General features: G+C 60.4%; 58 protein-coding genes and 1 tRNA gene (1 of these 59 cut by a window edge). 23 read left to right on the top strand and 36 right to left on the bottom strand.

The genetic code is table 11. The features are described 5' to 3' along the window. Together AC1Q9F_RS06100 and aceK are read right to left on the bottom strand one after the other, a co-directional pair. A protein-coding gene (locus AC1Q9F_RS06100; protein WP_492619763.1) for an AAA family ATPase crosses the window boundary here: on the bottom strand, positions 1-853 show its 5' portion. It extends 335 nt beyond the left edge of the window; the window shows 853 of its 1,188 coding nt (coding positions 1-853); the start codon lies at positions 851-853; the stop codon falls past the left edge of the window. Positions 854-950: 97 nt separating this feature from the next. Then, positions 951-2,672 carry a bifunctional isocitrate dehydrogenase kinase/phosphatase gene (aceK, locus tag AC1Q9F_RS06105; RefSeq protein ID WP_085605627.1) on the bottom strand — a complete coding sequence of 574 codons (1,722 nt, stop codon included), beginning with the start codon at positions 2,670-2,672 and terminating at the stop codon, positions 951-953. A gap of 405 nt (positions 2,673-3,077) precedes the next feature. Between aceK and AC1Q9F_RS06110 the strand changes: the two genes are divergently transcribed. Continuing rightward, positions 3,078-4,703, top strand: a complete 1,626-nt coding sequence (locus tag AC1Q9F_RS06110; protein WP_492619762.1) for a methyl-accepting chemotaxis protein — start codon at positions 3,078-3,080, stop codon at positions 4,701-4,703. Between the two features lie 84 nt (positions 4,704-4,787). Beyond that, entirely contained in the window at positions 4,788-5,696 is a 909-nt protein-coding gene (locus AC1Q9F_RS06115) for a DMT family transporter (RefSeq protein WP_102717537.1), read from the top strand. Between the two features lie 58 nt (positions 5,697-5,754). Here AC1Q9F_RS06115 and AC1Q9F_RS06120 read toward each other — a convergent pair whose 3' ends face one another. Beyond that, positions 5,755-6,618, bottom strand: coding sequence for a DMT family transporter (locus AC1Q9F_RS06120; protein WP_007956520.1), 864 nt, complete (start codon positions 6,616-6,618; stop codon positions 5,755-5,757). A gap of 451 nt (positions 6,619-7,069) precedes the next feature. Between AC1Q9F_RS06120 and AC1Q9F_RS06125 the strand changes: the two genes are divergently transcribed. Next, entirely contained in the window at positions 7,070-7,615 is a 546-nt protein-coding gene (locus AC1Q9F_RS06125; RefSeq protein WP_039772608.1) for a hypothetical protein, read from the top strand. After that, positions 7,612-7,812 carry a hypothetical protein gene (locus AC1Q9F_RS06130; RefSeq protein ID WP_207986275.1) on the top strand — a complete coding sequence of 67 codons (201 nt, stop codon included), beginning with the start codon at positions 7,612-7,614 and terminating at the stop codon, positions 7,810-7,812. Before AC1Q9F_RS06125 ends, AC1Q9F_RS06130 begins: the two co-directional genes overlap by 4 nt. Positions 7,813-7,868: 56 nt before the next feature. On the opposite strand, the gene AC1Q9F_RS06135 is transcribed toward AC1Q9F_RS06130, so the two are convergent. Then, entirely contained in the window at positions 7,869-8,807 is a 939-nt protein-coding gene (locus AC1Q9F_RS06135) for an aspartyl/asparaginyl beta-hydroxylase domain-containing protein (RefSeq protein ID WP_207985344.1), read from the bottom strand. Between the two features lie 187 nt (positions 8,808-8,994). Next, entirely contained in the window at positions 8,995-9,969 is a 975-nt protein-coding gene (cysK, locus tag AC1Q9F_RS06140) for a cysteine synthase A (RefSeq protein WP_207985343.1), read from the bottom strand. Between the two features lie 128 nt (positions 9,970-10,097). Here cysK and AC1Q9F_RS06145 point away from each other — a divergent pair, with 128 nt between their 5' ends. After that, complete coding sequence (locus AC1Q9F_RS06145) at positions 10,098-11,174, top strand: DUF748 domain-containing protein (protein ID WP_492619761.1); 1,077 nt, start codon at positions 10,098-10,100, stop codon at positions 11,172-11,174. On the opposite strand, the gene AC1Q9F_RS06150 is transcribed toward AC1Q9F_RS06145, so the two are convergent. Continuing rightward, positions 11,171-11,671 (bottom strand): DUF2442 domain-containing protein, encoded by a 501-nt coding sequence (locus AC1Q9F_RS06150; RefSeq protein WP_492619760.1) that lies wholly within the window; start codon positions 11,669-11,671, stop codon positions 11,171-11,173. The two genes, AC1Q9F_RS06145 and AC1Q9F_RS06150, sit on opposite strands and share 4 nt — an antisense overlap. Next, a complete protein-coding gene (locus tag AC1Q9F_RS06155) occupies positions 11,659-11,874 on the bottom strand; it encodes a DUF4160 domain-containing protein (protein WP_492619759.1) in 216 nt (71 codons plus the stop codon). Before AC1Q9F_RS06155 ends, AC1Q9F_RS06150 begins: the two co-directional genes overlap by 13 nt. Positions 11,875-12,074: 200 nt before the next feature. Here AC1Q9F_RS06155 and AC1Q9F_RS06160 point away from each other — a divergent pair, with 200 nt between their 5' ends. After that, the gene (locus AC1Q9F_RS06160) at positions 12,075-12,920 is read left to right on the top strand and encodes an AAA family ATPase (RefSeq protein WP_007911294.1); all 846 of its coding nucleotides are present in this window, start codon (positions 12,075-12,077) and stop codon (positions 12,918-12,920) included. A 12-nt stretch (positions 12,921-12,932) separates the two neighbouring features. Beyond that, positions 12,933-14,111, top strand: a complete 1,179-nt coding sequence (locus AC1Q9F_RS06165; protein WP_492619758.1) for a vWA domain-containing protein — start codon at positions 12,933-12,935, stop codon at positions 14,109-14,111. Between the two features lie 37 nt (positions 14,112-14,148). Here AC1Q9F_RS06165 and AC1Q9F_RS06170 read toward each other — a convergent pair whose 3' ends face one another. The 4 genes from AC1Q9F_RS06170 to AC1Q9F_RS06185 all read right to left on the bottom strand — a co-directional run bounded on the left by AC1Q9F_RS06170 (position 14,149) and on the right by AC1Q9F_RS06185 (position 17,861). Continuing rightward, positions 14,149-15,063, bottom strand: a complete 915-nt coding sequence (locus tag AC1Q9F_RS06170; RefSeq protein ID WP_492619757.1) for a 5-oxoprolinase subunit C family protein — start codon at positions 15,061-15,063, stop codon at positions 14,149-14,151. Further along, positions 15,060-15,764 carry a 5-oxoprolinase subunit B family protein gene (locus AC1Q9F_RS06175; protein WP_492619756.1) on the bottom strand — a complete coding sequence of 235 codons (705 nt, stop codon included), beginning with the start codon at positions 15,762-15,764 and terminating at the stop codon, positions 15,060-15,062. The genes AC1Q9F_RS06170 and AC1Q9F_RS06175 overlap by 4 nt, the downstream gene beginning before the upstream one ends. Continuing rightward, positions 15,761-16,513 (bottom strand): 5-oxoprolinase subunit PxpA, encoded by a 753-nt coding sequence (locus AC1Q9F_RS06180; RefSeq protein ID WP_492619755.1) that lies wholly within the window; start codon positions 16,511-16,513, stop codon positions 15,761-15,763. Before AC1Q9F_RS06180 ends, AC1Q9F_RS06175 begins: the two co-directional genes overlap by 4 nt. A gap of 61 nt (positions 16,514-16,574) precedes the next feature. Next, complete coding sequence (locus AC1Q9F_RS06185) at positions 16,575-17,861, bottom strand: MFS transporter (protein WP_492619754.1); 1,287 nt, start codon at positions 17,859-17,861, stop codon at positions 16,575-16,577. A 146-nt stretch (positions 17,862-18,007) separates the two neighbouring features. On the opposite strand from AC1Q9F_RS06185, the gene AC1Q9F_RS06190 reads away from it, so the two are divergent. Beyond that, positions 18,008-18,919 (top strand): LysR family transcriptional regulator, encoded by a 912-nt coding sequence (locus tag AC1Q9F_RS06190; protein WP_492619753.1) that lies wholly within the window; start codon positions 18,008-18,010, stop codon positions 18,917-18,919. A 34-nt stretch (positions 18,920-18,953) separates the two neighbouring features. On the opposite strand, the gene AC1Q9F_RS06195 is transcribed toward AC1Q9F_RS06190, so the two are convergent. The 3 genes from AC1Q9F_RS06195 to AC1Q9F_RS06205 are packed head-to-tail and all read right to left on the bottom strand — an operon-like array spanning position 18,954 to position 20,803. Next, entirely contained in the window at positions 18,954-19,496 is a 543-nt protein-coding gene (locus AC1Q9F_RS06195) for a DUF2937 family protein (protein WP_007956487.1), read from the bottom strand. A gap of 13 nt (positions 19,497-19,509) precedes the next feature. After that, a complete protein-coding gene (locus AC1Q9F_RS06200; protein WP_025110635.1) occupies positions 19,510-20,286 on the bottom strand; it encodes a class II glutamine amidotransferase in 777 nt (258 codons plus the stop codon). Positions 20,287-20,302: 16 nt separating this feature from the next. Then, entirely contained in the window at positions 20,303-20,803 is a 501-nt protein-coding gene (locus tag AC1Q9F_RS06205) for an MFS transporter (protein WP_492619752.1), read from the bottom strand. A gap of 99 nt (positions 20,804-20,902) precedes the next feature. Here AC1Q9F_RS06205 and AC1Q9F_RS06210 point away from each other — a divergent pair, with 99 nt between their 5' ends. Then, positions 20,903-22,957, top strand: a complete 2,055-nt coding sequence (locus tag AC1Q9F_RS06210) for a S9 family peptidase (protein WP_492619751.1) — start codon at positions 20,903-20,905, stop codon at positions 22,955-22,957. Between the two features lie 108 nt (positions 22,958-23,065). Further along, positions 23,066-23,539 carry a cyclic nucleotide-binding domain-containing protein gene (locus AC1Q9F_RS06215; RefSeq protein WP_262194407.1) on the top strand — a complete coding sequence of 158 codons (474 nt, stop codon included), beginning with the start codon at positions 23,066-23,068 and terminating at the stop codon, positions 23,537-23,539. On the opposite strand, the gene AC1Q9F_RS06220 is transcribed toward AC1Q9F_RS06215, so the two are convergent. Further along, entirely contained in the window at positions 23,536-23,820 is a 285-nt protein-coding gene (locus AC1Q9F_RS06220) for a hypothetical protein (protein ID WP_039772629.1), read from the bottom strand. The genes AC1Q9F_RS06215 and AC1Q9F_RS06220 overlap by 4 nt on opposite strands. Positions 23,821-23,899: 79 nt before the next feature. Here AC1Q9F_RS06220 and AC1Q9F_RS06225 point away from each other — a divergent pair, with 79 nt between their 5' ends. The 4 genes from AC1Q9F_RS06225 to AC1Q9F_RS06240 all read left to right on the top strand — a co-directional run bounded on the left by AC1Q9F_RS06225 (position 23,900) and on the right by AC1Q9F_RS06240 (position 26,135). Further along, positions 23,900-24,586, top strand: coding sequence for a spermine/spermidine synthase domain-containing protein (locus AC1Q9F_RS06225; protein WP_011332930.1), 687 nt, complete (start codon positions 23,900-23,902; stop codon positions 24,584-24,586). A gap of 49 nt (positions 24,587-24,635) precedes the next feature. Further along, entirely contained in the window at positions 24,636-25,007 is a 372-nt protein-coding gene (locus AC1Q9F_RS06230; RefSeq protein ID WP_007944009.1) for a YajD family HNH nuclease, read from the top strand. A gap of 198 nt (positions 25,008-25,205) precedes the next feature. Next, a complete protein-coding gene (locus tag AC1Q9F_RS06235) occupies positions 25,206-25,676 on the top strand; it encodes an RNA methyltransferase (RefSeq protein ID WP_007958066.1) in 471 nt (156 codons plus the stop codon). Between the two features lie 81 nt (positions 25,677-25,757). Beyond that, complete coding sequence (locus AC1Q9F_RS06240) at positions 25,758-26,135, top strand: YgaP family membrane protein (RefSeq protein ID WP_007958064.1); 378 nt, start codon at positions 25,758-25,760, stop codon at positions 26,133-26,135. A gap of 3 nt (positions 26,136-26,138) precedes the next feature. Here AC1Q9F_RS06240 and AC1Q9F_RS06245 read toward each other — a convergent pair whose 3' ends face one another. Continuing rightward, complete coding sequence (locus AC1Q9F_RS06245) at positions 26,139-27,368, bottom strand: hypothetical protein (RefSeq protein ID WP_492619750.1); 1,230 nt, start codon at positions 27,366-27,368, stop codon at positions 26,139-26,141. Positions 27,369-27,388: 20 nt separating this feature from the next. Next, positions 27,389-27,838: a YcgN family cysteine cluster protein gene (locus AC1Q9F_RS06250; RefSeq protein ID WP_007958058.1), complete on the bottom strand. Its 450-nt coding sequence runs from the start codon at positions 27,836-27,838 to the stop codon at positions 27,389-27,391. A gap of 279 nt (positions 27,839-28,117) precedes the next feature. On the opposite strand from AC1Q9F_RS06250, the gene AC1Q9F_RS06255 reads away from it, so the two are divergent. Then, positions 28,118-28,711, top strand: coding sequence for a nitroreductase family protein (locus AC1Q9F_RS06255; RefSeq protein ID WP_085605592.1), 594 nt, complete (start codon positions 28,118-28,120; stop codon positions 28,709-28,711). 140 nt (positions 28,712-28,851) lie between these two features. Here the strand turns inward: AC1Q9F_RS06255 and AC1Q9F_RS06260 are convergent, their stop codons facing one another. The 4 genes from AC1Q9F_RS06260 to AC1Q9F_RS06275 all read right to left on the bottom strand — a co-directional run bounded on the left by AC1Q9F_RS06260 (position 28,852) and on the right by AC1Q9F_RS06275 (position 33,094). Then, positions 28,852-29,784 (bottom strand): D-2-hydroxyacid dehydrogenase, encoded by a 933-nt coding sequence (locus tag AC1Q9F_RS06260; RefSeq protein ID WP_007958054.1) that lies wholly within the window; start codon positions 29,782-29,784, stop codon positions 28,852-28,854. A gap of 106 nt (positions 29,785-29,890) precedes the next feature. After that, positions 29,891-30,184: a YcgL domain-containing protein gene (locus AC1Q9F_RS06265; RefSeq protein ID WP_007958052.1), complete on the bottom strand. Its 294-nt coding sequence runs from the start codon at positions 30,182-30,184 to the stop codon at positions 29,891-29,893. Next, positions 30,181-31,314, bottom strand: coding sequence for a ribonuclease D (rnd, locus tag AC1Q9F_RS06270; protein ID WP_007958043.1), 1,134 nt, complete (start codon positions 31,312-31,314; stop codon positions 30,181-30,183). The genes AC1Q9F_RS06265 and rnd overlap by 4 nt, the downstream gene beginning before the upstream one ends. Positions 31,315-31,444: 130 nt before the next feature. Beyond that, positions 31,445-33,094, bottom strand: a complete 1,650-nt coding sequence (locus tag AC1Q9F_RS06275) for a phosphoethanolamine transferase (protein ID WP_492619749.1) — start codon at positions 33,092-33,094, stop codon at positions 31,445-31,447. A 297-nt stretch (positions 33,095-33,391) separates the two neighbouring features. On the opposite strand from AC1Q9F_RS06275, the gene AC1Q9F_RS06280 reads away from it, so the two are divergent. Together AC1Q9F_RS06280 and AC1Q9F_RS06285 are read left to right on the top strand one after the other, a co-directional pair. Continuing rightward, positions 33,392-34,576, top strand: coding sequence for a cyanate transporter (locus AC1Q9F_RS06280; RefSeq protein ID WP_492619748.1), 1,185 nt, complete (start codon positions 33,392-33,394; stop codon positions 34,574-34,576). Positions 34,577-34,785: 209 nt separating this feature from the next. Next, positions 34,786-35,721, top strand: a complete 936-nt coding sequence (locus tag AC1Q9F_RS06285) for a LysR family transcriptional regulator (RefSeq protein ID WP_085605584.1) — start codon at positions 34,786-34,788, stop codon at positions 35,719-35,721. 3 nt (positions 35,722-35,724) lie between these two features. Here AC1Q9F_RS06285 and AC1Q9F_RS06290 read toward each other — a convergent pair whose 3' ends face one another. The 6 genes from AC1Q9F_RS06290 to AC1Q9F_RS06315 form a co-directional block, all read right to left on the bottom strand. Beyond that, positions 35,725-36,090: a 5-carboxymethyl-2-hydroxymuconate Delta-isomerase gene (locus AC1Q9F_RS06290; protein ID WP_273896549.1), complete on the bottom strand. Its 366-nt coding sequence runs from the start codon at positions 36,088-36,090 to the stop codon at positions 35,725-35,727. 57 nt (positions 36,091-36,147) lie between these two features. Beyond that, the gene (locus AC1Q9F_RS06295; RefSeq protein WP_045121852.1) at positions 36,148-37,074 is read right to left on the bottom strand and encodes a LysR substrate-binding domain-containing protein; all 927 of its coding nucleotides are present in this window, start codon (positions 37,072-37,074) and stop codon (positions 36,148-36,150) included. 72 nt (positions 37,075-37,146) lie between these two features. Next, entirely contained in the window at positions 37,147-39,243 is a 2,097-nt protein-coding gene (locus tag AC1Q9F_RS06300; RefSeq protein ID WP_492619747.1) for a DUF6311 domain-containing protein, read from the bottom strand. Next, entirely contained in the window at positions 39,240-39,626 is a 387-nt protein-coding gene (locus AC1Q9F_RS06305; protein ID WP_492619746.1) for a GtrA family protein, read from the bottom strand. Before AC1Q9F_RS06305 ends, AC1Q9F_RS06300 begins: the two co-directional genes overlap by 4 nt. Beyond that, positions 39,623-40,333: a class I SAM-dependent methyltransferase gene (locus AC1Q9F_RS06310; protein WP_492619745.1), complete on the bottom strand. Its 711-nt coding sequence runs from the start codon at positions 40,331-40,333 to the stop codon at positions 39,623-39,625. Before AC1Q9F_RS06310 ends, AC1Q9F_RS06305 begins: the two co-directional genes overlap by 4 nt. 3 nt (positions 40,334-40,336) lie before the next feature. Continuing rightward, positions 40,337-41,305 carry a glycosyltransferase family 2 protein gene (locus AC1Q9F_RS06315; RefSeq protein WP_492619744.1) on the bottom strand — a complete coding sequence of 323 codons (969 nt, stop codon included), beginning with the start codon at positions 41,303-41,305 and terminating at the stop codon, positions 40,337-40,339. A gap of 276 nt (positions 41,306-41,581) precedes the next feature. On the opposite strand from AC1Q9F_RS06315, the gene AC1Q9F_RS06320 reads away from it, so the two are divergent. Continuing rightward, positions 41,582-41,773, top strand: coding sequence for a YegP family protein (locus tag AC1Q9F_RS06320; protein ID WP_213937303.1), 192 nt, complete (start codon positions 41,582-41,584; stop codon positions 41,771-41,773). 59 nt (positions 41,774-41,832) lie between these two features. On the opposite strand, the gene ppk2 is transcribed toward AC1Q9F_RS06320, so the two are convergent. Then, the gene (ppk2, locus tag AC1Q9F_RS06325) at positions 41,833-42,657 is read right to left on the bottom strand and encodes a polyphosphate kinase 2 (RefSeq protein ID WP_492619743.1); all 825 of its coding nucleotides are present in this window, start codon (positions 42,655-42,657) and stop codon (positions 41,833-41,835) included. A 257-nt stretch (positions 42,658-42,914) separates the two neighbouring features. Between ppk2 and AC1Q9F_RS06330 the strand changes: the two genes are divergently transcribed. Beyond that, complete coding sequence (locus AC1Q9F_RS06330) at positions 42,915-44,315, top strand: DUF3300 domain-containing protein (protein ID WP_492619742.1); 1,401 nt, start codon at positions 42,915-42,917, stop codon at positions 44,313-44,315. Further along, the gene (locus tag AC1Q9F_RS06335; RefSeq protein WP_492619741.1) at positions 44,312-45,208 is read left to right on the top strand and encodes a DUF2950 domain-containing protein; all 897 of its coding nucleotides are present in this window, start codon (positions 44,312-44,314) and stop codon (positions 45,206-45,208) included. The genes AC1Q9F_RS06330 and AC1Q9F_RS06335 overlap by 4 nt, the downstream gene beginning before the upstream one ends. Positions 45,209-45,283: 75 nt before the next feature. Here the strand turns inward: AC1Q9F_RS06335 and AC1Q9F_RS06340 are convergent. From AC1Q9F_RS06340 to dapA, 5 genes are all read right to left on the bottom strand, one after another. Beyond that, positions 45,284-45,373 (bottom strand) — tRNA-Ser (locus AC1Q9F_RS06340). A gap of 84 nt (positions 45,374-45,457) precedes the next feature. Next, positions 45,458-46,171: a phosphoribosylaminoimidazolesuccinocarboxamide synthase gene (purC, locus tag AC1Q9F_RS06345; RefSeq protein ID WP_007958019.1), complete on the bottom strand. Its 714-nt coding sequence runs from the start codon at positions 46,169-46,171 to the stop codon at positions 45,458-45,460. Between the two features lie 28 nt (positions 46,172-46,199). Beyond that, a complete protein-coding gene (locus AC1Q9F_RS06350) occupies positions 46,200-46,958 on the bottom strand; it encodes an MBL fold metallo-hydrolase (RefSeq protein ID WP_007958017.1) in 759 nt (252 codons plus the stop codon). A gap of 4 nt (positions 46,959-46,962) precedes the next feature. Beyond that, complete coding sequence (gene bamC / locus AC1Q9F_RS06355; RefSeq protein WP_492619740.1) at positions 46,963-48,078, bottom strand: NlpB/DapX family lipoprotein; 1,116 nt, start codon at positions 48,076-48,078, stop codon at positions 46,963-46,965. 17 nt (positions 48,079-48,095) lie between these two features. Then, positions 48,096-48,974: a 4-hydroxy-tetrahydrodipicolinate synthase gene (gene dapA, locus AC1Q9F_RS06360; RefSeq protein WP_007958015.1), complete on the bottom strand. Its 879-nt coding sequence runs from the start codon at positions 48,972-48,974 to the stop codon at positions 48,096-48,098. 313 nt (positions 48,975-49,287) lie between these two features. Here dapA and AC1Q9F_RS06365 point away from each other — a divergent pair, with 313 nt between their 5' ends. Together AC1Q9F_RS06365 and AC1Q9F_RS06370 are read left to right on the top strand one after the other, a co-directional pair. After that, a complete protein-coding gene (locus AC1Q9F_RS06365) occupies positions 49,288-49,848 on the top strand; it encodes a glycine cleavage system transcriptional repressor (protein WP_007958014.1) in 561 nt (186 codons plus the stop codon). Between the two features lie 10 nt (positions 49,849-49,858). Continuing rightward, on the top strand, positions 49,859-50,332 hold the full coding sequence (locus AC1Q9F_RS06370; RefSeq protein WP_492619739.1) for a peroxiredoxin: 474 nt from the start codon (positions 49,859-49,861) through the stop codon (positions 50,330-50,332). A 34-nt stretch (positions 50,333-50,366) separates the two neighbouring features. Here the strand turns inward: AC1Q9F_RS06370 and AC1Q9F_RS06375 are convergent, their stop codons facing one another. Beyond that, positions 50,367-51,437: an AI-2E family transporter gene (locus tag AC1Q9F_RS06375; RefSeq protein ID WP_007958012.1), complete on the bottom strand. Its 1,071-nt coding sequence runs from the start codon at positions 51,435-51,437 to the stop codon at positions 50,367-50,369. A 32-nt stretch (positions 51,438-51,469) separates the two neighbouring features. Continuing rightward, positions 51,470-51,709 carry a sulfurtransferase TusA family protein gene (locus AC1Q9F_RS06380; protein WP_007958011.1) on the bottom strand — a complete coding sequence of 80 codons (240 nt, stop codon included), beginning with the start codon at positions 51,707-51,709 and terminating at the stop codon, positions 51,470-51,472. Positions 51,710-51,806: 97 nt separating this feature from the next. Here AC1Q9F_RS06380 and AC1Q9F_RS06385 point away from each other — a divergent pair, with 97 nt between their 5' ends. Next, positions 51,807-53,240 (top strand): M48 family metalloprotease, encoded by a 1,434-nt coding sequence (locus tag AC1Q9F_RS06385; RefSeq protein ID WP_339485348.1) that lies wholly within the window; start codon positions 51,807-51,809, stop codon positions 53,238-53,240. Between the two features lie 78 nt (positions 53,241-53,318). Here AC1Q9F_RS06385 and AC1Q9F_RS06390 read toward each other — a convergent pair whose 3' ends face one another. Further along, positions 53,319-54,767 (bottom strand): DegQ family serine endoprotease, encoded by a 1,449-nt coding sequence (locus AC1Q9F_RS06390; RefSeq protein WP_085747221.1) that lies wholly within the window; start codon positions 54,765-54,767, stop codon positions 53,319-53,321. Positions 54,768-54,840 lie beyond the last annotated feature (73 nt).

Raw genomic sequence — 54,840 nt, forward strand, 5'->3', positions numbered from 1 at the left:
ACATTTTAATTGTGCCGTCTGAAACATATCGATCCAAAAATGGAGTTTTGAAGGCGCCATCCTGAAACCTTAATGTCAAATAACCATCAGCAGTTAGGAGTGGCTCAATGGTTTTCACTCCTGGCACTCTTCGAGACATGGTATCCAGAATTTTCCTAAACTGCTCTGGATGCTGCTCATGCATATAGCGAGCAACTAACGGTAAATTATCACCAGACTCAGACAAGTGCTCTGAGTCGCCCGAAGGTTCCTTCCTACCCCTCGCCGAACTGATGTGAAAATCAGACACATGCCACTGTTCGATTAACTGCCTAAAAGCATTAGCAGCCTTAAATTTTTCAAATTGCCCTAACCCTTTGATTGCCAGCGTATCGGAAGCAACGGACTGATATTCACGATCCAACTCTTCATCGGAACGCTGAAAGTCTTCTTCATTAGTAATGGCAAAACCTTGACCATTCTCAAAATCAAGAAAACGGTAGGGACTACCGTAACGTCCACGCTTATACCTGAGAATCTCGCGCTTAACATAAGGAATGTTGTTGCGATCTCCAATTTCAAGCGAGTATGTAACCAAACGATTAACGCCGGCGATAGGCATCCTGTATTGAATTTCTATAAGGATCGTGTCCCCATCACTATCTCTACTAAGGACCTCTCTAAAACGACCACGGCTATCTAAAGCCTGCCTAACATTTCCTTTTAAACAATCATGCAAGAACCCAAACACATCAAAGAGAGAGGTCTTTCCTGCACCATTAGCCCCCACCACAATTAAAAAAGGAGGGATATCCTTCAAATGTACATCGCGAAAAACTTTAAAGTTTTTTAGCCGAATTGATTCGATTTTCATAGGTGCCTCGACCATCCGAACTGTCGTTTGATTAGCTTGGCATTGTCACAGACCACATAAACAATTGCCATTCATCCTCTACAACTGCGTTGGCCGCTCACTCGTTATCCAGGCCCTTTCGCCGATACGGAAAGACGTCGATGACTTTCCCCGCCCGAATCGCCTCCTGCAAACCCTTCCAGTAATCAGCGTTGTACAACTCGCCATGCAGCTGATCGAACAGTTTGCGCTGTGCCGAATCGGCAAACAGGAACGGCGGAAACTCCTCGGGGAACACGTCCAGCGGCCCGATCGAATACCAAGGCTCGGAGGCCATTTCATCCTCCGGCGTGCGTGGTGCCGGGATGTGGCGGAAGTTCGCTTCAGTGAGGAAACAGATCTCGTCGTAGTCGTAGAACACCACCCGGCCATGGCGGGTGACGCCGAAGTTCTTCAGCAGCATGTCGCCGGGGAAGATGTTCGCTGCCGCCAGTTGCTTGATCGCCAGGCCATAGTCTTCCAGCGCTTCACGCACCTGGGCTTCATTGGCGTTGTCCAGATAGAGGTTGAGCGGCGTCATCCGGCGTTCGGTCCAGCAGTGGCGGATCAGCACGGTTTCGCCTTCCAGCGACACCGTCGACGGCGCAACTTCCAGCAGCTCCGCCAGGCACGCCGGCTCGAACTTGCTCAGGGGAAAACGGAAATCGGCGAACTCCTGTGTATCGGCCATGCGCCCAACGCGGTCGACGCTTTTCACCAGTCGATACTTCTCGATCACCGTGGCGCGGTCGACGTTTTTCGACGGTGAGAACCGGTCCTTGATGATCTTGAATACGGTGTTGAAGCCCGGCAGCGTGAACACGCTCATGACCATGCCGCGCACGCCCGGCGCCATGATGAACTGGTCGTCGGTGTTGGCCAGGTGATTGATCAGGGCGCGGTAGAACTCGGACTTGCCGTGTTTGTAGAAACCGATTGAGGTGTACAGCTCGGCGATGTGCTTGCCCGGCAGGATGCGTTTGAGGAAACCGATGAACTCCGCCGGCACCGGCACATCCACCATGAAATACGAGCGGGTGAACGAGAAGATGATCGACACATCGGCTTCGTCGGTGATCAGCGCGTCGATCTGAATCCCCCGCCCCTCGCGGTGCAGCAATGGAATCACCAGCGGCCATTGATCGTCGTTGGTATAGATGCGCCCGACCAGGTACGCGCCCTTGTTGCGGTACAGCACCGAGGAAAACAGCTCGACACTCAACTCCGGGTCCTTGCACACCCAGTCCGGCAGGTTCTCGCGCAGCTGCGCTTCCAGGCGATGCAAGTCACCGGGCAGATCGGCGTAGGCCTCGTTGAAGCGGTAATCGGCAAAGATGCTCGCGAGCATGGCCGAGATCTGCCCTTGGGGTTTATAGGTGCGGGTTTGCGCGGCGCGGGCCCGACGCAGGCTTGGCCGGGTGGTGTGGATGAACATGCAGCCGTCGCTGATCAGGTCGTGGCTGAACAGGCCGCAGAAAATCGAGTTGTACCAGGTCTCGGACAGTTCATCGTCGAAGCGCAGGTCGATGATGCTGATGTAGGCACTTTTCACCAGCGGCCAGCAGGTGACATCCATCAAGGTGTCCGGCTCGAAGTACTCGCGCAGGCGGGCGACGGTTTCACCGACCTTTTCTTCGTAGAGGTTGATCCGCGCCGCCGACGCAGTTTGCGTGTCCTGCCAGCGGGCCTGTTCGAAGCGCTCCCGGGCGCCGTCGGTGATCCGCCGGAAATGCTCGCGGTAATCGTCAAAGCCATCGAGGATCAGGCGGGCGATGTCGGTGGCTGGCCATTGCTGCGGCATAGATGAGACCTCTGCGGGAATTGGAGAATCTGTGCTCGAAGGCCTGAGCTTAGCCACGGAAGCGGGCGCAGGAGAAGCGCAATTTCTGCCAAATCCTCTTGCGGCTTGTACAACGACACAGTTTTTATCAAAGTTTTTTAATCGACCGATCGGTCAATAAACGTCTCCTCAGGCTCCCCACATCACTGGGCGCCAGCCCGCGTTTTCTCTGAGTTTCGGATCCAATTCAGCGGCGACATCTCTAGCCTGAGCTTTTGCTCGACTTGTTCATGCCTGTCCATTCCCGTCAGCGACTGGTCTTACCAAGATAGTGGCACTTTGATATACAGCCCGCCATCACCCGCCTCACAACAAGATCCTCGCTCACGAGGACGACCTCTCCCCAAACGCCCAAGGAGCACATTGATGTCTATCCGGAATCTGCGCATCGGTTTGCGCGCCAGTTTGTGTTTTGCCGTTCTGGCCAGTCTGCTGGTGGTGGTCGGCCTGTTCGGTCTGGGCCAGATGAAAACCCTGCGCGAGAGCGCGGCGGTGATCGAGGAATCGTGGATGCCCAGCATCGAAAGCATCCATGACGCAGCGGCGAACATCGCCAGCATCCGCCTCGAATCCCTGCGCCTGATCACCAGCACCCAGGCTGCCGTTCGCGAACGCAGCAAAGGCCTTCTCACCGCGCAACGCCAGGAATTGCTCAAGCGCCTCGACGATCACAAGGCCCTGATTGCCAATGATCAGGAGCGGACGATGCTGGAAGGTCTGAGCGCCGACACCGCCAAGTACCTGAGCATCCTCGACCAGATCATCAAACAGATCGACGCCGGACAAAACGATCAGGCCTACGCGCGCCTGACCAACGAACTGGCGCCCCAGGGCACGGTGCTCGACAAGGCGCTGGAGCAAATGATCAGCCTCAACCAGCAAGGCGCGGACGTCGCGGCCAGGTCCGCTGCGGCGATGTACCAGCAGGCGCTATGGATCGTCGCCACGATCATCGTCATCGCCCTGATTGCCACGTTGCTGCTGGCCTGGTTGCTGACCCGCAGCATCACTGCGCCGATCAATCAGGCACTGAACGTGGCTCGGCGAATTGCTTCGGGAGACCTCAGCGGTCGCATCGACAGCGAGGGTCGTGATGAAGCGGCGCAGTTGCTGACGGCTCTGGCGGAGATGCAGGGCAATCTGCGCTCGACCATTCGCGGCATCAGCGAGTCGGCCCAGCAACTGGCCTCCGCTGCCGAGGAAATGAGTTCGGTGATGGAACAGAGCACCCGCGGCCTACAACAACAGAATGACCAGATCGAACTGGCTGCCACGGCGGTTACCGAGATGAGTACGGCGGTCGATGAAGTGGCCGCCAATGCGGTGTCCAGTGCCGAGGCGTCCGAAGCCTCGAACGAGGACAGCAAGCACGGACATGTGCAGGTCAGCGAGACCATCAGTTCGATTCAGGAACTGGTCAGCGCCGTGCTGGGCGCGTCCGAACAGGCCGAGGGTCTTGCGACTCAGGCCCAGGACATCAGCAAGGTTCTGGAAGTGATTCGCGGCATCGCCGGGCAGACCAACCTGCTGGCCCTGAACGCCGCCATTGAAGCCGCGCGGGCCGGCGAGGCCGGACGTGGGTTTGCAGTGGTTGCCGATGAAGTCCGCTCGCTGGCCCAGCGCACGCAGAACTCCACCGAAGAAATCGAGCTGATGATCAGCAGCATCCAGCAAGGCACCGGAGCCACGGTCGACGCGCTGCAAAGCAGCGCCGAACAGGCCAGCCACACCCTGCGCCGGGCCAACAGCGCCGGCCATGCGCTGGAGAAAATCACCGCATCGATTTCGCAGATCAACCAGCGCAACCTGGTGATCGCCAGCGCCGCCGAGCAACAGGCGCTGGTGGCACGGGAAGTCGATGAAAATCTGGTGACCATCCGCGATCTGTCCACCCAGACCGCTGCCGGTGCTACCCAGACGTCTGCTGCCAGTCAGGAACTGTCGCGGCTGGCGGTCGACCTGAACGGACTGGTGACGCGCTTCGTGATCTGATCAGAAAATTAAATGCCCGATTAGCGGTTGCCTTCGTCAGGGCCCTCGGCAACACTCTCGTCCCGATCAAGGAAGGAGTGGCCCGTGAGCCCTGTCGATATTTTCCGCATGTTGTCGCTGGCCGCCATCTGGGGCGCGAGCTTCCTGTTCATGCGCATCATCGCTCCCGCGATCGGTACGGTCCCGACCGGATTCTTCCGCGTTTCGATTGCCGCCGTCGGCCTGTTGGTGATCCTCGGGCTGATGCGCATCAGCTGGGATTTCAAAGGCAAACTCAAGACCGTGATGATGCTCGGCGTGATCAACTCCGGCGTGCCGGCGACGCTGTATTCAGTCGCCGCCCAAGTGTTGCCGGCCGGCTATTCGGCAATCTTCAACGCCACCACGCCGTTGATGGGTGTGTTGATCGGCGGATTGTTCTTCAGTGAAAAACTGACGCTGGCCAAACTCGCCGGGGTGTTCCTCGGCCTGCTCGGGGTGGGTGTGCTGACCCGCGCCGGCCCGGTCGCGTTCGATCTGCACCTGCTGATGGGCGCCGTTGCCTGCCTGCTCGCGACCACCTGCTATGGCTTCGCCGGGTTCCTCGCCCGACGCTGGCTGGATCAGGCCGGCGGGCTCGACAGTCGTCTGTCGGCGCTGGGCAGCATGCTCGGTGCGACCCTGTTCCTGTTGCCGCTGTTCGGTTACAGCGTCATCACTCAGCCGCCGGTGAGCTGGGGTGGCTGGAATGTCTGGCTGTCGCTGCTGGGCCTGGGCCTGGGCTGCACCGCGTTTGCCTACATCATTTACTTCCGCCTGTTGAGCTCCATCGGGCCGGTGAAGTCGATGACCGTGACCTTCATGATTCCGCCGTTCGGCGTGTTGTGGGGAGCGCTGTTTCTCGATGAACCGCTGTCGATGGCGCACGTGTATGGCGGGGTGCTGATCGCGATTGCGCTGTGGCTGGTGTTGAAACCCGCGGTGGTGAAGCCGGCAGAAATCACCGCCCGCTGATTCGCAGATGCACAAAGGCCCGGGAGTTTCCTCCCGGGCCTTTTTTCATGCGCGGCGATTAGGCCGATTTACGGAACACGAACACCAGACCGACGATGATCAACAGCATCCCCAGCACGCTCAACGCCGCCAGGCGATTGCCGAAGATCAGGTAGTCCATCACCGCCGTCACGGCCGGCACCAGATAGAACAGGCTGGTGACATTCACGAGATTGCCCCGGGCGATCAGTCGATACAGCAACAACGTCGCCAGCACGGAAACCACCAGTCCCATCCACAACACCGGCACGATGAAACCTGCGCTGTGCTCGAAGTGAAACGGCTGGAACGGCACGAAGATCCCGCACAGCAACAGCCCCGCCAGATACTGCACCGGCAGCGTGCCGAGAGGATTGTCGGTGATGCGCTTCTGCATGATCGAGCCAAAGGTCATGCTCGCCAGCGCCAGCAGACCGAACAGCATTCCCGCCAGCGACATCCCGGCCAGACCGATGCCTTGGTAAACCACCATGATCAGACCGGCCAGCCCCAGCGCGAGACCAAACATCCGGCTCGCCGAGCGCTGCCGCTCCATGATGACCACCGTGAGAATAGGTTGCACGCCCATGATGGTCGCCATCACCCCGGGCGTGACCTTCAGGTCCAGCGCCAGCAGATAGAAAATCTGATAAGCCCCCAACAGCACCACACCGGTGGCCATCGCGTACAGCATCGGCTTGCCGCCCTTGGGCAGTTTCAACTTGAGCAACGGCACCAGCAGCACCAGCCCGCACAGGGCAATCACAAAGCGGATCAGTAGAAAGGCAAAAGGCGAAGCGTGGGCCAGCCCCCACTTGGAGAAGATCGCCCCGCTGCTCCACAGCAGAACGAACAGGCTCGTGGACGCCGCCGCGAGCGCGGACTTTTTCGAAAGGACAAACATGAATACCACCTGTAGTCAGGCAAATAGCCAACTCAGCCGAAGCTGAAATTCAGTAGGTTTTTTCAGGCGGGCACAGGGGTCAGCAGAAAACGCCGATCAGCCCGAAACACCAACGCCCGGCGGTGATACGACTGCGCACACCGGCGTGCTACTGACAGGTGGAGGGTAATGACTGATCTGCACAGGCTGCTGATTCCCGCACGGCACGACGCCAGCGTTGACCGCTGAATCGACTACCGCGTTGATGAGGGATGCAGGCATCTGGGCTGATCTTTTTTTGAAGGGGTGAAAGGTGAGTCGTGGGACTCACGAGCGACGACTATAACCAGCGCGGGACATGGATTGCAATGACTTGGACAAAGGGCCAGTAGCGACAGGCAGGAGGCAGACGCATAGGCTCGTTTGCAATTGCAACGACCATTGATGGGGGACATGGAATGCGCGAGATCATATGCCAAGGGAACGTAATCATCTGCGGTATCAGTTGTACAAATCGCAAGCCAGGAAGCTTGCCCGCCTTGCCACGACTCAACTCCAGATTGACCTGGAGATGGCTGGTCCCACAACGCTTGACCTTTCGAAAGTACGTTTCGAACCCATCGACTCGTTGGCGCTGAGTGCTTTTGAGTGTTGGGAGAGCCCGCATTTTTCATGGGAAGAAGTCATTGGATGGAAAGCGCGCGAACCTCTCGCTCTCGACATCGCAATCTGGTTTGAATCTGAACTGTGCGGACTTTGCTTTGCCAACCCGAATAAAAGTCGACAACGCATCCGAATCGTACGACTGGAGGGGCGGCCAAGAGAAACACATCCATTGAAGAACCGTGTTGCACCGCTATCCGTTCTGGCAATTGAGCAATACGCCCGCATCATTGGCAGTAGCTTGATCGAGGCTCAAGAACCATTCCAGGGAGCAATACCAATTTACGAACAACTCGGCTTCGGTTTGGATAACGAGGGTCGCCTTGTCAAAACAGTAGGGAGCCTAGTATTGTGAAAAATGCTCAAATATTGATCAACCAAGGTGGGAATATGCGCAAAGAAATAAAAAAATCCCCCAGAAAGAAAAAAGCGCCTTCAATAAGGGGTGAATCTGATCCGACGGTTCTGACAGCCAGTCAACGACGGCTCTTACAGATCATTGCAACCGGCACCGCTATCGATGAACCAAGCTTACTTGCTGGCCGTCCCTGATTCCGAAAACAAAAAACCGCTCAATCGAACGGTTTTTTATGCTTCTAAATCCAGCCTCAACCAAACAGCCAATACCCCAGCAACGTCAGCACCACCACCGCCAGCACCGGCCGCATCACGCGGTAGGCCTTTGGATTGCGGCGTTTCCACTGTTTGACCTTACCGCTGAACTTGTCACTGAAGTTTTTGCTCCACGCGTAAGCCTGGTTGATCCCGCCGACGCGCTCGTCGTCAAGGTTCTGCGGGGCCGTGGCACGGCCCAGCCAGGCGCTGATGAAGCGGTTGATGCGGGTCATCAGGCGATTGCTCAGCGGACGCTCGATGTCGCAGAACAGGATGACCCGGGTCTTGTCGGTTTCGTTCTTGACCCAGTGAACGTAGGTTTCGTCGAACATCACGTCTTCACCGTCGCGCCAGGCGTAGACCTGACCGTCGACGAAGATCCTGCAGTCGTCGGAGTTCGGCGTCGACAAGCCGAGGTGATAACGCAGGGAACCGGCGAACGGATCGCGGTGCGGGTTCAAATGGCTGCCGCCCGGCAACAACGCGAACATCGCGCCTTTGACGTTGGGGATGGCACTGACCAGCGCCACGGTTTTCGGGCACAGGGCTTCGGCCGATGGCAGCGGTTTGTCGTACCACTTGAGGTAGAAACGCTTCCAGCCCTTCTTGAAGAACGAGCCGAAACCGGCGTCGTTGTTCTTCTCGGCGGCGCGGATATAACCCTCGTCGAACAGGTGCATCGCCTCGTCGCGAATGGTTTCCCAGTTATCGCGCAACACGTCCAGTTCCGGAAACTTGCTGCGGTCCAGATACGGTTTGGACGGCACGCCCGAGAACAGGTACATCAAGGCGTTATAGGGGGCAAACAGCGCCGAGTGGTTGACGAACTGACGCAGCATCGGCAAACGCGCCTTGCCGCGCAAATGCACATAGAGCGTGCTGCCCAGAAACAGCAACAACACCAACGCCTTGGCGGCAAACGGAAAGGTCATCAACAACTCCTTGAAAAAAGACAACACTGCGCAATGTCATTTACCCGACATGGCGGCCGGCCATGATAAACACTACCGGCTCCGGGAAAAACCCGCCCGATTCAGGATTCAGTGTTAAAAATTGCGCAACAAAGCACTTCTTAACATAACAATCCTGAACCTTGGCTGACCTGAATCAACACGCCACTTACTGCTGGTTCTCCTGATCGGTGAACAGATCGCTGAAGAGCATGCTAGACAAATAACGCTCACCGGAATCCGGCAGCACCACGACGATGGTCTTGCCCTGCATTTCCGGGGTCTCCGCAAGGCGCACCGCCACCGACATGGCCGCACCGCAGGAAATGCCACACAGGATCCCCTCTTCCTGCATCAGTCGCAGGGCCATGGCCTTGGACTCGTCATCCGTCACCAGCTCGACCCGGTCAACCATCGACAGATCAAGGTTTTTCGGTACGAAACCGGCGCCGATGCCCTGAATCTTGTGCGGGCTCGGCTTGATCTCTTCGCCCGCCAGCGCCTGGGTAATCACCGGCGAAGACACCGGTTCCACCGCCACCGACAGAATCGGTTTACCCGCCGTATTCTTGATATACCGCGACACACCGGTAATGGTTCCGCCGGTGCCGACGCCCGCCACGAGCACATCGATGGCGCCATCGGTGTCGTTCCAGATTTCCGGGCCGGTGGTTTTTTCGTGGATGGCCGGGTTGGCCGGGTTATCGAACTGAGCGGGCATGAAGTATTTGCCCCCATCACTGGCTACGATTTCGTTGGCCTTTTCGATAGCGCCCTTCATGCCTTTCGCCGGCTCGGTCAGCACCAGCTCGGCACCCAGCGCCTTGAGCACCTTGCGCCGCTCGATGCTCATCGAGGCCGGCATGGTCAGCAGCAATTTGTAACCGCGAGCGGCAGCGACAAATGCCAGGCCGATGCCGGTGTTGCCCGAGGTCGGCTCGACGATGGTCATGCCCGGCTTGAGTTTGCCGCTGCTTTCGGCGTCCCAGATCATGTTGGCGCCGATCCGGCACTTGACCGAGTAGCCCGGGTTGCGACCTTCGATCTTGGCCAGAATGGTCACGCCACGGGGCGCGATGCGGTTGATCTGCACCAGCGGCGTGTTGCCGATGGAGTGGGCGTTGTCAGCAAAAATACGGCTCATGGCTGGGTCCTTGTGCAGCGTTGAATTCAGCTCTCCAAGGTAAGCCTGTTGCCCCTCTCAGTCCAGTCGGGCCGAACGTCTGCGGCAGGCGGCAGTCAATCGCTTTACACCGTTCGGGATTTGCTGCCATGAAGCGTCGCTACCGCTGGCCGTTGTGGATTCTCGCCACTGTTGTGGTGTTGCTGGTCGCTCTGCACATCGCCCTGCCCTACCTCGTGCGCGACTATCTGAATGACAAACTGGCCAACATGGGCGACTACCGCGGCCAGATCACCGACGTCGACCTGGCACTCTGGCGCGGGGCCTACAAGATCAACGGCCTGAAGATCGTCAAGGTCGACGGCAAGGTGCCGGTGCCGTTCGTCGATGCGCCGCTGATCGACCTGTCTGTCAGCTGGCACTCGCTGTGGTACGACCATGCGGTGGTGGCGCAGGTGAAGTTCTTCAAACCGCAGGTGAACTTCGTCGATGGCGGGGCCAACAAGCAGAACTCCCAGACAGGTAAAGGCACCGACTGGCGCGAGCAGTTGGGCAAACTGCTGCCGATCACCCTCGACGAGGTGCAGATCAACGATGGCCGCATCAGCTTTCGCAACTTCAACTCAAAACCACCGGTGAACATGAATGCGACCAATGTCGACGCCAGCATCTACAACCTGACCAACGTGGTCGACACCAAGGGCAAACGCGACGCCCGTTTCGAAGGCAAAGCCCTGCTGCTGGGCCATGCCCCGCTGGAAACCACAGCCACCTTCGATCCGCTGAGCAATTTCGAAGACTTCGAATTTCGCCTGCGGGCCCGGGACATCGAACTCAAACGCATGAACGACTTCGCCTCGGCCTACGGCAAATTCGACTTCAACGCCGGCCACGGCGACGTGGTCATCGAAGCCGCCACGACCAAGGGCCAGCTCAAGGGCTACATCAAACCGCTGCTGCGCGACGTCGACGTGTTCAACTGGCAGCAGGATGTCGAGAACAAGAACAAGGGCATCTTCCGCTCGATCTGGGAAGCACTGGTCGGCGGCACGGAAACCGTGCTGAAAAACCAGGGCAAGAACCAGTTCGCCACCAAGGTCGAACTCAGCGGCAGCGTGCACCAGCAAGATATCAACGCGTTCGAAGCGTTTTTGCAGATTTTGCGCAACGGGTTCATTCAGGCCTTCAATGCCCGGTATGAACGGCCGAAGCCGGATGCGGGCTAAGTTTTACGGTTGACGATGTAGTGCCCGGTATCCTCTGCCGCGATCAGTGCAGGCTTCTCCTGCAATGAATCCCAGCCCAGACAGGCCAGGGCCAATGATCGTGGCACCGCTTCACGACCGTTACTGTAGCGACTGATGCTGCGGGCGCTGACACCCAACGCTTCGGCTGCCTCATTCAACGGTAAACCGGTGCGAGCGCGCCAGCCCATGAAAATCCGTGTGTTTTCATCGGGCGAATTTTGTGCGAGCGCGTCCCGGTACAAGGTATCGGCACCAATCTGGATATCCGGTTCCAGCCACTCCACGCTCCAGCCGTCGTCACCCAACTCAGCGGTTGCGAACACTTCAGCGTCCAGTAGAGGAGCGAGCGCCGGATAGGTTTGCAGATCGCGGCTCAAATCCAGGTTCAGCCGTTGGCCATCAATAAAGGTCAGCGACAGGCAAGCATCGCCAAGAGCCTGCACTGCCGCCAACCGTGGCCGCTTCATGGGTAACATCGTTTCCAGTCCTCCAGCAATTGCGTCTGATGGGCCGAAACCCACGCCAACGCTTCCTTGACGATCAGTGGCGGTGCCTCGACGGTTTCCAGGCTCAGCATCACATCCACTCCACCACCGGTCAGGTGAACATGGGGTGGCGGGTGATCCTTCTCACGCAACTGAATGCGGTATTTTTCGCGAAATCGGTATTTGCTAGTCATGCCCGAAGGCTATCGCCAAATCGGCGATACCTGAATACTGGCCTCGTGCCGAAACTGAGTCAACATGTGACGCCCCATTCAGAGACTGAATAAGCCGTCTGCGTTCACAGTCGACCGGGCCGCGCGTTATAGTCGGGCATCCGATTATTTCGCCCCCGCCCTGCCCGTTCAGGTCGGCGTTACCGTTCGAGGATTAGCAGATGAAGTTCGAAGGCACCCAGGCCTACGTCGCCACCGATGACCTGAAGCTGGCGGTCAACGCCGCCATCACCCTGGAGCGGCCGCTGCTGGTCAAGGGCGAACCGGGCACCGGCAAGACCATGCTCGCCGAGCAACTGGCCGAATCGTTCGGCGCCAAGTTGATCACCTGGCACATCAAGTCCACCACCAAGGCCCATCAGGGCCTGTACGAGTACGATGCGGTCAGCCGTCTGCGCGACTCGCAACTGGGCAATGAAAAAGTCCACGACGTGCGTAACTACCTGAAGAAGGGCAAGCTCTGGGAAGCGTTCGAGTCCGAAGAGCGCGTGATTCTGTTGATCGACGAAATCGACAAGGCCGACATCGAGTTCCCCAACGACCTGCTGCAAGAACTCGACAAGATGGAGTTCTACGTTTACGAGATCGACGAGACGATCAAGGCCAAAAAGCGTCCGATCATCATCATTACCTCCAACAACGAGAAAGAGCTGCCGGACGCGTTCCTGCGCCGCTGCTTTTTCCATTACATCGCCTTCCCCGACCGCACCACCCTGCAGAAAATCGTCGACGTTCACTACCCGGACATCAAGAAAGATCTGGTCAGCGAAGCGCTGGACGTATTCTTCGACGTGCGCAAGGTGCCGGGCCTGAAGAAGAAGCCATCGACCTCGGAACTGGTCGACTGGCTGAAGCTGCTGATGGCCGACAACATCGGCGAAGCGGTGCTACGCGAACGCGATCCGACCAAAGCCATCCCGCCGCTGGCCGGTGCGCTGGTGAAGAACGAACAGGACGTGCAACTGCTTGAGCGCCTGGCGTTCATGAGCCGTCGCGGCACCCGCTAAGAGGCTGATGCCATGTTTCTCAACCTGTTCAATGAAATGCGTGCAGCCAAGGTGCCGGTGTCGGTGCGCGAGCTGCTCGACCTGATCAACGCGCTGAAACAGCGCGTGACCTTCGCCGACATGGACGAGTTCTACTACTTGTCGCGGGCGATTCTGGTGAAGGACGAACGGCATTTCGACAAGTTCGACCGTGCGTTCGGCGCCTACTTCAACGGCCTGGAAAAACTCGACGATCACTTGCAGGCGCTGATTCCCGAAGACTGGCTGCGCAAGGAATTCGAGCGCTCGCTGACCGACGAGGAACGCGCGCAGATCCAGTCCCTCGGCGGTCTGGACAAGCTGATCGAAGAGTTCAAGAAACGCCTGGAAGAACAGAAGGAACGCCACGCCGGCGGCAACAAATGGATCGGCACCGGCGGCACCAGCCCGTTCGGCTCCGGCGGATTCAACCCGGAAGGCATCCGGGTCGGCGATGCTGGCAAGCGCCAGGGCAAAGCGGTGAAAGTCTGGGATCAGCGCGAGTACAAGAACCTCGACGACTCCGTGGAACTGGGCACCCGCAACATCAAGGTCGCCTTGCGCCGCCTGCGTAAATTCGCTCGTCAGGGCGCGGCGGAAGAACTGGATATCGACGGCACCATCGACCACACCGCCAAGGATGCCGGCCTGCTGAACATCCAGATGCGCCCCGAGCGGCGCAACACGGTGAAGCTGTTGCTGCTGTTCGACATCGGCGGCTCGATGGACGCCCACGTGAAGATCTGCGAGGAACTGTTCTCGGCCTGCAAGACCGAGTTCAAGCATCTGGAGTACTTCTACTTCCACAACTTCATTTATGAATCGGTGTGGAAGAACAACATGCGCCGCACTTCCGAGCGCACCTCGACCCAGGACCTGCTGCACAAGTACGGCGCCGACTACAAAGTGATCTTCATCGGTGACGCCGCAATGGCGCCTTATGAAATCACCCAGGCCGGCGGCAGCGTCGAGCACTGGAACGAAGAGCCGGGTTACGTGTGGATGCAGCGCTTCATGGAGAAGTACAAGAAGCTTATCTGGATCAATCCGTACCCGAAGGACACGTGGGGCTACACCTCGTCGACCAATATCGTGCGGGATTTGATCGAGGACCAGATGTATCCGCTGACCTTGCGCGGGCTGGAAGAAGGGATGCGGTTTCTGTCCAAGTAATCCGCAATGGCTCCCCCGCCAGCGGCGGGGGAAACAATCAAAAGCGCTTCAGATATTCGACATGCTCCCGGTGTGCAACTTCTTGTACCACCGGGCGCAACCTGACCTTCGCTCCCGGCAGACACTGCGCCAGTCGAGCCAGTGCCAACGGCGTCAACGCTCCCAATCGCGGATAACCGCCAATCGTCTGCCGATCATTGAGCAACACGATTGGCTGTCCGTCCGGCGGCACCTGCACCGCGCCCAGCGGAATGCCCTCGGAAATCATCGGTTTGCCCTGATACTGCAACGCCGTCCCCAGCAACCGAATACCCATGCGATCGGCGCGACTGTCCAATGTCCAGGCACTGTTGAATGCGTCGAACAGGCTCTGGCCGCTGAACTGACCGATCTGCGCGCCGAGCACCAGATCGAGCGGCGCGTCGAGGCGCAGGTCCGGTCGATGCTCTGCCAGGACCTCACGCACCAACAGGGTTTCGCCCTGATAACTCAGCGAAGCGCCCTTGGCCAACGGCAAACCAAAACCATCGAGGCCACCCAGTTCCTCACGCACCACCGTGGCGCTGCTGCCCAGCACTTTCGGCGCACTGAAACCGCCGGGCGCCGCCAGATAGGCCCGCGCCCCCAGCAACGGCTGAGTGAACTTCAAGGTCTGCCCTTTGCGCAATTTGAAACTGCGCCACGGCTTCAGCGATTCACCATCGATCTGCGCGCCAAGATCGGCACCCGCCAATGCCAGCAAGCAATCTTCTTCAGCCACCACCGTGAACCCGCCGAGGGTGATTTCGATCACCGGCAAGTCCAGGCCATTGCCCAGCAGCCAGTTGGCCCAGGCCATCGACCGCCAATCCGCCGCGCCGCCCTGGGTCACGCCCAGATGGCGTACGCCAAATCGTCCGGCATCCTGCAACAGGCACAACGGCGTGCTCGCTTCAATCGTCAGTCGGCTCATGCCAGGGCCTCCAGAGGCGTGTCGTCACCGCCGAGACGGATGAATTCGGCATGACTCACCGCTTCGAAACGCACGGTATCGCCGGGCTGCATGAGGCTGTAGCCATCGCGCTCACGATCGAACAGTTTTGCCGGCGTGCGACCGATCAGGTTCCAGCCACCGGGAGACACCACCGGATACGCGGCCGTCTGCCGCTCGGCGATGCCGACACTGCCGGCGGCGACTTTCTTGCGCGGGGTATTCAGACGTGGTGCCGCGAGAACTTCTTCCACCAGCCCCATGAAGGCAAACCCCGGTGCGAATCCGAGCGCGAACACCTGATATTCCCGAGCGCTGTGACGGCGGATCACTTCTTCCACCGACAAACCGCTGCGTTGCGACAGCAGGCTCAATTCCGGTCCGACGCTAAGGTCGTACCACACCGGCAGCACATGACACTGGCCGCCGGTGCGCGCATTCGGCGACAGGTCGATCAGCGCTTCGGCGATCAATTCCCGGGCCTGACCCGGATTCAATTCGGTCAGGTCGTAATGCACCATCAACGTGGTATACGACGGCACCAGATCGATCAGATGCTCGCCGAACACCGTGCGCAACCGCTCGCTGGCGGCGAGCATCCACGGCATGTTGATTTCGGCGATTTCATCGAACAGACGCAGCATCAGGCAATCCAGTGCCACCACTTCCACCCGCGGATTCATGGCGCGCTCTGCTCGTTCAAGGCCTGACGAATGCGTTCCACAGCGGCCACCGAGCTGGCGTTGTCACCGTGCACGCACAGCGTGTTGGCTTGCAGGTGCAGCGCGCTGCCGTCGCTGGCGGTGAGGTTGTCGCCACGAGCGATGGTCAGCGCTTGCCCGATGATGGTTTCGGAATCGTGGTGCACCGCGCCCGGCAGTTGTCGCGAGACCAGTCGGCCGGCGCTGTCGTAGGCGCGGTCGGCGAAGGCTTCGAACCACAGGGTCACGCCGTATTCGTCACCGAGTTGCTGGGCTGCCGTGTTGTCGCGGGTGGCCATCAGCATCAGCGGCAAGCTGCGATCGTAAGCCGCGACAGCCTGAATCACCGCCCGCAACTGCGCCGGGTTGGCCATCATGTCGTTGTACATCGCGCCGTGGGGTTTGACGTAACTGACTTTGCCACCCTGGGCACGGCAAATGCCGTCGAGGGCGCCGATCTGGTAATGCAGGATGTCTTGCAGTTCCTGGGCGGTGTAAGCCATGGAACGTCGGCCGAACCCCACCAGATCCTGATAGGCCGGATGCGCGCCGATCTGCACGCCGTGGCTCAGGGCCAGGCTGACGGTCTTGCGCATGATGCTCGGGTCGCCGGCGTGGAAGCCGCAGGCAATGTTGGCGCAATCGATGAAGGGCATGACTTCCGCGTCCAGACCCATGGTCCAGTTGCCGAAGCTCTCGCCGATGTCACAGTTCAATAGCAGGCGGCTCACGGTGAACACTCCTGTAGCTGTTGTCTTTTTATGCTGTAGGACAGTTGTCGCAGGTTATCAGTTACTGCGCGTCCAGTTGCTTGCCACGGGTTTCCGGCAGGCTCAACGCCGCGAGGATCACCACGCCGTAGGACACCGCCGCAAAGGCACCGATGCCTACGCTCAGCGGCACTTTCTGGCTGAGCAGGCCGATCAGCAGCGGGAACAATGCCGCCAGCGCCCGGCCGATGTTGTAGCAGAAGCCCTGGCCCGAACCACGAATCCGCGTTGGAAACAGCTCGGTGAGAAACGCGCCCATGCCACTGAAAATCCCCGAGGCGAAGAAGCCCAGCGGGAAACCCAACCACAGCATCACGCCGTTGCTGACCGGCAATTGGGTGTAGAGCAGAACGATGGTGAACGAGCCGACCGCGAACAGGATGAAGTTCTTCTTGCGGCCCAACAGGTCGGTCAAATAGGCGCTGATCACATAACCGACGTAGGAACCGACAATCACCATCGCCAGATAACCGCCAGTGCCGAGTACGCTCAAACCGCGTTCGTTCTTCAGAAAAGTCGGCAGCCAAGAGGTGATCGCGTAGTAACCGCCGAGGGCGCCGGTGGTCAGCAGCGAGGCGCGGATCGTGGTGAAGAGCATGCCGGGGGCGAAGATCTCGTAGAACTTCGAAGGGCTGTCCGGAGTTTGCTTGGCTTTGGCTTCGCGGTAGATCTCCGGGTCTTTCACCAGACGGCGGACGAAAATCACGAACACCGCCGGCACGATGCCGAAGATGAACAATGCGCGCCAGGCATCTTCCGGTGGCAGCACCGAAAACAGCAGCGCATACAGGATCGCCGTCAGCCCCCAACCCAGCGCCCAGCCCGATTGCACCATGCCTACCGCTTTGCCGCGATCCTTGGCCCGAATCACTTCACCGATCAGCACTGCGCCGGCGGTCCATTCGCCGCCGAAACCGAAGCCCATCAGGGTGCGGGCGATCAGCAGTTGTTCGTAGTTTTGAGCGAAGCCGCAGAGGAAAGTGAAGAAGGCAAACCACAGCACCGTCAGTTGCAGGGTACGCACGCGGCCGATGCGGTCGGAAAGAATCCCCGCCACCCAACCACCGATGGCCGAAGCGATCAGGGTGCTGGTGTGGATCAGGCCGGCTTCGCCGGTGGTTATGCCCCACATCGCGATCAGGGTCGGCACCACGAAGCTGAGCATCTGGGTGTCCATGCCGTCCAGACCGTAGCCGATCTTGCAGCTCCAGAAGGTGCGGCGCTCTTGCTGATTGATGTTGCGATACCAGTCGAACGGGCCGGGACGGGCCGCAGTCTTGGGGAGGTCGAGGGTGTCGGGCGCACTCATGGCATGTCTCCGCAGGCTTTTATTGGTCTTGTTCGAAGCTCCGACGACGCCTATCGTGGGAACCGGATGCGTCGATTCTTGGGTGCGTCACCCGGTCGCGTCCAACGAATAAAAACCCGCCCAAGACATAAGAAAAATTTGTTGCCATGAACCTGAAGTTTCTCGAAACCTTCGTCTGGGTCGCCCGGCTGAAAAGTTTTCGCCTGACCGCCGACAAGCTGTTCACCACCCAGGCCTCGATCTCCAGCCGGATCGCGGTGCTCGAAGGCGAGCTCGGGGTGAAGTTGTTCCTGCGTGATTCACGCGGCGTCAGCCTGACGCCTGAAGGCTTGAAGGTGCTGGACTATGCCGAGCAGATGCTCGACACGATGCAGGCGCTGAAGCAGTCGATCGAGACTCGTTCGAGCAAGGTCGGCCGGGTGCGCATCGGCGTGATGGACACAGTGATTCACACCTGGCTCAGCCCGTTGGTGGCGCAGATGACCGATCTGTACCCACGGGTGGAAATCGAGCTGGTGGCGGATACCTCGCTGAACCTCTGCGATCAGCTGCAAAAAGGCTTTCTCGATCTGATCCTGCAAACCGATCTGGTACGCCAGGAAAGCGTGCGCAGCCTGGAGCTGGCCAGCCATCCCATTGGCTGGATCGTCGCCAGTAATTCGATCTACAACCGCGACTACGCAAACCTCGCCGACCTGGCCCAGGAACGGATCATCACCTACTCGAAAAACTCCCGGCCGCATCAGGACATTCTCGCGCTGATGCAGGCCCAGGGTGTGCTGGCGCCACGGTTGAACTGTGTGAATTCGGTGTCGGCGATCACCCGGCTGTTGCGTGATGGCTTCGGTATTGGCGCGTTGCCGCCGGTGCTGGTGGCCGAGGAACTGGCGCGGGGCGAATTGACTCTGCTCGACATCGAACAGCGCCCGCCGAATCTGCAGGTGGTGGTGTCGTGGCGGGTGGGTGTGGAATGGGTCGAGGAGATCGTGACGCTGTGCCAGCAGGTGCTGGAGGGGTATGCGCGCAAGGTGGGCAAGGATTACATCGCTTTAAGTTGATCGTTCCCACTGCGTGGGAACGATGCATCGAAGCTTACAGCCCGCGCACATCCCGGTCTTCGATCGGCCGGCTCTGACGCAGGCGCTTGCCGCCCAGCACCACCCAGTCGATCAGACGGAACAGGCATTCAAGACCGAACGACAGCAGCAGCGCGCCGCTCATGCCCCAGATCATCGCCTCCGGCGTCAGCAGGATCTGGTAGCTGTAACCGTTCCAGGTTTCCTTGCGGATGTCCGGATCGGCGGCCAGCACCACTTGCAGGAAGCGGATGTACCACGGGCCCTGCATCGCCTGGAATTGCTTGTCCAGCGCCAACTGACGGTTGAGCAAGGTGCTCAGGCTGTCGGCATCGCTGCGAAACACCGGGTCTTCGCTGGCGCGATAGTGGGCGACCAGTGCCTGGATATCACCCTTGAAAAACTGCTCGGCGGTGCCCTGGAAGCCGCGCAGACCGGTCTGCGCCTCGATCAGGTGCGCTTCGACCCGCTTGGCGTAATCGTTGATGAAGCCCGGCACCTGGACACCGATCAACAGGCCCGCCGCAAACAACACCAGCCGTAGATAACTGAGCAACATGGGGGTGCAATCCTTATTCGGTCGTGCCCTGACTGACGCATTCGCCGCGTCGCCACAGGCTCCATTGGCCCGGTTCGTAGCGGGTCCAGGTTTCGTTTTCGGTCAAGGGTTCGGTAGCAATCACCGTCACCACGTCGTTGGGCGTGGTTTCGGCCTGGAAATCGACGATCACATCGACATCCTTGAGCCGCGCCGGGCCAAACGGTGCGCGTCGGGTGATCTGCGCCAGTTTGGTCGAGCAATAGCAGAACAGCCAGTCGCCGTCGCTGAGCAGGCAGTTGAACACGCCTTTGCTGCGATATTCGGCGCAGGCCGCGACCAGATCCGGCAGCAGCACCTCTATATCGACCGGTTCCGGAAACGCTGCACGTACGCGGTTGAGCAAATCGCAGAACGCCGCTTCGCTGTCGGTATCGCCGACCGGGCGGTAGAAACTCTTGATCGGAGTGAAGTCGGCGAGCTGGCCATTGTGGGCGAAGCACCAGTTGCGCCCCCACAGTTCGCGGACGAACGGGTGGGTGTTGGACAGGCAGACCTTGCCGACGTTGGCCTGACGAATATGACCGATGACCACTTCACTTTTGATCGGATAACGCTGCACCAGATTGGCGACTTCCGACTCGCTGCTGGCCGCCGGGTCCTGGAACAGTCGCAGCCCACGACCTTCGTAGAAGGCAATACCCCAGCCGTCGCGATGCGGGCCAGTGCGACCGCCGCGCTGCATCAGCCCGGTGAAGCTGAACACGATGTCGGTCGGCACGTTGGCACTCATGCCCAGTAATTCACACATGTGCGGACTCTCGTGATTACAGACGCGGCTCGACGCGCCGACGCTGCGGATTGCTCGGCAGCGGTGGACGACCATAACGATCATCGCCGGCGCCGCCGAACGGTTGATCGCCGTCACGCTCGTCATCGGCCCGGGCGACTGCGCGAGCGGCTTCAGCCTGCTCCCGGCGAGCCTTGGAGGCGCGTTCGATCGGCAGGCGGATCAGCACGAAAATCAGGTACAGGCCGAACACGATCATGGCGTACATGAGCAGCTCGGAAATCGCGCGCCAGGCGTTGTTGCCGACCTTGAACGCCAGATCCAGCGCGGTGATGGCGATGGCCGGGGCGAATTTTTCCTTCACCGGGTCAATGATGGTCGGGCTGAACAGCAATACCGCCATCAATACACGCAGCGGCTCACGCAGCCAGCGCCACATCCAGCGGGTCATGCGCATCCACACCAGCAGGCAGCCCACGGCGGCAAAGGCGTAAAGGCCCCAGGCGATCAGATAGTCGTTCTCGGTCATGGTGTCCATGGCAAGGCAGGCAAAGAGGCGCTTATAGTAACGACTTTTCGCACGTCAGGCTTCCCCGCCGTCCGTGCGGCCCTTATTTGTCATGTCCGAGAGCTTTCCATGCCCGTATCCGCCAACGTCAGCAGCGCCCCGATTGCCCACAAGGCCGCCGGTCACGACCCGTACGCCTGGCTGCAGGAACGCGACACCGACGCGGTGCTCGACTACCTCAAGGCTGAAAACGACTATCAGCAGGCGCAGACCGCCGATCAGGCCGAACTGCGCGAAACCCTGTTCGAAGAGATCAAGGGCCGGATCCTCGAAACCGATCTGTCCCTCCCCTCGCCATGGGGCCCGTACCTGTATTACACCCGCACCACTGCGGGTGATGAATACGCCCGTCACTACCGCTGCCCGCGCCCGGCCGACGACAGCCTGACCCTCGACGAAAGCCGCGAACAGCTGCTGCTCGATCCGAACGCCCTGGCCAACGGCGGCTTCTTCTCCCTCGGTGCCTTCAGCATCAGCCCGGATCACCAGCGCCTGGCCTACAGCGTCGATGCCTCGGGCGACGAGATTTACACCCTGTTCGTGAAGGAATTATCCAGCGAGCGTGTCAGCGAACTGGAATTCCAGGACTGCGACGGAAGCATGACCTGGGCCAACGACAGCCTCACGCTGTTCTTCGGCGTGCTCGACGACACCCATCGTCCGCACAAACTGTTCCGCTACCGCCTCGACGGCACCGCTGCCGAAGAGGTCTTCCACGAGCCGGACGGCCGCTTCTTCCTGCATTGCTACCGCGCCAGCTCCGAGCAGCAATTGCTGTTGTCGCTGGGCAGCAAGACTACCAGCGAAGTCTGGGCGCTGGACGCCAATCAGCCGCACCAGCCGTTCACTTGCCTGGCGCCACGGGTCGAGGATCACGAATATGACGTCGATCACGGCAAGCTCGACGGCGAGTGGACCTGGTTCATCCGCACCAACCGCGACGGCATCAACTTCGCCCTGTATCAGGCGCCGGACACCGGCATCGCACCGAGCGAAGCCGACTGGCAGAACCTGATCCCGCACAGCGATTCGGTGATGCTCGATGGCGTGACCCTCAATGCCGAAGCCCTGACCCTGAGCCTGCGCGAAGGTGGCCTGCCGATCATCGAGGTTCGCCCACACGGTCTGGCGCCTTATCGCGTGCAATTACCGGACGCGGCCTACAGCCTCTACGTGCAAAACAGCCTTGAATTCGAAAGCGACCGCATTCGCCTGCGCTATGAAGCGCTGAATCGTCCAGCTCAGGTTCGGCAATTGATCCTCGCCACCGGCGAACAGACCGTCCTCAAGGAAACCCCGGTGCTGGGCCCATTCGACGCCGACGCCTACGTCAGCCAGCGCCTGTGGGCGACCGCGCCGGACGGCACCCAGGTGCCGATCAGCCTGGTGATGAAACGGGAAATGGTCGGCAAAGCGGTGCCGCTGTACCTGTACGGTTACGGCGCCTACGGTTCGAGCCTCGATCCGTGGTTCTCCCACGCCCGCCTGAGCCTGCTGGATCGCGGGATGGCGTTTGCCATCGCCCACGTGCGCGGTGGCGGCGAGCTGGGCGAAGCCTGGTACCGCGCCGGCAAGCAGGAGCACAAGCACAACACCTTCAGCGACTTCATTGCCTGCGCCGAATTCCTGATCCTCAACGGCATCACCACCGCGCCACAACTGGCGATCAGCGGCGGCAGCGCCGGTGGTTTGCTGATCGGCGCGGTGCTCAACCAGCGTCCGGACCTGTTCGGCGTGGCGATTGCCGAAGTGCCGTTCGTCGACGTGCTCAACACCATGCTCGACCCGGATCTGCCGCTGACCGTCACTGAATACGACGAGTGGGGCAATCCCGAAGAGCCGGACGTCTACGAGCGAATCAAGGCCTACGCGCCGTACGAAAACGTCACTGCACAGACGTATCCCGCAACACTGGTGATCGCCGGCTACAACGACAGCCGCGTGCAGTACTGGGAAGCGGCCAAGTGGGTGGCGAAGTTGCGCGCGACCAAGACCGATGACAATCCATTGCTGCTCAAGACCGAACTGGGCGCCGGCCACGGCGGCATGAGCGGGCGTTATCAGGGATTACGTGACGTAGCGCTCGAATATGCATTTGTTTTCAAGGTTCTGGGCATTGCCTGAGGAACTCCGCCGGTCAGTCAGGTCTTAATTCCGGGCACCGGGAGCCGATAAGTAGATCGGCCCCCGGTGGCGAGCCTGCCACCCGACACAACAAAAAGACCGCACGACATGTCAGAACCCACTCTACTGAACAACGAAATCCGCGACTGGCTGATGGACTGCGGCCTGTTCGATCAATTGCAGCTGGCGGATTTTGCCGCCGCTTCGGGCTACTTCAGCATCAGCACCGTAGCTGAAGGTGAAGCGATCTTTCGCGAAGGCGATGCCGGCAGTTTCATGTGCATCATCCACACCGGCCAGGTGGCCGTGCAGAAAACCGGCGCCGACGGCCAGGTCGTGACCATGGCCACGCTGCGCAGCGGCCGGGCGTTCGGCGAAATGGCCGTGCTCGACGGCGAACGCCGCTCGGCAACATGCGTGGCGGCGAGCAATTGTCAGTTGCTCAACCTCGGCAAGGACTCGCTGGAAAAAATGCTCAACGATGCGCCGAAGATCGCCGCCAAGATCATCCGCGCCCTCGCTGTCTCCCTCTCCAAACGCCTGCGCATGGCCGACGGCCAGCTCGCCGCCCAGCAGATCTAGCCTCCCGGGGATTTGGGTTTGCTGTCGTTCTGTTCCAGGCCCGGCAATGGCTGATCCTTGGTCGGCGGGCTGGGCATTTCGATCGGCACCAGCGGCGGGCCGCCACTGCCGGGGCCGGCCTTGGGAATCGGCACCGGGCTGATCTGCGGATACGGGGTTGGCGTCGCAGTACCGGGCGAGCCCGGTTGCGGTGTCGGGCTGACGGGAATCGTCTGTTGCGCCTGTACGGCAGTTATCGAGAGCGCGGCCAGGGTAATGACCGTTAGAATGGTGCGCTTCATCAAGGGCTCCGTTGGCCTGAAGTCTGCCTTCAGGCTACTCCCAACGCGCCGGCTTGCCTTCCCCCCTGTAGAGATTTCCATGAAACGTTTCGTTCTGCTCGACACCACGCCGATCCCTGACAACGGTGGCGCCCTGTGCCTGTTCGAGTATGGCGAGGATTTCGTCATCAAGATCCAGGGCGGCGACGGCGGCCAATTGATGAACACCCGCATGCATGGCTCCGAAGACGCGCTGGCCGAGATCCCGTGCCGCAAGGTCGCCGGCCGGCCGAACTCGCGCGTGTTGATCGGCGGCCTGGGCATGGGCTTCACCCTCGCCTCCGCACTTAAGCATCTGGGCAAGAGCGCCGAAGTGGTGGTCGCCGAACTGGTGCCCGGCGTGGTTGAGTGGAACCGCGGCCCGCTCGGCGAAAAGTCCGGGCGCCCGCTGCTCGACCCGCGCACGGTGATCCGTCAGGAAGACGTGGCGAAGGTGCTGCAAAGCGAGCCGAACGGTTTCGACGCAATCATGCTCGACGTCGACAACGGCCCCGAAGGCCTGACCCAGAAAGCCAACAGCTGGCTGTATTCCGCCGCAGGCCTGGCCGCGTGCGCCAAGGCGATGCGGCCCAAAGGCGTGCTGGCGGTGTGGTCGGCCAGCGCCGACCGGCAGTTTTCCGACAAATTGAAGAAGGCCGGTTTCAAGGCCGAGGAAGTCCAGGTCTTCGCCCACGGCAACAAGGGCACGCGCCACACGATCTGGATTGCCGAGAAGCTCAAGGGCTGAGCTAAACTTGCCTCATAACCGTCATTAGTCTTTCTACAAAGGTGAACCCATGAGTTCGTCCACCCCGACCAACACTTCGAAGCTGGATCGCATCCTCGCCGACAACCAGCGCGACAAGGAAATGGGCTACCGCGACAAGGCCCTGAAGATGTACCCGCATGTGTGCGGCCGCTGCGCCCGTGAGTTTTCCGGCAAGCGCCTGAGCGAGCTGACCGTGCACCACCGCGACCACAACCACGACAACAACCCGCAGGACGGTTCCAACTGGGAACTGCTGTGCCTGTATTGCCACGACAACGAACACTCGCGCTACACCGACCAGCAGTATTTCGGCGAAGGCTCGCTGAGCACGCCGAAAATCGCCAAGGCCACGCACAATCCGTTTGCGGCGCTGGCCGGGTTGATGAAGAAAGAAGACTGAAGATCTTCACGGCCTCTTCGCGGGCAAGCCCGCTCCCACAGGTTTCTCTGGTGTACTCAGGATTTGTGAACGACAGAGATCACTGTGGGAGCTAGCTTGCTAGCGATGGCGGTGTCTCGGACACCGCCAATCTCAAACTGAACACCCCTCCCCCAATCCCCGTATAATCGCCCTCTTTTTCCCGAAGGCACCCCGCTCGTGGCAGACAAACGGTACAGCTGCATTGGTTTGTATAACCCCAAATCACCGGAAAACGTCGGTTCGGTGATGCGCGCCGCAGGCTGCTACGGCGTGTCGACCGTGTTCTACACCGGCAAGCGCTATGAGCGCGCCGCCGACTTCGTCACCGACACCAAGCGCGTGCACTACGATATCCCGCTGATCGGCATCGATGACCTGAAAAAGATCCTGCCGCTCAACTGCGTCCCGGTCGCCGTGGAACTGGTCGACGGCGCCCGCCCGCTGCCGGAATACACCCACCCCGATCGCGCCCTGTACATCTTCGGCCCCGAAGACGGTTCGCTGGATCAAGAGATCCGCGACTGGTGCGAAGACGTCGTATACATCCCGACCACCGGCTGCATGAACCTCGCCGCCACGGTCAACGTCGTGCTTTACGACCGCATGGCCAAAGGCCTGAACACCCGCTCCGGGCCGAAATTCCGCTGAAACACCGCATATCCGATGGAACGAGCTGACCGCCTGCGCAGTCAGCTTGTTTATCGATTACTCATTGCCTGGAGAAAGATCATGACCGAGCTCAAACGCGTCGAGCGTATCGAATCCACCCCGTTCCAGAGTCGTTCCGAGCAGAACGTCGAAGGCTGGGAGCGCATCGGCTCGCTGGCCGGCGGCGTGATCATGGTCGGCAAGGGCCTGCGCCGCGGCGGCGTATTCGGGCTGATTCAGGTGGCGATTGGCGGCGTGGCCATGGCCCGCGGCATCACCGGCCACAGCTCGGTGAAAAGTCTGCTGGAGAAAAGCCGTCAGGACATGAACAACGTCCGGGCAAAGATCGAGCGGGCCGGTGAAGAGCTGAGCAAGCTCAAAGCCAATGCCGAAGCGGCGACGAAGACCGCCACCGTGACCGGCAATGACTCGGTGAAATCGCCGAAAGCCGGGGTCTGACCGCTACCGAAGCAACCCGGTATCAAGGACTTTGGACGACTCGCCGAGAATGCTTTCGGCGAGTTGCACGAACTCTTTGGTGTCCACCGTCCCCAGGTGCATCGCCCCGCGCAGCACGTCATCCAGCGAGCGCTTGTTGCGGGTCTTCAGGCGAATCTCGCCGTCCAGCTCCTGCAACAGCAGCACTGCTTTCGACAGCTGCGCCGGGCTGATCTGCTCGCCGCGCAAAGTCGTGACCTTCTGGCTGTCCTTGGCCAGCTTCGCCTGCAACGCCTGATAACGCTCGTCGCTCATGCCGCCGGCACGGCGCACCAGTTCGATCGCGTAATACTCGGCAAAACCCTCGCTGATCCAGTCGCTGCGCTGCTCGTCGTTGATCCGTCCGCACACCTGCGCCAACTCGCGCACAAGAGCGCTGCTGCCGCTTTCGCTGACCAGCGGCAACCGCGTGTTGAGGTAGATCGACTCCCGTGCCGCCAGGCTGCCGCGCCACATCGGGTCGTTGGCACCGACGATCAACAGTTTGCTCGGATGGCGCGGAAACACCGCCTGCACTTGCGGCCAGACGAACGTCAGCAGCGTCAGCACATCCATCCGGCGCATGCCCTGCCCTTGCGGCGAGGCCACGGTGACTTCGGTTTCCCCCAGCCGGGTGCGGCGGCTGCCGAGGTGGCCGGCGAGCATCCAGCCGGTCGGGCGGTCGAACAGGCGTGACGGATTGTCGATGCGGAATTTGTTCTTGCCGATGCGCGGCCAGGCGGTTTCGACGCTTTTCCAGCCATCGGGCAATTCGAAGTGCAGGCGCGCGACCAGTTCGATGCCGTCCTGTTGGTCGAGCCTGGCCGGCGGCACCAGTTCATCGCCGCGCATCAACGCCCAGGTCGGGGTCATGCGCGTGTCGAAGCTGCCGTTCTTGCGGCCGTGGCTGATGCGCACGCGGTAGGTCAGGCTGGCCTTGTCCGCCGTCGGGCGCCATACGCCGCGTGCGTGTTGGCCCGGCGTCAGTTGCCACTGGCCGTCAGCCTTGAAGTCGCTGTAGTGGCTGCCATCGCCAAGGTCGAAATCCAGACTGCGCACCGCTTCTCCTTTGGCGAGGGTCAGGCGCACTTCGGCCTGATCGCTCTGCGGCAGCAGGCGTACCTGATAATCCAGATCGACTTTCTTCGCCGCCCACACCGGCGCACTCAGCGCCAGCAGCGTGACGATCAGCGCCCGGCGCAATCCCGTCGCCATACCTGCTCCTTGGTCAATCGTTAACCTGCGCGGAAAATCAGGTGATCTTCCCAGTCGTCTTCCGGCACGCTGCCTTCGGCTAGCATGCGCCCGGACTGGGAAATCCGTTCGTGGTGCACCGCGTCGCGATCACCGCAGACCAGGTGATGCCACAGCGGCAGATCCTTGCCTTCGCTGACCAGCCGATAACCGCAGGTCGGCGGCAGCCATTTGAACTCTTCGGCCTGACCCGGAGTGAGCTGGATACAGTCCGGGACAAACTTCATGCGGTTCGGGTAATCGCTGCACTGGCAGGTTTTCAGATCCAGCAGTTTGCAGGCGATGCGCGTGTAATAGACGCTGTTGTCTTCTTCATCCTCGAGCTTCTGCAGGCAGCACAGGCCACAACCGTCGCAAAGCGATTCCCATTCCTCGTGATCGAGTTGATCGAGGGTTTTGCGTATCCAGAACGGTTCGACTTTGGCGGCCATGGCTCAAGCATCAACATCAGGTGGTGAAAAGGCCGCCAGTCTAGTGCCCAAGGCCCCGTGGGCCAAGCGCTGGCGACTGCCGGTTGTGCGGGGCTTGTCAGTTTTTGCGCGGCCAAGTAGCTTTGCCGGTCTCACCAGGCCTTTGCCGGATGCCATAAACGCTCGACCACGTTGCATCCGGTGAACTGCTGGCTTGCGCCACAACCCCATCGTTCAGCCCAACTGATCCCGCCGGGTTTCGCTTCCAACCTGTCCTCAAACGTAGCAAGGAATCTCTCGATGAGTGCCAACCCTCGCGTTGCCGAATACGCCATTCACCCGCAGTTCACCGATCGCTGGTCGCCCCGCGCCTTCACCGGCGAAGCGATTTCCGAAGAAACCCTGCTGAGCTTCTTCGAAGCCGCGCGCTGGGCGCCATCGGCGTACAACTCGCAGCCGTGGCGTTTTCTCTACGCCCGTCGCGACACGCCAAACTGGGAGCGTTACCTGGGCCTGCTCAATGAGTTCAACCGCAGCTGGGCCCAGCACGCTTCGGCGCTGGTGATCGTGATTTCGAAAACCACCTTCACCGCACCGGGCGCGACCGAGGAAACGCCAGCGCTGTGGCACACCTTCGACACCGGTTCCGCGTGGGGTCATCTGGCGCTGCAAGCGAGCCTGAGCGGCTGGCACACCCACGGCATGGCCGGCTTCGATCAGGAGCTGACCCGCAAGGAGCTGAACATTCCGGAAGGTTATGCGCTGCACGCCGCCGTTGCGGTGGGCAAGCTGGGTGACAAGGCAACCCTGGCGGATTACCTGCAAGCACGTGAAACGCCGAGCCCGCGTCGTCCGCTGAGCGAACTGGCGGCTGAAGGCGATTTCACCCTCTAAGCCACACTGCAAAATGAACTGTGGGAGCGAGCTTGGTCCGGGCGGCGATCCGACGAAGGCGTCGGTTGATTCAACATCTTCGTTGAATGTACTGACCTCTTCGCGAGCAAGCTCGCTCCCACCGTTTTTATCGCGACGAATCAGTAACCGCGTGCGAAATCCACTTCCCCGCGCAACGCCTCTCCCGCCTGATACGCCCGCAAGTTATCCAGAAACAACTGCACCATCATCGGCGGAGAGGTCGGCGCCGAGCTGTGCCCGGTCAGCAGCAAGCCCCACGCGGTCCAGAACGGATGCCGTTGCGGCAGCGGTTCCTGACGGCAAACGTCGATCACCGCGCCGGCCAGATGGCCTTCCTTCAACGCTTCGACCAGATCCGCATCGACTACGGCCACACCGCGCCCGGCGTTGATGAACAACCCGGTCGGCTTGAATTGCTTGAACAGCGCCGCGTCGTAGATATCGTGGGTGTGCTCGGTGTTGGGCAGCAGATTGACCACGTAATCCGCCTCGCCCACCAGACGCGGCAAGTCCGCCATCGAACCGACTTCGACAAAAGGCGCCTGTTCGCGGGCGCTGCTGGCGATGCCGTACAACTCGACGCCGAACGGCAGCAGGAACTGCGCCACGCTCTGGCCGATGTCACCAGTGCCGACGATCAGCACTTTGCGTCCGACCAGACTCTGGCCGGTGCGGTTGTCCCACTTGCGCTCGACCTGGCTGACCAGCCGCGCCAGCACTTCGCGCTCGTGGCCGAGCATGTAGGTCAGCACGTATTCAGCCATGACCTGGCCGAAAATGCCGACCGCCCGGGTCAGGCGGTAATCCCGGCGCAGGCCGTCGGCCAGCAGCGGCGTGATCCCGGCCCAGGTCGATTGCAGCCATTGTGGCTGATGGCCCTGACGCAGCAGGGTCGCCAGCAGATCCGGCTGCCCCAGCCACACCGGGCAATCGACGGCCTGGCGGGCCAGTTCGGCGGAGTCGCCGCTGGTCAGCACTTCCAGCTCCGGGGCTGCCTGACGCAGCAGTCGGGCGTATATCGCGTGGTCGTGTTCAGCAATCAGAACGCGCATCTTCAAACCTTTCGCAAACCGTGCAGGCGGCCGCCCACTTCGTGGCAGCCGTCGCCGTAAAAACCGTTCCAGGGGTTACAAGAGGCCCAGGACAGGGCCTCGCGGATCAGACCGGGTCGTTGCGTCGCAGCAACTCTTCGGGCAAGTGCTCGATGTACTCTTCCTCGGCCGGTGGCATTTGCAGGTGATAGCCCTGCTTTTCGAGGTTTTCCAGGACCACGGCGATGTCTTCGCTGGCCAGCTTGCGCTCGGGGGTCAGCACCAGGTCGAAGGAATGCTTGGCCTTGCCGAACGCCGCCATCAGACCTTCCGGCACGCGCTCCAGCGCATCGCTCTTGAGCACGTACAGGTACATGCCGCTTTTCTTCGAACTTTGGTAAATGGAACAAATACGTTTCAAGGCTGTTCTCCGGCGGTGGCCAGGCTGTCGAGCAGCTTCTGGCCCATCAATTCGCGGCGCCAGCCACGCAGCGAATCAGGCAATTGGTAAGGGCCCTCGGGGAAGCCGCTTTTGACCAGCGCTTCGAGGGTTTTCTTGCGCAGCATCAGTTCCGGCGCGATGCCCAGACGTTCGGCTTCGGCCTGACCGAGCGCCCGCAGCTGTTTGATCAGCGCGGCGGCTTCGATCGGCAGCGGCTCCGGCACGGCTGGCGGCCATTGATCAGGCCCCACACTGCCAGAGCGCTTGATCAGATCAAGCAGAAACTCGCCGTCCTGACGCACGGTACGCGGGTGCATGTCTTCGATCTTGCCCAGCGCGCTGAGGTTGTCCGGTTGGGTCCGGGCCAGCGGCCACAGCGAGTGTTCACGGACGATGCGGTTGCGCGGCAAGTCGCGGGCGCGGGCTTCGCGTTCACGCCAGGCACACAGCTCACGCAGCACGGCCAGTTGGGCGCGGGACAGTTTCCACGCCAGTTTGGCCTCGCGATACACCTCGTACGGATCGGTCTCGCGGCGCAGGTTGGCGACCAGTTCGGCGCCGTCCTCCAGCACCCAGGCGAATTTGTCGTCGGACAGTTTCGGACGCAGTTGTACGAAAACCTCCGCCAGATGCACGGCGTCTTCGGCGGCATAGCTGATTTGCGTGTCGGACAACGGACGCTGCAACCAGTCGGAACGGGTTTCGCCCTTCGGCAGTTCGATGCCGAGCACTTCCTGCACCAGACGCGAATAGCCCATCGAGAACCCGAGGTTCAGGTAGGCAGCGGCCAGTTGGGTGTCGAACAGCGGCGCCGGCAGGCTGCCGGTCAGGCGCAGCAGGACTTCGAGGTCTTCGCTGCAGGCGTGCAGGACTTTGAGCACCGCCGGGTTTTCCAGCAACGCGGCCAAGGGTTGCCAGGCGTTGATGGTCAGCGGGTCGATCAGATAAGCGCGTTTGCCGTCGCCGACCTGCAACAGGCCGGCAATCGGGTAGAAGGTGTCGACCCGCATGAATTCGGTGTCGAGGGCAACGAACGGCAGCTGCTGCCACTCGGCGCAAAACTGCGCGAGGCTATCGTTGTCGCGAATCCAGTGAATATCGATGGCCACACGGCTCTCCCTTCAAGAATGGCGCGCAGTATATATCGCCACCGGCGCTTTCCGCGCCTCTACAGGGCAAGAGCTTGATGAAATCTCCTGCCTGAGGGAAAGAATAGTCTTACAGAGTGAGTCTGCCGGCTCAGTCCTTGGCCAACACCCCGTCGATCACCGCGCCCCGGCAGCCGGCAAACATGTCCAGATCGGGCTGGTAGACCTTGCTCTGCACTTCCAGCAGACCGAGCATCGAGTGGAACAGATTGTCCTGGCTCAGTGGCTTGTCGCGGCTCATTTGCAGGCAATGAGTGTCGACCGAGTAGGACTTCTGATAGCTGTCGGAGAACCACGCCAGCATCGCCACGTGTTTCTGCTGCTCCGGCGCCAGCATGTACGGCGTGCCGTGGAGGAACAGGTTGTACTCGCCCAGGGATTCACCGTGATCGGACAGGTACAGCATGGCGGTATCGACCTTGTCCTGATTGCTGCGCAGCACATCGATCAGGCTCGACAGCACATGGTCGGTGTACACCAGCGTGTTGTCGTAACCGTTGACGATGCTTTCGCGGCTGCAATTGTTCAGCGCGTTGCTTTCACACACCGGGGTAAAGCGCTCGTATTCCTTCGGATAGCGCTTGAAGTATTCCGGGCCATGGCTGCCCATCTGGTGCAGGACCAGCACGGTGTCCTTGTCCAGGTGATCGATGAAACTTTGCAGGCCCTGTAACAGGATTTCATCGCGGCATTCGCTGTTGGCGCACAGCGCCGGGTCTTTAAGATTGCTGACGTCCTGGAGGGTGACGCGATCGCAGGTGCCCTTGCAGCCGGACTGGTTGTCGCGCCAGATCACGTCGATCCCGGCACGCTTGAGCACGTCCAGCAATCCTTCTTCATTCTTCGCCTTGCTGGCGTCGTAATCCTTGCGGCCCATGTTGGAGAACATGCACGGCACCGACACGGCGGTTTCCGTGCCGCAGGAATGCACGTCGGTGAAGGCGATCAGGCCGGCTTCCTTGTCCAGTTTCGGCGTGGTGTCGCGGTCATAACCGAGGATACCGAAGTTTTCCGCCCGGGCACTTTCCCCCACTACCAGCACCGTCAGGGATTTGCGCGGATGGTTCTGCGCGGCGACGTTGCGCTGGGCGTCTTCGCCGATCGTGACGAACGGTTGCTGCGCCGAAGCCACCTGCTCACGCAGATAACCGGCCGAGGCGCCGATGTAGTTGCTCGGCACCAGCATCAGGCGAATTTCGTGGTGATTGCGAAACAGCGACGACAACCCTTGATAATTGGCCAGCGCAACGCCGCCAATGACCGCGACCGACGCGACACTTACCACAACTTTACTTAATAACTCGCGATGCCAGCGACGATAGTTGACTGGAACTTTCCACAACAACCAGGACGGCAAGATACCCAGAAAAACGATATAAGCCAGTAACTTCAAAGACAGCAGATCGCGCACTTCAGTGGCATTGGTTTCGGCAAAGTTGCGAAACATGCCGGCATCGATCAATACACCGTATTGGCTCATGAAATAAGCCACGCCGGCGCTGACCATAAACAACAACGTCAACACTGGTTTCAACACGGGTCGAAACGCCAGCAACGTCAGCACGATGTTATACGCCGCGAAGATCATCACCCCGAACGCAATGCGCATGGCAATGCCCTTGCCGTCCGCAGCGGTGATATCGAACAGGTGTTGCCAGAGAACGAAATTGAATCCGGTCAAAAGAAAGGCGCTGGCAAACAACGTCACCCATTCCGGGCGCACGGCTTTTAACTTGAACATGGCGAGGGGCTATTTCCTTGAAAGAAGTGCCGTCGTCAATTGTGAAAATTTCATTGACTCAGACAACACAAACTTTAAGCAGGCAACCATCAATTTTTTGTGAAAAAGAAGCCAACGATTAGTTGGCCCATGAAATAACCATGAAACTTTCGGAGTATTTGAGAATGGTTCAGCTGTGGTTCAGTCGCGGGCGACGTGGAGCCGTATCGAATTTCTCGATACCGCTCCCAATTTTCTGATTTGCCGCCCCGCCCGCCAGCCCGCCTAATCGACCGCCTCTGGTTCAAAGGTCTGAAGATGGAAAACGTCCGCGCCACCGCCCGCCCCGCTGTCTGGCTGATGATCGGCATCATCCTCGTCGCCCTCAACCTGCGCCCGTCGATGGCAGCGGTCGGGCCCTTGATCTCGGCCATTCGCGGCGATATGGCGCTGAGTTTCAGTCTCGCAGCATTGCTGACCCTGCTGCCGGTGATGGCGATGGGGCTGGCGATGTTTTTCGGCATGGCGGTCAGCCAGCGCCTCGGTGAACAGCGCACGGTGCTGCTGTCGTTGTTGATCATCGGCGCGGCGACGCTGTCGCGGCTGTTTCTCGACTCAGCGGGCGGATTGATCGCCAGCGCCATTCTGGCCGGGATCGGCATTGCACTGATCCAGGCCTTGATGCCCGCGCTGATCAAATCGCGGTTTCCCGACAACGTGGCGCTATGCATGGGGCTTTACGTCACTTCGATCATGGGCGGCGCGGCGCTGGCCGCTTCGTTCGCACCGTGGGTGATGATGCAGACCGGCAACTGGCGGGCGGGGCTGGCGGTCTGGGCTTTTTTGGCACTGCTCGCCATTCCTGTCTGGTGGGCAAGTCGTGACACGTCACCGGACACCACTCGATCTGTTGTCAGAAAAGAATCCTTCTTCACGAATTCCCGCGCATGGCTGCTTGCGATCTTCTTCGGTCTCGGCACCGCGTCCTACACCTGCGTGCTCGCCTGGCTGGCGCCGTACTACGTGGAAAAGGGCTGGAGCGAACAAAACGCCGGCCTGATGCTGGGTTTTCTGACGGCCATGGAGGTGATTTCCGGGCTGGTGGTGCCGGCCATCGCCAATCGCAGCCGTGACCGACGCCTGGTGCTTGGGGCCCTGCTCGGTCTGATCATCACCGGATTCCTGGGGCTGATACTTAGCCCGCAGTACCTGAGCCTCCTGTGGCCCTGCCTGCTCGGTCTGGGCATCGGCGGGCTGTTCCCGATGAGCCTGATCGTGTCCCTCGATCACCTCGACGAACCGCAACGTGCCGGCGGGCTGACCGCGTTCGTACAGGGCATCGGCTACCTGATTGCCGGGCTCTCGCCGCTGATGGCCGGCGTAGTTCGCGATCAACTGGGCAGCTTCGAGTGGGCCTGGTGGTCACTGACGGCAGTGGTGGCGCTCATGCTGCTGATGGTGCTGCGTTTCAACCCACGGCATTACGCCCGACACATGGGCTGATCGGGCGAATGGCAGGCCGACCCGTCTGGATAAAGGCTTCTGGCCAGCTTTTCCGGGTTTGATTGTGTACGTCGTGTTACTAAAACTTTCTGTCCCACAACTGACCGTGAAAAGTCCTACAGGGCTTTCTCCTGGCACCATCGTTCCGTTACGATCATGCGCACACGTTTGCGCGGATTCGGCGCAAGGAGCACAGCGAGACAGAACGGATGCTGAACAGTAACTTGCTTAGAAAGCTCGACATGCAGGATCTCATGGTGTTTGTCGCCGTGTATGAGCAAAGCAGCGTCACCGACGTGTCGGAGGCGCTGTTCGTCAGCCAGTCCACCGTCAGTTACTGCCTGAAAAAACTGCGCACCAGCTTCGAAGACGATTTGTTCGTCAACACCCGCACGGGCATGCGTCCGACCTACAAGGCCAGCAGCATGTATGGCCATGTGCAGAAAATCCTCGAAAGCATCAACCTCTGCCACGCCGGCGCCCCGACTTTCGATCCGATGGCGCAACCGGTGACTTTCAACATCTGCGCCCCGGAATACTTCGAGCAACTGATCCTGCCGCGGATGTTGAAGCGCTTTGACTTCGATGACTTGCCGGTGATGGTCAACATGCACAAGTTCGAAACCGACGTGCCGGTCGAGGAGTTGCGCGACGGCAGCCTCGATCTGGTGATCTGTTTCGGCCCGCACTTCCATCGCAGCCATGCCGACCTGAAATCACGCATGCTGCTGGAAGATGACCTGGTCTGCGTCTTCGACAAACGCGCCACGCCACTGGAGCCACGCCTGAGCCTGCAAGCTTTCACCGAACGCCGGCATGTGTTCCCGACACCGTGGACGTCGACCACCAACATGGTCGATGGCTGGCTGGCGCGGCAGGCGCAGAAGCGCCAGATCGTCGCCCGCTCCAACAGTTACAGCGCGGCGTTGAAGATGATCACCGGCACGGATTTCATCCTGACCCTGCCCCGGCGGATCCAGCGTTTGCTGACCAACGACGCAGTGTTCAACCACTGCGAGGCGCCGAACGGCTTGCCGGGTTTCACCCTCGACATGCAGTGGAGCCACAACGTCGATCAGGACAGCGCCAACCTCTGGCTGCGCGAGCAGGTCATCAAGACCTGCGCGGAGCTGGAAGCAGCCTGAGTCTTACACGCCGATGGCAGTCTTGTTGTAGGACTCGCGGTCGATGTCCAGCAGTTCCACACTCAACTGCACCTCGACCCCGGCCGGCCATTCGCACAGATCCTGAAGCACCGCCAACAGGCTCTGCGACAGCTGCTTCTTGATCTCCGGAGAACGCCCGCTGAGCAGCGCCAGCCTCACCGCGACAAAGGCGCGCTCGTTCATGGCGGTGCCGACCTTAAAGGTTTCAACCTTCAGCGCACGGCTCTTGATATCGAACTCCGCCCCGAATTGACCGGAACCCACCAGTGTGTTGTTGAGCCGGATCAACGCCACGTCGGCGTTCAGTTGCGGCAGGTTGGCGGTGTATTCCAGGTGCAGGTGTGGCATCTCGGTGCTCCAGTGGTTCGGCGGAAAGGTCGTACATATAACACAGCAACGCCTGACTCACGCCAGCGACGACATCACCGGGCGCTCACTCATGAATTGCTCCAGCCGCGAACGCAGCCAGCGCTCGGCCGGGTCGCTGTCAACGTGGCTGAGCCAGACCATCGACAGGTCGAGGGTCGGGGTCTTGAACGGAAACGGCTCCTTGAACAAGAACCCGGAAGCGGCCATGGCGTCGGCGGTGTAGTCCGGCAGGCTGGCGATCAGATCGGTGCCGGCCAGCAGCGCCGGCAACGAACTGTATTGCGGCACCGACAACACCACCTGACGGGTGCGACCGATGTCCGCCAGCCACTCATCGGCGTAGCCACTGACATTGGCGGTGTGGGAAACCAGCACGTGAGGGCGTGCGCAATATTCATCGAGGGTCAGCGGCGTGTCGGACTTGTCGGCGCGCAGGATGCTCGGCTGGATGTGTCGCAACAATTTGCGTTTGGCATTGGCCGGCAAGCCGCGGGTCTGGCTGATGCCGACGGTGATATCGCCGGCGGCCAGCAGATCGGGAATCCGCCAGTAATCGACGTGCTGCACCACGAACACCACGCTCGGCGCCTCCTGGCGCAAGGCACGCAACAGCGGCGGGAGCAGACCGAATTCAACGTCATCCGACAGGCCGATGCGAAAGGTCATGGTGCTGACGGCAGGATCGAAATCCCGGGTCAGGCTCAGCGCCACCGACAACGAGTCGAGTGCGGGTTTCAGGTGGCGATAAATATCTTCGGCGCGGGCGGTCGGCTCCATGCGATGGCCGACGCGGATGAACAACGGATCGTTAAGCATGGTGCGCAGACGGTTGAGCGCCGAGCTGATGGTCGGCTGGCCGAGAAACAGCTTCTCGGCGGCCCGGGTCACGTTGCGTTCGAGCATCAAGGTCTCGAACACCACCATCAGGTTGATGTCGGCCTTGCGTAGTTCATTGCGGTTCATCCATTGCCCCCCGATCCCCAGATTGCGGCAGTGTAGAAAGGCCGTGGGGCCGGCGTCCATCGAAACGGTGCGTCATTGCACCGTCAACGTCTTCAGCCCCAGGCCCATGATCCGCGAATCGTCGTTGATACCCAGCTGTCGGGGGCTGACGGCATCCGGCAACTGCAATTCGATATAGAGCCGGTCATCGTTCCCGAGGCGCTGGCTGAGCGCGGCGCTGATCGGGATTTCCAGGCGATTGCCTTGAAACTGCGTCAAACGGGTCTCCAGTACCTGTTGGCCGTTCAGACTGACGATCACCCGCTGGCCGGGGTGCCGGGGCTGTATGAATGCCAATGCGTCGATCACGATCAAACGCGCTGGCGGCAACACCCGCAATTCGATTTTCGCCTGCAGCCCTTCCGTCCACGTCCCCCAGTTTTCCGGCGTCGACCAGCCGCTGGCCAGTTGTCGGTTGCGATAATTGAAAGTCAGCGCTTGCCCCGGGCGAGTGAGCGGGATCAGTGACATCCGTCGCCCTTCATCCTGCACGACCAGACACTGCGCACACCGTTTCCAGCCCGGCGCCAGCACCGTCACCCCATCCACGCGTGTCAGCAAATCTGTTTCACTGTTGATGGTTCTGGAGGCATCGGCCAGAACATCGTCGTCCAGGAGATATAGGGAGTCCGCGTCGTACTGCCCCGAATCGAGCATCGCGCGTGCTTTCTGCTGTGCTCGCGTCAGCGCCGAAGTGCTCATGCGCCCCAGATAGACCGCATCGGTTTTCATCCCGTGGGTCGCTGCGAAACCGGCGATCATCTGCCAGCGCTCGCCTTGATTCTGTGGCATCAGGCTGCGGACATTGGCATAACGCGCAGCGGCACTTGCCCAGAATGGATCAGTCATCGGGCTGGCCCAGAGCGACGAAGGCGCCACCATTTTTCCCTGCCGCAGCCCCATCCAGCCGCTGCGGGTATCGGCGACCTGGATCAGCAGCGCCACCGCGAGCAGACCGATGGCGATACGCGGCCGATAACCGCGCACCACCAGAAAAATCGCAGCCAGGATGCAGACGTACAGAACCGGCCAGAACATTCGGCCCGAAGCACGAAAGATACTGGCCAGCGCGACAAGACTTTTTGGCAGCGGATAACCGAGGTTCCACGCCCCGATGCCGATCTGATTCGACAATGCGAACAGCCATAAACCGAACAGCGCCATCAACAGCCATGGACGTGCGCGCACCTGATCCCGCAAGGGTTGGCGATTTCGAAACCAGGCCATCAGCGCCAGCGGCACCAACAAGAGGATGCCCAGGCCAAGGTAGTTGAAACCTTCGTAATCCCCGTCCCCCTTTGGCAGATCGGGCAGGATCAATGACCAGCCGGCCGGGTCGACCGGCGACAGCAGGTTCATTCGGTACAAACCAAAGCCACCGGATGCCGCGCCATCAGCGATGCTGAAATAGCCGGCCTGCCAGCAGCACACGCTAACCAGAGCGAAAAGCACGCCCCCTTCGATCACCCCCTGGCGCCGGCTCAAAGACTGATTGAATATCTTGCCCAGCAGATCCGCGACCCAGATCAGCGCAACCATGGCCAGCAGGTAGGCGTGCACCCATGCCGTCACCGCCAGCAAGGCTCCCCAGGCCAGGCGCCGTCGGCGCAGGTTTGGCACCAGCGCCAGGTACAGCGCCGCCAGGATCAGGAAATGGCCCGCCAGAGAAAGGTGCCCGCCCATGCGCAGAAACATCGCTGGCGAGAATACCAGCAGCCCGGCACCCAGCAGTCGAATCAAGGGATTGGCCGTGATCAGTCCGATCAGCTTCCAGCCAAACCAGGCTTGCAGGACGCAGCATGCCAGCAGCCACAACCCGAAGTACTGAAAGGTGCCCGGCAACCAGGCACTGAACGGTTTGAACAATATCGCCAGCAGTGGATTGGAGTCGGAAAAAATGATCGCGCTGCCCAACTCCAATCCATAGTACGGGTTGAGCCCGAGAGGAAATGTCCACGGCGCATGCCGGAAAAATACCCAGCCCAGATAATGCGTCGCCGGATCGCCCTGCTCCAGCCAGGCGATGTTCTGTGGGTTCAGCGCCTGCGGTCCGACCACCAGAAAAAACACCAGCACACCCAATAACAACGGCAACAGAAATAGAGCCGGATGCTCGCGTGAATCCTTCATCGATACGTCCAGAAGTTATGCAGTACGAACGTGAACGCCGGAATCGTCAGCGCCACCGCACCAATACCCGCCAGATAATGCAGCCCGGCCATCTGCGCCGCCCACGCCACGAACATCGCCAACAGAAAGCCGCCCGCCGAAACCAGCATGAAGCGCAGCAAGGTCTTACCGTGCAGGCGCGCAGAAAAACTCCAGGTGGTGTTGATCACGTAGGACACCACCGTCGCCACCGCGAAGGCCACACCGTTGGCCAACGGAGGCTGGGGACTGACGAAGTTGATGAACAGCACCGCCACCAACGCATGCAATGCGGTGACAAACAGACCGGTCACGGCAAAGCGCAAACCGCGCTGAATCAAGGCGGATTTCCCGACGGGCGTCACGGTTTGCGCGCCAGCACGAACACACTCAGACCGCCTGTTCGGTTGATGCCCATCACCGGCAGCTCGAGACTGCACAGGGTTTTGAGCAGTGTATTGACCAGCGGATGATGTTTTTTCAGCTGCGAACGCGGTGCCGAACCCCGAGCGCTGCCGGGTATCAGGCGCGACGCCAGCGCAAGCGGGAACACCGCTCCGAAATAATAGGCGCCCCGCTCCACCGTCAATCCGGCGTTGCCCGCCAGAGCCTCAAATTGCCCCAGGGTGTAGCGACGCTTGTGTTCGAGGAAATCATCGTGCCCGCTCCACATGAACTGGAATGCCGGCACGGTCATCAGGAAGCGACTGCCGCTCGGCACTTTGTCGACGTAGGACTTGAGCAGGCCGAGATCGTCATCGACGTGCTCCAGCACATCCATCAGCAACACCAGATCAGCGTCCACGCTGTCGATCGAGCGACGGTAATGCACCGGTTTTCCGGCGGTGGTGGCGCTCGAGTCGGCCGGGTAGCTGATGTCCACGCACCAAGCTTCGCGCGCCGTCGTGTGGGTCAACAAATGATGGGAGAAGAATCCTGAACCGGCGCCGACGTCGAGAATTCGTTTGATCGGCGCTTCACCCAGCAAACGGCGGGTCGCGGCCGCTTTGGAGCAGTAATACCAATGCTCGCCGATGCTGTCGCCGAGGATATCGGTTTCCTTGAGATCCATCTGTCAGTCCTTGGATTCATAAATGCGGCGCACCAGGAAAACCGGCCGGCGCTTCGCTTCGATATAAGTGCGGCCCAGATACTCGCCGAGCACGCCGATGCCGATCAACTGCAAGCCGCCGAGAAACGTCACGGCAACCATCAGCGAGGCGTAGCCGGGCATGTCAACGCCATGGATCAGCGTGCGCACCACAATGAACATCGCAAAGGCGAACGACACCAGAGAGACCAGCGCCCCCAGATACGTCCAGATCCGCAACGGTTCGGTGCTGAAACTGGTGATGCCTTCGAGGGCGAAATTCCACAGCCGCCAGCCATTGAACTTGCTCTGCCCCGCCGCCCGCTCCGGACGTTCGTACTCGACCTGGGTGGTGCGAAAACCGACCCAGGCGAACAGGCCTTTCATGAAACGCCGGGATTCGGGCAGCGTCAGCAGCGCGTCGACCACGCAGCGATCCATCAGCCGGAAGTCACCGACGTTTTCCGGTAATGCCTGTTCGGCAATTTTGTTGTGCAGGCGATAGAACCAACTGGCGGAAGTCTGCTTGGCCCAGGAGTCGTTGCGCCGACTGATGCGGTGGCCGAGCACCACTTCAAAACCTTCGCGCCAGAGTTCGATCATTTGCAGAATGACCTCGGGCGGGTCCTGCAGATCGACATCGATCGGCACCACGATCTGCCCCGTGGCGACCTGCAAACCGGCGGACAGCGCCGCTTCCTTGCCGAAATTGCGGCTCAGATCAACGATGCGGATACGCGAATCGCTCTGCTGGCAGTTCAGGAGACGTTCCAGCGTTGTATCGGAACTGCCGTCATTGACGAACACCAGTTCCAGTTCGACCAGCGCCTCGCGCTCGAACACCTGCCGAATGCGCAGGAGAAAGCCGTCGAGGCTGTCCTCTTCATTGAATACGGGCACTACCAGCGACAACGTCACCGGGCCCGCGTGTTGCGTTCCGTGCGAATGGGTCAATGGACTGCTCTTTCTTATAGTGTTTGTCGGTCGTCGAACGACATTCGACGCCATGAGCCGCCCCGTATTAAGCAGCAGCCCGGAATGTCATGCAAGGGTGAAACGAGGGCGTTCCGGCCAATCCGGAGGACGATCCCTGCGCTCTGGCCCGCACCTTTCAGAAACATCCACGAACGATTGGAAACAAATCCCCGATAGCCAAAAATCCGCGCTCCGCTAGGCTTGCGTCGAGGCGTCACACAGGTTGTCGCACATAAATCGCATGGAGCGAACTGAATGTATTTCGAGATTTACAGGCAATCCAAAGGCACCCCGAGCACCGGCAAGGGCCAATGGCGCTGGAGATTAAGGGCGGGGAATCACGAGACGGTCGCCAGTGGCGAATCGTATGTGAACAAGGCGGATTGTCTGCATGTGATCGAGTTGATCAAGGGTGTCCACGGAGAGACCCCGGTCAAGGAGATCTGAGGACTGCCCAAGACGCCGGGCTGCCTGTGTTGGCAGCTCCGGCGACATCTGAAATTGCTTCAGAACCTTTCGGGAATGTGCCGGAACGGATAATCCGACTCTTTGTAACCCCCCGGTTTCTGCCGCTTGGGCAATGTCACCTTCTCTCGCGGCACCTCTTTGTAAGGGATGCGACTGAGCAGGTCGGAGATGATATTGAGCCGCGCCCGACGCTTGTCGTTCGAGTTGGCCACAAGCCAGGGTGCGTAATCGGTGTCGGTCGCTTCGATCATGTCGTCCCGCGCCCGGGAGTAGTCATACCAGCGACTGTAGGACTTGAGGTCCATCGGTGAAAGCTTCCAGACCTTGCGCCCGTCGACAATGCGCGCCTCCAGGCGTCGGGTCTGTTCTTCCTGACTGACATTCAACCAGTACTTGAGCAGGATCACGCCGGAACCGACAACTGCGCGCTCCACCAGCGGCACGGCTTTGAGGAACTTGTCGACCTCCTTGTCCGTGCAAAAGCCCATCACCCGCTCGACGCCGGCGCGGTTGTACCAGCTGCGATCGAAGATCACCACTTCGCCGGCCGCCGGCAAATGTGGCAGGTAGCGCTGCATGTACATCTGGCTCTTCTCACGATCGGTCGGCGCCGGCAACGCGATGACACGAAACACCCGCGGGCTGACCCGCTCGGTCAGCGCCTTGATGGTGCCACCCTTGCCCGCACCGTCACGGCCTTCGAAGATGATGCAGATCTTGATGCCTTCGGCTTTTACCCATTCCTGCATTTTCACCAGTTCGATATGCAGGCGGCGTAGTTCCGCAAGGTAGTCCTTGTTTGACAGTTTTGTATGTTCGTCAGGTTTTTCTCGGGGCGAGTCTTTCTTCTTTCCCTTTGCCATGACCAGACCTCTCGGGTTGGAGCGACAGCCAGGCTCGTTGGCACTGCATGACCTGGAACCGGAAAGTTTAGTCATTTATCGCAAAACGCAAGCTAGCGGGCGGTCACTCACAGGCAACGTGCTTATTGCGAAAAAACCTGTGCAGTTTTTGACGGAACGCCAATCGCCAACCATTCTCCATCACGGCGCAGCGTCCGATGTCGGCCGTTGATGCCTCGCGTGTTGCAAACCTGCCATCTGGATGTGGGGAAGAGGTCATGCACAGTTCGCTCTTGCGTGCCGCGTCGCTCATGCTCGCCTTGAGCGCTGCACCGCTCTTGTTGCAGGCCGCCGATGCGCCTGCGGCCCCGGCGGCGGCCACCGCGCCGGCCAAAGATGCCGTGTTTACCACGGAGCAGCTCGACCAGATGCTCGCGTCGATTGCCCTGTATCCCGACCCACTGCTTGCTCAAGTGCTGATGGCCGCCACGTATCCGGGAGAAGTCGCCGAAGCCGCAGCCTGGTCCAAGGCGCATCCGGACGCCAAGGGCGATGACGCAGTCAAGCAAGTGGCCAGCCAGACGTGGGATCCCAGCGTGCAGGCATTGGTGGCGTTCCCGCAGGTCTTGGCGACACTGGGGCAGGATCCGGTCTGGGTACAACGTCTGGGGGATGCCTTTCTGGCCCAGCCTGACGAACTCATGGCCGGCGTTCAGCGTTTGCGGCGTCAGGCCCAGGCGGCGGGCAACCTGCAGAGCAATCAATATCAGAATGTGACAGTGCAGAACGTAACGCCGCCCATCTCTGCCGGGACAACCAAACCGGCCGACAACACGACCATCATCATTCAGCCCGCCGATCCGCAGGTGGTCTACGTCCCGACCTATAACCCGACGACCACTTACGGCACCTGGCCTTATCCGGCCTCGCCGCCGGTGTATTACCCGCCGCCACCCGCTTACTACCCGGGTCAGGCATTGGTGGCCGGGCTGGCTTTCGGCACGGGCGTGGCGGTCGTCGCGTCGTTGTGGGGTAACTGCGATTGGGGCAATAACGACATCGACATCGATGTGAACCGTTACAACAACATCAACGCCAACAACCGGATCACCAACAACCAGAACAAATGGCAGCACAACACCGTGCATCGCGATGGCGTGCCCTATCGTGACAACCGCAGCCGCGCGCAGTATGGCCGGCAGCTGGACGGCGCGGCTCAGCGTGACGCCTATCGTGGAGACAACGCGCAACGGGCGCAGGCTCGGGAACGGGCGCGCAGTTCGATGGACAGGGCCGGTTTCGAACGCCCCGCCACCAGCAATCGGGAAGCCCGCAATCAAGTCCGCGAAGCGCAATCCGCCAATGTCGGCAATCGCATGCAAGGCGGCGCGGACAGGCCCAGAGCCGCCGACCGCGCTCAGGGCAACACGCGGGAGGCGCGCCAGCCGGGCGCCAATCAACGTGACAACCGTGCGTCTCAAGCCCGACCCGCAGCGGGCAGTGCGCGCAACAACGCCTTCGCCGGCGCGCGCTCGCCGTCACAGACCCGCGTCCAGGCTGATCGCGGCCGGGCCAGCCAGATTTCCGCGCAACGTCCCAACACCTCACGCGCCGCCGGACATCAGATCAGCCGGCCATCCGGCGGGGGCATGCGTCAGAGAGGAGGTGGCCGTCGATGAACATTCATTCTCTGGTCAAAAGCTGCCTGATCCTCACGGCCGGCCTCGCATTGTCGACCTTCGCCTCGGCCCAGCAGGTATTTCCAACCCCGGAAAAAGCCGCTGACGCCTTCGTCGCAGCCCTCGGTACGCAACACGCCGATCAGAAACGCCTGACCGAACTGCTGGGCGAGGAATGGCACAGCTTCATTCCCCGTGAAGGCGTGCAGCGCAGCGATGTCGATGCCTTCCTGCAGCAATACCGCGAACAGCACACCCTGGAAAAGACCGGCGACAGCAAGGCCGTGCTCTCCGTCGGGCCCGATCACTGGACGCTGCCCATCCCGCTCATCAAAGACAAAACCGGTTGGCGCTTCGACATGAAAGCCGCCCAGGTCGAAATTCGCGCCCGCCGCATCGGCCGTAACGAACTGGCGGCAGTGCAATCGGCGCTGGCCTACCACGACGCCCAAATGGACTACGCCTCGGAAGACCGCGACGGCGACGGCGCCCTCGAATACGCACAGAAAATCTTCAGCTCCCCCGGCAAACACGACGGCCTCTACTGGCCAGAAGACGACACCCACCAGATCAGCCCCCTCGGCCCCGCCTTCGGCCAGGCCATCAACGACGAAGACTGGCACGGCTACCACTTCCGCATCCTCAACGCCCAAGGCCCGTCCGCCCCGGGCGGCGCTTACAGCTATCTGATTGGAGACAAGATGAGTCGCGGGTTCGCCTTGATCGCCTGGCCTGCGAAGTATGACGACACCGGCGTGATGAGCTTCATGATCAGCCATGAGGGCCAGGTGTTTCAGAAGGACCTCGGGCCGGGTGGGGAGAAGGTGGCGAAGGCGATGACGCGGTTTGATCCTGATGATAGTTGGGAGGTGGTGGATTTGGGGCAGAAGTAGTTGGGGTAGCGAATTGCGTTGGATCGGAAACGAAAAAGCCCCGTAGATTTTCATCTACGGGGCTTTTTCTATGTATGGCGGAGAGATAGGGATTCGAACCCTAGGTACCGGTGAAGGTACAACGGATTTCGAATCCGTCCCATTCGGCCACTCTGGCATCTCTCCAACGGCGCGCATCATAACAACACTTTCGCTGAATGGGAAACCCCTAAACGAAATTTTTTCCGTGCTATCAGATGCTTGCGTCGATTAAAGCGGTACGCCCAGACGGTTGGCGACTTCTTCGTAGGCTTCGATGACGTCACCGAGGCCCTGGCGGAAGCGGTCCTTGTCCATCTTCTTCTTGGTGTCCTTGTCCCACAGACGGCAGCCGTCCGGGCTGAACTCGTCGCCCAGGACGATGGAGCCGTCGCTGAACACGCCGAATTCAAGTTTGAAGTCCACCAGCAAGAGGCCTGCGTCGTCGAACAGTTTGCTCAGGACTTCGTTGACCTTGAGCGACAGTTCTTTCATGCGCGCCAGTTGCTCGGCGGTGCCCCAGCCGAAAGCCACGACGTGGGATTCGTTGATGAACGGGTCGCCCTTGGCGTCGTCCTTCAGGAACAGTTCGAAGGTGTACGGGTTGAGCTTCATGCCCTCCTCGACGCCCAGACGCTTGACCAGGCTGCCGGCGGCGTAGTTACGCACGACGCACTCGACCGGAATCATGTCGAGTTTTTTCACCAGCACTTCGTTGTCGGCCAGCAGCTTGTCGAACTGGGTCGGAATGCCGGCCGCTTCGAGTTTCTGCATGATGAAGGCGTTGAACTTGTTGTTCACCATGCCTTTGCGGTCGAGCTGCTCGATGCGCTTGCCGTCGAACGCCGAAGTGTCGTTGCGAAACAGCAGGATCAAGCGGTCAGCGTCGTCGGTCTTGTAAACCGATTTGGCTTTGCCGCGGTAGAGTTCTTCACGTTTTTCCATGATGGGCTCCGCTTGCTAAGTAGATGGGCTAGGCGATGTGGCGCCAGTCGAGCCCTGAATCTTGATCGGCCAGTTGCAGCCAGTCCGGGTCGCACCCGAGAGTGTCGACAAAACATTGCCGGGCCAGCTGCGGCAGGTTGTTCTTGCTGCTCAGATGGGCCAGGACCAGGTGTTGCAGGCCTTGCCAGCCCAACTCGGCCACCAGGAATGCCGCCTGATGGTTGTTCAAATGTCCCAGCTCGCCGCCCACCCGCTGCTTGAGAAAGTACGGGTAATGACCACGGGCCAGCATGTCGCGACAGTGGTTGGACTCGATCATCAACGCATCGAGGTCCCGATAGCCGTCCAGCACCCGCTCGCAGTAAGAGCCCAGGTCAGTCAGCAGGCCGAAGCGCCGCTCACCGTCACTGAATACGTACTGGGTCGGTTCCTGAGCATCATGGGCCACGGCAATGACCCCGATGTTCAGAGCACCGATCTGCAACTGCTCGCCACCGGTCACGAAACCGGCAGGTTCAATCGGTTTGCGCATCCCGCGCAGTGTGCCGCGACTGAGGTAGACAGGCAGATTGTAGCGCCGAGACAGCAAACCCACGCCATGCACGTGGTCGGCATGTTCGTGGGTTACGAGTATCGCGCTCAGTTGCGCCGGGTTCACACCCAGGCGCAACAGGCGTTTTTCGGTTTCCCGCAGGGAAAAACCACAATCCACCAGCACATACGTATCAGCACTGGCGATCAGCGTGCCGTTCCCTTGGCTACCGCTGCCGAGAACGGCAAAACGCATTGGATCAGCCCAGGTTGTCCTGAATCACGCTCAACACTTTGCGGGCCACATCGGCAGGCGCAACGGTGTTGATGTTTTTCTCGACGGTCACCTGAACGTTCTCGCCGACCTTGCTCAGGCGAACCTGATAACGCTCGGCACGGGCTTCAACTTCTTCCTTGGTCGGCGCGCTGCCGAACAGGCTGCTGAAGAAACCAGGCCTCTCGTCTTTCTTCTCGGCCTTTTCGGACAAGTTGATGTAGTAGAGACCCAGGCTGCGGTTGATGTCTTCAACGCGCCATTCGCCCTGCTCCAGCGCACGACCGACGCTCGACCAGGCACGATCCAGGTCCGTACCGACGTTGAGTACCGGGTTGCCGCTGCCGTCTTCGCTCAGACTGACACGGCTCGGGGTATCGAAATCACGCGAAGCCAGCATCGACACCGAACCACCCTTCTCGGAGGTACGGCTCATGCTCGCGAGCATGTCGTCGACCAGCGCAGCGTCGAGACCGGTGTTGACCGAACGGTTGGTGAAGGCCACGTCGGCGGTGCTGCCGGCAGGACGCTCGGCGCTGACCACATAGACTTCACTGGTGTTGCGCTGCACGCCCGGCTCGATGCGCACCCGCACGCGGGTTTCGCTGTCGGTGCTGACGCCGGCGGCGCTCAGGCGCTTGGCCATGGCGGCGGACAGTTCGTCGGAATGCTGCCAGGTGGTGGTGAATTCGCCGGTTTGCGGGCGCTGTTCATCCAGACGGAAACCGTTGTCCTGGAAGTACTGCACCGCCACTGGCCAGACTTCGGCCGGTGGGTGCTGGGCCATGACCCAACGCGAATCACCGCTCTTCTGCAGCGAGTAGTCGCTGGCATCGGCAACGGCCGACAGCGGTTGAGGACGCGGAACGATGTATTCACCCTTGGCGGTGTCGTCGGCCACGTTGCGCGGGATCGGCAGCAGCGGATCCAGGCGCTTGGAGGTGCTCACATCCGGTGGCAGTTGCATCGGTGCAGTCTGTTGCGCTTCCAGGTAATCGCTACCACGGTCACGGAAATAACCTTCCGGGCCCCAGATCCATCCGCAGCCACTGGTGCTGGAGATAATCAAGGCAAGTGCGGAAAGTCCGGCCATTCGCTTCATGCGTTGTACTTCCTCAATTAAACCAGGACGTTGCACTGGCGCAGGGCCGAGCGCAGCGTTTCATGACAAGGAGCGCTCAGCCAGGTCAGCGGCAGGCGGATGCCTTGGTGCATCAGGCCCATTTCGACCAAAGCCCACTTCACCGGAATCGGGTTGGCTTCGATGAACAGATCCTTGTGCAGCGGCATCAGTTTTTCGTTGATGGCCCGTGCGGTCTCGGCGTCGCCCTTGAGCGCGGCCTCGCACAGGTCGGCCATTTCGCGCGGGGCGACGTTGGCGGTGACGGAGATGTTGCCCTTGCCGCCCAGCAGGATCAGCTCGACTGCAGTCGGATCATCGCCGGACAGCACGATGAAGTCCTTGCTCACGCCGTCGATGATCGCCTTGGCGCGTTTCAGGTCGCCGGTCGCTTCCTTGATGCCGATGATGTTCGGCACGGTGGACAGGCGGATCACGGTCTCGGCCTGCATGTCGCAGGAGGTGCGGCCGGGAACGTTGTAGAGAATCTGTGGGATGTCGACCGCTTCGGCGATGTGTTTGAAGTGCTGGTACAGGCCTTCCTGGGTCGGCTTGTTGTAGTACGGGACTACCAGCAGGCACGCGTCGGCGCCGGCTTCCTTGGCATTGCGGGTCAGCTCGACAGCTTCGCGGGTCGAGTTGGCGCCGGTACCGGCGATCACCGGAATGCGACCGGCAACCTGTTTGACCACGGCTTTGATGACGGCGATGTGTTCTTCTACATCAAGGGTTGCCGACTCGCCGGTGGTGCCGACCGCGACAATGGCATGGGTGCCGTTCTTGAGATGGAAGTCCACGAGTTTGCTGAGGCTGTCCCAGTCAAGACGCCCTTGTGCATCCATGGGTGTGACCAGTGCCACCATACTGCCCGCAATCATGAAACCGCTCCTGCCGGAAAAAGAGAGCGGTAATGGTACTGGCGCCAAGATGCTTGCACAAGCGAAGTACTGTGCCGCCATTCCCCTTGGCGCCGCTTTTCGCTACCCTTCAGACTTTGATCGGTACTGATCAGCTTGTACGCCGGGTTCCAGTCTCCCGTTTCGGCCTCCCGGGCCCCGTTCCAGTGTCGTTGCCGTACGCTTCCTTGTTAATGGAGCCGTAGCGCCACACGAATCGGGCCTTCCGGACAGTCATTGCCCCGGCAATCAACGCCCTCTCCCTACCGACCGCTCATCGCTTTAGGAATGCTGCATGTCCACCCCCACAGTTCGCGAACAATTCCTTGTCATCAGTGCCCTCGGCGCCAATCCCATGGAGCTGACCAACGTCCTGTGCCGCGCCAGCCATGAAAACCGCTGTGCGGTCGTCACTTCGCGCCTGACCCGTCACGGCGAGTGCAGCGCGCTGGTGCTCGAAGTCTCCGGCAGCTGGGACGCCCTGGCTCGCCTTGAAGGCAGCCTGCCCGTGCTGGCCAAGCGTCATGCGTTCACCGTCAACGTGGTGCGCAGCGCCGCTCTGGAAAATCGTCCTCAGGCCCTGCCGTACGTGGCTTACGTGTCTTCGGCGTACCGTCCGGACATCATCAACGAGCTGTGCCAGTTCTTCATGGATCACAACGTCGAGCTGGAAAACCTGACCTGCGATACCTATCAGGCACCGCAGACCGGCGGCACCATGCTCAACGCCACGTTCACCGTGACCCTGCCCGCCGGCACCCAGATCAGCTGGCTGCGCGACCAGTTCCTGGATTTCGCCGACGCCATGAACCTGGATGCACTGATCGAACCGTGGCGCCCACAGAACCCAATGTAAGGAAGCTTTCATGGCCGTTGTCATCGACCAACCGGTTCCGGATTTCGAAGCACCTGCCACCAGTGGGCAGACTGTCAGCCTGTCCGCCCTCAAGGGCAAACAAGTGGTGATCTACTTCTATCCGAAGGACAGCACCCCGGGCTGCACGACCGAAGGCCAGGGCTTTCGCGATCAATACGCAGCGTTCAAGGATGCCAACACGGAAATCTTCGGGATTTCCCGCGACAGCCTGAAGTCCCACGAGAACTTCAAGTGCAAGCAGGAGTTTCCGTTCGAGCTGATCAGCGACAAGGATGAAGCCGTCTGCCAGCTGTTCGACGTGATCAAGCTGAAAAAACTTTACGGCAAGGAATACCTGGGCGTTGATCGCAGCACCTTCCTGATCGACAAGAACGGTGTACTGCGTCAGGAATGGCGTGGTGTGAAAGTGCCAGGACACGTCGATGCTGTGCTGGCTGCTGCTCAGGCGCTGAACAAGGCCTGATGTTGTCGGCGCCCTTGCGGGCGCCGATTCATTCTCAAAGCAACGGCGCCACCACCGGCTCCTTTCGCGGCCACGCATCAAGCACAGCCTTGAACAGCGTCGCCAGTGGAATCGCGAAAAACACGCCCCAGAATCCCCACAACCCGCCGAACAACAGCACCGCGCAGATGATTGCCACCGGGTGCAGATTGACCGCTTCGGAAAACAGCAACGGCACCAGCACGTTGCCATCAAGGGTCTGAATGATCCCGTAGACCGCCATCAGATAGATGAACTGATCGCTCCAGCCCCACTGGAACAGCGCAATCAGCAGCACCGGCACGGTCACCACCACAGCCCCGACATACGGCACCACCACCGACACGCCGACCAACAGAGCCAGCAGCGCCGCGTAGTTGAGACCCAGTGCGACGAAAGCGATATAGGTCACGCCGCCACAGATCACGATTTCGATGACCTTGCCGCGAATGTAGTTGGCGATCTGCCGGTTCATTTCCTCGGCGACCCGGGTGATCAGCGCCCGCTCACGCGGCAAATAGCCGCGCACCCACTCGCCGATCATTGCCCGATCCTTGAGGAAGAAGAACACCAGGATCGGCACCAGCACCAGATAGATCATGATGTTCACCAGCAGCGGCAGGCTCGACAACGAGAATGTCAGCGCCCACTGGCCGAACTTGCCGATCTCGCCCCGCGCCGCTTCGATCGCTTGCAGCACCTGCTCGTCGGAGACCAGATGCGGATAGCGCTCCGGCAGCAGCAACAGCAGCGATTGCCACTTGGCGAGCATGCCCGGCAGCTCGTTGAACAGCGTGATCAACTGATGCCAGAGCAGCGGCAGCACCACGACGATGAACACCATCAGCACGCCCATGAACAGCGCAAACACCAGACCGACCGCCGCCCCTCCGGGCACGCGCAGACGTTCGAGCGTGACCACCAGCCCCTGCATCAGGTACGCCAGCACCATCCCGGCCAGCACCGGCGCGAGCATTCCGCCCAGCGTCAGTACAGCGGTGAAGGCGAGAAACAGCAAAACCGCCAGCACCACCGCTTCCTCATCGGAGAAGTAGCGCTGAATCCAGTCGCGCAACACTTTGAACATCAATTTTCCTTAGGTCATTTACGCGGTCGGTTTCAGGCTTTTTTCAGCCAGTAACGGTAGACACCCGCCTCGTCTTCTTCACGCAGCAGCGTATGACCGGCCAACTTGGCAAAGGTGCGAAAGTCGCGTTGCGAGCCGGCATCCGTGGCAATCACCTTGAGTACCGCGCCACTGGGCAGCTTGTTCAGCTCCATTTTGGCCTTGAGCAACGGCAACGGACAATTCAGGCCACTGGCGTCCAGTTCACAGTCATGGGCTACAGCGTCGGTCATGCGTCACTCCGGATCAGGTGGTCAGGCTGCCTAGAATATCTGGTCGCAAGCCCGGTGTCCGGCTACAGTAAGGTCTTTGTCGACTAAGGCTTTGTGCATGACATTTCTGCGCCCTACCCTGCTGACGCTCGCTTGCCTGCTCGCCTCACCGGGCTTCGCCGACGACCTGCCGTCACTCGGTGACGCCAGCTCTGCCATCGTCTCGCCACAACAGGAATATCAATTGGGTCGCGCCTGGCTGGCATTGCTGCGCAGCCAGGTTTCGCAGCTCAACGATCCACAGCTCAAGGACTACGTCGAGTCCAGCGTCTATAAGCTGGTGGAAACCAGCCAGGTCAATGACCGACGCCTGGAATTCATCCTGATCAACAGTCCGCAGCTCAATGCCTTTGCGGCACCGGGTGGGATTGTCGGGGTCAACGGCGGTCTGTTTCTCAACGCCCAGACCGAGGGCGAATATGCCTCGGTACTGGCTCACGAACTGGCTCACTTGTCCCAGCGCCACTTCGCCCGTGGCGTCGAGGCCTCACAGCGGATGCAGGTGCCGATGATGGCGGCGCTGCTGGCCGGCATCGTGATCGCTGCTGCCGGTGCGGGCGATGCTGGCATCGCGGCGATTGCCGGCACCCAGGCGGCGGCGATCCAGGAGCAACGGCGTTTCTCGCGTCAGAACGAACAGGAAGCCGACCGCATCGGCATCCTCAATCTGGAAAAGGCCGGATACGATCCGCGCTCGATGCCGACCATGTTCGAGCGTTTGATGCGCCAGTATCGTTTCGACGCCAAGCCGCCGGAATTCCTGCTGACTCACCCGGTCACCGAATCGCGTATCGCCGACACCCGCAACCGCGCCGAACAGGCTAAACCCGGTGGCATTGAAGACAGCAAGCGCTATCAACTGATCCGCGCGCGGGTGCAGTTGACCTACGAAGAAACGCCAGGCCTTGGTGCCAAGCGCTTCCGCGCACAACTGGATGAGAACCCGAAAAACGACGTGGCTCGCTACGGACTGGCGATCGCCCAGATCAAGGGTGGCCAGTTGAACGAAGCACGGGAAAACCTCACGCAACTGCTGGCCAAATCGCCGAACGAGATCATCTACAATCTGGCGCAGATCGATCTGGACATCACCAACAACAAGCTGGCCGATGCCCAGTCCCGGGTTGACCGGATGCTCAGTCAGTATCCTGGCAATTACCCGCTGAATCAGGTGCGTGTCGATCTGCTGCTGAAACAGAACCGCACCGCCGATGCAGAGAAGGCACTGGAAGGCTTGTTGAAATCGCGTCCCGACGATCCGGACGTCTGGTATCAGGTTGCAGAAACCCGCGGACTGTCCGGCAACATCATTGGCCTGCATCAGGCGCGTGCCGAGTACTTCGCGCTGGTTGGCGATTACCGTCAGGCGATCCAGCAACTGGACTTCGCCAAGCGCAAGGCCGGCAGCAACTTCCCGCTGTCCTCGCGCATCGATGCCCGCCAGCGCGAGCTGATGGAGCAGGAGCGTATGGTCAAGGACATGATGGGTTAAGCCCGCGCCGAGACAAATTCCGGACACAAAAAAACCGCCTCTTTCGAGGCGGTTTCTTTTACTTCTTCGATAACTGGATTATTCAGCCAGTTTGAAGGTGATGAAGCTGGCACGGCCCTGACGCAGAACGCGCATCGACACCGAACGGTTCTTCGGCAGCGCCTTGGCGATCTCGGCAAACTCCTTCGAAGAACCAATGGCCTGATTGTTCAGGTGGGTGATGATGTCGCCCGGTTGCAAACCGATCAGGGCCGCAGGACCGTCCTGCACTTCCTTGATCACCACACCGCCCTTCAGGTCGTAGGTTTTCTTTTGTTCGGCGCTCAGCTCGGCGACCGAAACACCCAGACGATTACTGTTGGTCTCCGCACCGGATTTCGGCAGGGCATCCAGTTCCTTGTCTTCATCAGGAATCGCGCCAACAGTCAGCTCGACATTCTTGCGCTTGCCGTCACGAATCACTTCCAGATTGGCCTTGGCACCGGCCTTCAACGCACCCACCAGATGTGGCAGGTCAGCGGACATGACGATCGGTTGGCCGTTCATGCTCAGGATCACGTCACCCACTTGCAGGCCGCCCTTGGCAGCCGGGCCGTCATCCTGAATCTGTGCAACCAGCGCACCGGCCGGCTTGTCCAGACCGAACGACTCGGCCAGATCCTTGTTCACTTCCTGGATGACGACGCCCAACCAGCCACGGCTGACTTTCCCGCCGCTTTTCAGCTGATTGGAAACGTCCATCGCCACGTCGATCGGAATGGCGAACGACACGCCCATGAAGCCACCGGACCGGGTGTAGATCTGCGAGTTGATCCCGACCACTTCGCCATTCAGGTTGAACAGCGGACCACCGGAATTACCCGGATTGATCGGCACGTCGGTCTGGATGAATGGCACGTAGTTTTCGTTCGGCAGGCTGCGGCCGACGGCACTGACGATCCCTTGGGTCACGGTGTGGTCAAAGCCGAATGGCGAACCGATTGCAACGACCCACTGACCGGCTTTCAGGTCCTGGGATTTGCCAAGCTTCAGCACTGGCAGATCCTTGCCTTCGATTTTCAGCAGCGCCACGTCGGAACGTGGGTCGGTGCCGATCAGCTTGGCTTTCATTTCACTGCGATCAGCCAGACGGACGAGGATTTCATCGGCATCGGCGATCACGTGGTTGTTGGTCAGGATGTAGCCATCCGGCGAAATGATGAAGCCCGAACCCAACGACTGCGCCTCACGCTGGCGATCACCGCGCGGAGAGCGCTGTTGCGGCGGCATGCCACGTTCGAAGAACTCGCGCAGCATCGGCGGCAAGCCTTCCAGATCAGGCATCTGCTGGTTCACTTTGCGATCCGGCAACTTTTGCGTGGTACTGATGTTCACCACCGCAGGCGAGGCCTGTTCGACCAGTTGGGTGAAGTCCGGCAGGTTGGCCGGACTGGCTGCTTCAGCCGCCTGGACTGCAGGAACAGCCTGACCGAGCACCAGCACAGTGGCGAAAATGGAGAGATAAGACTTCAAGCTTGGTATCGACATACAGCTCCCGTTACGACGAGCAGGGTTAAGCGATATGGAGCAAGGAACACCGGAAACCACAGGCCGGCATTTT

This window comes from Pseudomonas sp. GW823-FHT04A03 (assembly GCF_058796615.1).

Excerpts from the sequence above, each read along its gene's own strand:
- aceK (WP_085605627.1), bottom strand. The coding sequence starts at position 2,672 with ATGCCGCAGCAATGGCCAGCCACCGACATCGCCCGCCTGATCCTCGAT.
- AC1Q9F_RS06110 (WP_492619762.1), top strand. The coding sequence starts at position 3,078 with ATGTCTATCCGGAATCTGCGCATCGGTTTGCGCGCCAGTTTGTGTTTT.
- AC1Q9F_RS06120 (WP_007956520.1), bottom strand. The coding sequence starts at position 6,618 with ATGTTTGTCCTTTCGAAAAAGTCCGCGCTCGCGGCGGCGTCCACGAGC.
- AC1Q9F_RS06125 (WP_039772608.1), top strand. The coding sequence starts at position 7,070 with ATGCCAAGGGAACGTAATCATCTGCGGTATCAGTTGTACAAATCGCAA.
- AC1Q9F_RS06135 (WP_207985344.1), bottom strand. The coding sequence starts at position 8,807 with ATGACCTTTCCGTTTGCCGCCAAGGCGTTGGTGTTGTTGCTGTTTCTG.
- cysK (WP_207985343.1), bottom strand. The coding sequence starts at position 9,969 with ATGAGCCGTATTTTTGCTGACAACGCCCACTCCATCGGCAACACGCCG.
- AC1Q9F_RS06145 (WP_492619761.1), top strand. The coding sequence starts at position 10,098 with ATGAAGCGTCGCTACCGCTGGCCGTTGTGGATTCTCGCCACTGTTGTG.
- AC1Q9F_RS06150 (WP_492619760.1), bottom strand. The coding sequence starts at position 11,671 with ATGTTACCCATGAAGCGGCCACGGTTGGCGGCAGTGCAGGCTCTTGGC.
- AC1Q9F_RS06155 (WP_492619759.1), bottom strand. The coding sequence starts at position 11,874 with ATGACTAGCAAATACCGATTTCGCGAAAAATACCGCATTCAGTTGCGT.
- AC1Q9F_RS06160 (WP_007911294.1), top strand. The coding sequence starts at position 12,075 with ATGAAGTTCGAAGGCACCCAGGCCTACGTCGCCACCGATGACCTGAAG.
- AC1Q9F_RS06165 (WP_492619758.1), top strand. The coding sequence starts at position 12,933 with ATGTTTCTCAACCTGTTCAATGAAATGCGTGCAGCCAAGGTGCCGGTG.
- AC1Q9F_RS06170 (WP_492619757.1), bottom strand. The coding sequence starts at position 15,063 with ATGAGCCGACTGACGATTGAAGCGAGCACGCCGTTGTGCCTGTTGCAG.
- AC1Q9F_RS06175 (WP_492619756.1), bottom strand. The coding sequence starts at position 15,764 with ATGAATCCGCGGGTGGAAGTGGTGGCACTGGATTGCCTGATGCTGCGT.
- AC1Q9F_RS06185 (WP_492619754.1), bottom strand. The coding sequence starts at position 17,861 with ATGAGTGCGCCCGACACCCTCGACCTCCCCAAGACTGCGGCCCGTCCC.
- AC1Q9F_RS06190 (WP_492619753.1), top strand. The coding sequence starts at position 18,008 with ATGAACCTGAAGTTTCTCGAAACCTTCGTCTGGGTCGCCCGGCTGAAA.
- AC1Q9F_RS06195 (WP_007956487.1), bottom strand. The coding sequence starts at position 19,496 with ATGTTGCTCAGTTATCTACGGCTGGTGTTGTTTGCGGCGGGCCTGTTG.
- AC1Q9F_RS06200 (WP_025110635.1), bottom strand. The coding sequence starts at position 20,286 with ATGTGTGAATTACTGGGCATGAGTGCCAACGTGCCGACCGACATCGTG.
- AC1Q9F_RS06205 (WP_492619752.1), bottom strand. The coding sequence starts at position 20,803 with ATGGACACCATGACCGAGAACGACTATCTGATCGCCTGGGGCCTTTAC.
- AC1Q9F_RS06210 (WP_492619751.1), top strand. The coding sequence starts at position 20,903 with ATGCCCGTATCCGCCAACGTCAGCAGCGCCCCGATTGCCCACAAGGCC.
- AC1Q9F_RS06215 (WP_262194407.1), top strand. The coding sequence starts at position 23,066 with ATGTCAGAACCCACTCTACTGAACAACGAAATCCGCGACTGGCTGATG.
- AC1Q9F_RS06220 (WP_039772629.1), bottom strand. The coding sequence starts at position 23,820 with ATGAAGCGCACCATTCTAACGGTCATTACCCTGGCCGCGCTCTCGATA.
- AC1Q9F_RS06225 (WP_011332930.1), top strand. The coding sequence starts at position 23,900 with ATGAAACGTTTCGTTCTGCTCGACACCACGCCGATCCCTGACAACGGT.
- AC1Q9F_RS06230 (WP_007944009.1), top strand. The coding sequence starts at position 24,636 with ATGAGTTCGTCCACCCCGACCAACACTTCGAAGCTGGATCGCATCCTC.
- AC1Q9F_RS06240 (WP_007958064.1), top strand. The coding sequence starts at position 25,758 with ATGACCGAGCTCAAACGCGTCGAGCGTATCGAATCCACCCCGTTCCAG.
- AC1Q9F_RS06245 (WP_492619750.1), bottom strand. The coding sequence starts at position 27,368 with ATGGCGACGGGATTGCGCCGGGCGCTGATCGTCACGCTGCTGGCGCTG.
- AC1Q9F_RS06250 (WP_007958058.1), bottom strand. The coding sequence starts at position 27,838 with ATGGCCGCCAAAGTCGAACCGTTCTGGATACGCAAAACCCTCGATCAA.
- AC1Q9F_RS06255 (WP_085605592.1), top strand. The coding sequence starts at position 28,118 with ATGAGTGCCAACCCTCGCGTTGCCGAATACGCCATTCACCCGCAGTTC.
- AC1Q9F_RS06260 (WP_007958054.1), bottom strand. The coding sequence starts at position 29,784 with ATGCGCGTTCTGATTGCTGAACACGACCACGCGATATACGCCCGACTG.
- AC1Q9F_RS06275 (WP_492619749.1), bottom strand. The coding sequence starts at position 33,094 with ATGTTCAAGTTAAAAGCCGTGCGCCCGGAATGGGTGACGTTGTTTGCC.
- AC1Q9F_RS06280 (WP_492619748.1), top strand. The coding sequence starts at position 33,392 with ATGGAAAACGTCCGCGCCACCGCCCGCCCCGCTGTCTGGCTGATGATC.
- AC1Q9F_RS06285 (WP_085605584.1), top strand. The coding sequence starts at position 34,786 with ATGCTGAACAGTAACTTGCTTAGAAAGCTCGACATGCAGGATCTCATG.
- AC1Q9F_RS06290 (WP_273896549.1), bottom strand. The coding sequence starts at position 36,090 with ATGCCACACCTGCACCTGGAATACACCGCCAACCTGCCGCAACTGAAC.
- AC1Q9F_RS06295 (WP_045121852.1), bottom strand. The coding sequence starts at position 37,074 with ATGAACCGCAATGAACTACGCAAGGCCGACATCAACCTGATGGTGGTG.
- AC1Q9F_RS06300 (WP_492619747.1), bottom strand. The coding sequence starts at position 39,243 with ATGAAGGATTCACGCGAGCATCCGGCTCTATTTCTGTTGCCGTTGTTA.
- AC1Q9F_RS06310 (WP_492619745.1), bottom strand. The coding sequence starts at position 40,333 with ATGGATCTCAAGGAAACCGATATCCTCGGCGACAGCATCGGCGAGCAT.
- AC1Q9F_RS06320 (WP_213937303.1), top strand. The coding sequence starts at position 41,582 with ATGTATTTCGAGATTTACAGGCAATCCAAAGGCACCCCGAGCACCGGC.
- ppk2 (WP_492619743.1), bottom strand. The coding sequence starts at position 42,657 with ATGGCAAAGGGAAAGAAGAAAGACTCGCCCCGAGAAAAACCTGACGAA.
- AC1Q9F_RS06330 (WP_492619742.1), top strand. The coding sequence starts at position 42,915 with ATGCACAGTTCGCTCTTGCGTGCCGCGTCGCTCATGCTCGCCTTGAGC.
- AC1Q9F_RS06335 (WP_492619741.1), top strand. The coding sequence starts at position 44,312 with ATGAACATTCATTCTCTGGTCAAAAGCTGCCTGATCCTCACGGCCGGC.
- purC (WP_007958019.1), bottom strand. The coding sequence starts at position 46,171 with ATGGAAAAACGTGAAGAACTCTACCGCGGCAAAGCCAAATCGGTTTAC.
- AC1Q9F_RS06350 (WP_007958017.1), bottom strand. The coding sequence starts at position 46,958 with ATGCGTTTTGCCGTTCTCGGCAGCGGTAGCCAAGGGAACGGCACGCTG.
- bamC (WP_492619740.1), bottom strand. The coding sequence starts at position 48,078 with ATGAAGCGAATGGCCGGACTTTCCGCACTTGCCTTGATTATCTCCAGC.
- dapA (WP_007958015.1), bottom strand. The coding sequence starts at position 48,974 with ATGATTGCGGGCAGTATGGTGGCACTGGTCACACCCATGGATGCACAA.
- AC1Q9F_RS06365 (WP_007958014.1), top strand. The coding sequence starts at position 49,288 with ATGTCCACCCCCACAGTTCGCGAACAATTCCTTGTCATCAGTGCCCTC.
- AC1Q9F_RS06370 (WP_492619739.1), top strand. The coding sequence starts at position 49,859 with ATGGCCGTTGTCATCGACCAACCGGTTCCGGATTTCGAAGCACCTGCC.
- AC1Q9F_RS06375 (WP_007958012.1), bottom strand. The coding sequence starts at position 51,437 with ATGTTCAAAGTGTTGCGCGACTGGATTCAGCGCTACTTCTCCGATGAG.
- AC1Q9F_RS06380 (WP_007958011.1), bottom strand. The coding sequence starts at position 51,709 with ATGACCGACGCTGTAGCCCATGACTGTGAACTGGACGCCAGTGGCCTG.
- AC1Q9F_RS06385 (WP_339485348.1), top strand. The coding sequence starts at position 51,807 with ATGACATTTCTGCGCCCTACCCTGCTGACGCTCGCTTGCCTGCTCGCC.
- AC1Q9F_RS06390 (WP_085747221.1), bottom strand. The coding sequence starts at position 54,767 with ATGTCGATACCAAGCTTGAAGTCTTATCTCTCCATTTTCGCCACTGTG.